General features: G+C 64.4%; 53 protein-coding genes (2 of these 53 only partly in view). 30 read left to right on the top strand and 23 right to left on the bottom strand.

Annotated elements, in window-relative coordinates; all coding sequences use genetic code 11:
* From IEX78_RS12320 to IEX78_RS12290, 7 genes are all read left to right on the top strand, one after another.
* A protein-coding gene (locus IEX78_RS12320) for an acyclic terpene utilization AtuA family protein (protein ID WP_188829033.1) crosses the window boundary here: on the top strand, positions 1 to 1,404 show its 3' portion. 312 nt of this gene lie to the left of the window's left edge; 1,404 of the gene's 1,716 nt are visible here — the last part of the coding sequence; its start codon lies beyond the left edge, outside the window; its stop codon occupies positions 1,402 to 1,404.
* Positions 1,401 to 2,552, top strand: coding sequence for an acyl-CoA dehydrogenase family protein (locus tag IEX78_RS12315; protein WP_188829032.1), 1,152 nt, complete (start codon positions 1,401 to 1,403; stop codon positions 2,550 to 2,552). The genes IEX78_RS12320 and IEX78_RS12315 overlap by 4 nt, the downstream gene beginning before the upstream one ends.
* On the top strand, positions 2,549 to 4,147 hold the full coding sequence (locus tag IEX78_RS12310) for an acyl-CoA carboxylase subunit beta (protein ID WP_188829031.1): 1,599 nt from the start codon (positions 2,549 to 2,551) through the stop codon (positions 4,145 to 4,147). The genes IEX78_RS12315 and IEX78_RS12310 overlap by 4 nt, the downstream gene beginning before the upstream one ends.
* An 11-nt stretch (positions 4,148 to 4,158) precedes the next feature.
* Positions 4,159 to 6,153 carry an ATP-binding protein gene (locus IEX78_RS12305; RefSeq protein ID WP_188829030.1) on the top strand — a complete coding sequence of 665 codons (1,995 nt, stop codon included), beginning with the start codon at positions 4,159 to 4,161 and terminating at the stop codon, positions 6,151 to 6,153.
* Complete coding sequence (locus IEX78_RS12300; protein WP_188829029.1) at positions 6,150 to 7,310, top strand: acyl-CoA dehydrogenase family protein; 1,161 nt, start codon at positions 6,150 to 6,152, stop codon at positions 7,308 to 7,310. The genes IEX78_RS12305 and IEX78_RS12300 overlap by 4 nt, the downstream gene beginning before the upstream one ends.
* Positions 7,311 to 7,497: 187 nt before the next feature.
* Positions 7,498 to 8,268, top strand: a complete 771-nt coding sequence (locus tag IEX78_RS12295) for an enoyl-CoA hydratase family protein (RefSeq protein ID WP_188829028.1) — start codon at positions 7,498 to 7,500, stop codon at positions 8,266 to 8,268.
* Positions 8,269 to 8,272: 4 nt separating this feature from the next.
* Positions 8,273 to 8,917, top strand: a complete 645-nt coding sequence (locus IEX78_RS12290) for a TetR/AcrR family transcriptional regulator (protein WP_188829027.1) — start codon at positions 8,273 to 8,275, stop codon at positions 8,915 to 8,917.
* A gap of 26 nt (positions 8,918 to 8,943) precedes the next feature.
* Here the strand turns inward: IEX78_RS12290 and IEX78_RS12285 are convergent, their stop codons facing one another.
* Positions 8,944 to 9,585 carry a class I SAM-dependent methyltransferase gene (locus tag IEX78_RS12285; protein WP_188829026.1) on the bottom strand — a complete coding sequence of 214 codons (642 nt, stop codon included), beginning with the start codon at positions 9,583 to 9,585 and terminating at the stop codon, positions 8,944 to 8,946.
* Positions 9,586 to 9,692: 107 nt separating this feature from the next.
* Between IEX78_RS12285 and IEX78_RS12280 the strand changes: the two genes are divergently transcribed.
* Entirely contained in the window at positions 9,693 to 10,424 is a 732-nt protein-coding gene (locus IEX78_RS12280) for a TetR/AcrR family transcriptional regulator (RefSeq protein ID WP_229683906.1), read from the top strand.
* Between the two features lie 626 nt (positions 10,425 to 11,050).
* Here IEX78_RS12280 and thiD read toward each other — a convergent pair.
* A complete protein-coding gene (gene thiD, locus IEX78_RS12275; protein WP_188829024.1) occupies positions 11,051 to 11,893 on the bottom strand; it encodes a bifunctional hydroxymethylpyrimidine kinase/phosphomethylpyrimidine kinase in 843 nt (280 codons plus the stop codon).
* Positions 11,894 to 11,959: 66 nt separating this feature from the next.
* On the opposite strand from thiD, the gene IEX78_RS12270 reads away from it, so the two are divergent.
* Positions 11,960 to 13,093 (top strand): GTP-binding protein, encoded by a 1,134-nt coding sequence (locus tag IEX78_RS12270; protein WP_229683905.1) that lies wholly within the window; start codon positions 11,960 to 11,962, stop codon positions 13,091 to 13,093.
* A gap of 887 nt (positions 13,094 to 13,980) precedes the next feature.
* Here IEX78_RS12270 and IEX78_RS12265 read toward each other — a convergent pair.
* A complete protein-coding gene (locus IEX78_RS12265; RefSeq protein ID WP_188829023.1) occupies positions 13,981 to 15,117 on the bottom strand; it encodes an epoxide hydrolase family protein in 1,137 nt (378 codons plus the stop codon).
* A gap of 88 nt (positions 15,118 to 15,205) precedes the next feature.
* Here IEX78_RS12265 and IEX78_RS12260 point away from each other — a divergent pair, with 88 nt between their 5' ends.
* The 9 genes from IEX78_RS12260 (at position 15,206) to IEX78_RS12220 (ending at position 22,287) form a co-directional block, all read left to right on the top strand.
* Positions 15,206 to 15,835 carry a TetR/AcrR family transcriptional regulator gene (locus IEX78_RS12260; RefSeq protein WP_188829022.1) on the top strand — a complete coding sequence of 210 codons (630 nt, stop codon included), beginning with the start codon at positions 15,206 to 15,208 and terminating at the stop codon, positions 15,833 to 15,835.
* A gap of 290 nt (positions 15,836 to 16,125) precedes the next feature.
* Positions 16,126 to 16,374 (top strand): hypothetical protein, encoded by a 249-nt coding sequence (locus IEX78_RS12255; protein WP_188829021.1) that lies wholly within the window; start codon positions 16,126 to 16,128, stop codon positions 16,372 to 16,374.
* 216 nt (positions 16,375 to 16,590) lie between these two features.
* A complete protein-coding gene (locus IEX78_RS12250; RefSeq protein ID WP_188829020.1) occupies positions 16,591 to 17,397 on the top strand; it encodes an ABC transporter permease in 807 nt (268 codons plus the stop codon).
* A gap of 127 nt (positions 17,398 to 17,524) precedes the next feature.
* Complete coding sequence (locus IEX78_RS12245; RefSeq protein WP_188829019.1) at positions 17,525 to 18,265, top strand: ABC transporter ATP-binding protein; 741 nt, start codon at positions 17,525 to 17,527, stop codon at positions 18,263 to 18,265.
* Between the two features lie 20 nt (positions 18,266 to 18,285).
* Entirely contained in the window at positions 18,286 to 19,287 is a 1,002-nt protein-coding gene (locus IEX78_RS12240; RefSeq protein ID WP_373291568.1) for an ABC transporter substrate-binding protein, read from the top strand.
* A gap of 769 nt (positions 19,288 to 20,056) precedes the next feature.
* The gene (locus IEX78_RS12235) at positions 20,057 to 20,986 is read left to right on the top strand and encodes a DUF559 domain-containing protein (protein ID WP_188829017.1); all 930 of its coding nucleotides are present in this window, start codon (positions 20,057 to 20,059) and stop codon (positions 20,984 to 20,986) included.
* A gap of 41 nt (positions 20,987 to 21,027) precedes the next feature.
* The gene (locus IEX78_RS12230; RefSeq protein ID WP_188829016.1) at positions 21,028 to 21,459 is read left to right on the top strand and encodes an SRPBCC domain-containing protein; all 432 of its coding nucleotides are present in this window, start codon (positions 21,028 to 21,030) and stop codon (positions 21,457 to 21,459) included.
* Complete coding sequence (locus IEX78_RS12225; protein ID WP_188829015.1) at positions 21,449 to 21,790, top strand: ArsR/SmtB family transcription factor; 342 nt, start codon at positions 21,449 to 21,451, stop codon at positions 21,788 to 21,790. The genes IEX78_RS12230 and IEX78_RS12225 overlap by 11 nt, the downstream gene beginning before the upstream one ends.
* On the top strand, positions 21,787 to 22,287 hold the full coding sequence (locus tag IEX78_RS12220) for an SRPBCC family protein (RefSeq protein WP_188829014.1): 501 nt from the start codon (positions 21,787 to 21,789) through the stop codon (positions 22,285 to 22,287). The genes IEX78_RS12225 and IEX78_RS12220 overlap by 4 nt, the downstream gene beginning before the upstream one ends.
* 96 nt (positions 22,288 to 22,383) lie before the next feature.
* Here IEX78_RS12220 and thiC read toward each other — a convergent pair whose 3' ends face one another.
* The 8 genes from thiC to IEX78_RS12180 all read right to left on the bottom strand — a co-directional run bounded on the left by thiC (position 22,384) and on the right by IEX78_RS12180 (position 33,621).
* Complete coding sequence (gene thiC, locus IEX78_RS12215) at positions 22,384 to 24,003, bottom strand: phosphomethylpyrimidine synthase ThiC (protein WP_188829013.1); 1,620 nt, start codon at positions 24,001 to 24,003, stop codon at positions 22,384 to 22,386.
* Positions 24,004 to 24,188: 185 nt separating this feature from the next.
* The gene (locus IEX78_RS12210; protein WP_229683904.1) at positions 24,189 to 26,327 is read right to left on the bottom strand and encodes an MMPL family transporter; all 2,139 of its coding nucleotides are present in this window, start codon (positions 26,325 to 26,327) and stop codon (positions 24,189 to 24,191) included.
* 251 nt (positions 26,328 to 26,578) lie between these two features.
* Positions 26,579 to 28,825, bottom strand: a complete 2,247-nt coding sequence (locus tag IEX78_RS12205; protein ID WP_188829011.1) for an MMPL family transporter — start codon at positions 28,823 to 28,825, stop codon at positions 26,579 to 26,581.
* 87 nt (positions 28,826 to 28,912) lie between these two features.
* Entirely contained in the window at positions 28,913 to 30,025 is a 1,113-nt protein-coding gene (locus IEX78_RS12200; RefSeq protein WP_188829545.1) for a fumarylacetoacetate hydrolase family protein, read from the bottom strand.
* A 20-nt stretch (positions 30,026 to 30,045) separates the two neighbouring features.
* The gene (locus IEX78_RS12195) at positions 30,046 to 31,215 is read right to left on the bottom strand and encodes a homogentisate 1,2-dioxygenase (protein ID WP_188829010.1); all 1,170 of its coding nucleotides are present in this window, start codon (positions 31,213 to 31,215) and stop codon (positions 30,046 to 30,048) included.
* An 11-nt stretch (positions 31,216 to 31,226) separates the two neighbouring features.
* The gene (locus IEX78_RS12190) at positions 31,227 to 32,060 is read right to left on the bottom strand and encodes an exodeoxyribonuclease III (RefSeq protein ID WP_188829009.1); all 834 of its coding nucleotides are present in this window, start codon (positions 32,058 to 32,060) and stop codon (positions 31,227 to 31,229) included.
* Between the two features lie 11 nt (positions 32,061 to 32,071).
* A complete protein-coding gene (locus tag IEX78_RS12185) occupies positions 32,072 to 33,031 on the bottom strand; it encodes an N-acetylglutamate synthase, CG3035 family (RefSeq protein ID WP_188829008.1) in 960 nt (319 codons plus the stop codon).
* Positions 33,031 to 33,621, bottom strand: a complete 591-nt coding sequence (locus IEX78_RS12180; protein ID WP_188829007.1) for a peptide deformylase — start codon at positions 33,619 to 33,621, stop codon at positions 33,031 to 33,033. The genes IEX78_RS12185 and IEX78_RS12180 overlap by 1 nt, the downstream gene beginning before the upstream one ends.
* A 111-nt stretch (positions 33,622 to 33,732) precedes the next feature.
* Between IEX78_RS12180 and napA the strand changes: the two genes are divergently transcribed.
* The 7 genes from napA to IEX78_RS12145 all read left to right on the top strand — a co-directional run bounded on the left by napA (position 33,733) and on the right by IEX78_RS12145 (position 38,803).
* Positions 33,733 to 34,050 carry a nucleoid-associated protein NapA gene (gene napA / locus IEX78_RS12175; protein WP_188829006.1) on the top strand — a complete coding sequence of 106 codons (318 nt, stop codon included), beginning with the start codon at positions 33,733 to 33,735 and terminating at the stop codon, positions 34,048 to 34,050.
* A gap of 42 nt (positions 34,051 to 34,092) precedes the next feature.
* Positions 34,093 to 34,650 (top strand): LytR C-terminal domain-containing protein, encoded by a 558-nt coding sequence (locus tag IEX78_RS12170; protein ID WP_229683903.1) that lies wholly within the window; start codon positions 34,093 to 34,095, stop codon positions 34,648 to 34,650.
* Between the two features lie 109 nt (positions 34,651 to 34,759).
* A complete protein-coding gene (sodC, locus tag IEX78_RS12165) occupies positions 34,760 to 35,443 on the top strand; it encodes a superoxide dismutase[Cu-Zn] (RefSeq protein WP_188829005.1) in 684 nt (227 codons plus the stop codon).
* 18 nt (positions 35,444 to 35,461) lie between these two features.
* The gene (locus IEX78_RS12160; protein WP_188829004.1) at positions 35,462 to 36,604 is read left to right on the top strand and encodes a glutamate--cysteine ligase; all 1,143 of its coding nucleotides are present in this window, start codon (positions 35,462 to 35,464) and stop codon (positions 36,602 to 36,604) included.
* 61 nt (positions 36,605 to 36,665) lie between these two features.
* Positions 36,666 to 38,027 carry a phosphatase PAP2 family protein gene (locus IEX78_RS12155; RefSeq protein ID WP_188829003.1) on the top strand — a complete coding sequence of 454 codons (1,362 nt, stop codon included), beginning with the start codon at positions 36,666 to 36,668 and terminating at the stop codon, positions 38,025 to 38,027.
* Between the two features lie 90 nt (positions 38,028 to 38,117).
* Entirely contained in the window at positions 38,118 to 38,372 is a 255-nt protein-coding gene (locus IEX78_RS12150) for a type II toxin-antitoxin system Phd/YefM family antitoxin (protein ID WP_188829002.1), read from the top strand.
* On the top strand, positions 38,369 to 38,803 hold the full coding sequence (locus tag IEX78_RS12145; protein ID WP_188829001.1) for a type II toxin-antitoxin system VapC family toxin: 435 nt from the start codon (positions 38,369 to 38,371) through the stop codon (positions 38,801 to 38,803). Before IEX78_RS12150 ends, IEX78_RS12145 begins: the two co-directional genes overlap by 4 nt.
* Before the next feature lie 16 nt (positions 38,804 to 38,819).
* On the opposite strand, the gene mnhG is transcribed toward IEX78_RS12145, so the two are convergent.
* The 8 genes from mnhG to IEX78_RS12105 form a co-directional block, all read right to left on the bottom strand.
* Positions 38,820 to 39,164, bottom strand: a complete 345-nt coding sequence (gene mnhG, locus IEX78_RS12140; RefSeq protein ID WP_373291567.1) for a monovalent cation/H(+) antiporter subunit G — start codon at positions 39,162 to 39,164, stop codon at positions 38,820 to 38,822.
* Positions 39,161 to 39,421 (bottom strand): monovalent cation/H+ antiporter complex subunit F, encoded by a 261-nt coding sequence (locus tag IEX78_RS12135; protein ID WP_188829000.1) that lies wholly within the window; start codon positions 39,419 to 39,421, stop codon positions 39,161 to 39,163. Before IEX78_RS12135 ends, mnhG begins: the two co-directional genes overlap by 4 nt.
* Positions 39,418 to 39,963 (bottom strand): Na+/H+ antiporter subunit E, encoded by a 546-nt coding sequence (locus tag IEX78_RS12130; RefSeq protein ID WP_188828999.1) that lies wholly within the window; start codon positions 39,961 to 39,963, stop codon positions 39,418 to 39,420. Before IEX78_RS12130 ends, IEX78_RS12135 begins: the two co-directional genes overlap by 4 nt.
* Positions 39,963 to 41,552 (bottom strand): Na+/H+ antiporter subunit D, encoded by a 1,590-nt coding sequence (locus tag IEX78_RS12125; protein WP_188828998.1) that lies wholly within the window; start codon positions 41,550 to 41,552, stop codon positions 39,963 to 39,965. Before IEX78_RS12125 ends, IEX78_RS12130 begins: the two co-directional genes overlap by 1 nt.
* Positions 41,549 to 41,932, bottom strand: coding sequence for a Na(+)/H(+) antiporter subunit C (locus tag IEX78_RS12120; RefSeq protein ID WP_188828997.1), 384 nt, complete (start codon positions 41,930 to 41,932; stop codon positions 41,549 to 41,551). Before IEX78_RS12120 ends, IEX78_RS12125 begins: the two co-directional genes overlap by 4 nt.
* Positions 41,929 to 44,715: a Na+/H+ antiporter subunit A gene (locus IEX78_RS12115; RefSeq protein ID WP_188829542.1), complete on the bottom strand. Its 2,787-nt coding sequence runs from the start codon at positions 44,713 to 44,715 to the stop codon at positions 41,929 to 41,931. Before IEX78_RS12115 ends, IEX78_RS12120 begins: the two co-directional genes overlap by 4 nt.
* A 151-nt stretch (positions 44,716 to 44,866) precedes the next feature.
* Positions 44,867 to 46,141: a hypothetical protein gene (locus IEX78_RS12110; protein WP_188828996.1), complete on the bottom strand. Its 1,275-nt coding sequence runs from the start codon at positions 46,139 to 46,141 to the stop codon at positions 44,867 to 44,869.
* A gap of 68 nt (positions 46,142 to 46,209) precedes the next feature.
* Entirely contained in the window at positions 46,210 to 48,525 is a 2,316-nt protein-coding gene (locus tag IEX78_RS12105; RefSeq protein WP_188828995.1) for an AAA family ATPase, read from the bottom strand.
* A 126-nt stretch (positions 48,526 to 48,651) separates the two neighbouring features.
* Here IEX78_RS12105 and IEX78_RS12100 point away from each other — a divergent pair, with 126 nt between their 5' ends.
* Positions 48,652 to 49,068, top strand: coding sequence for a hypothetical protein (locus IEX78_RS12100; protein ID WP_188828994.1), 417 nt, complete (start codon positions 48,652 to 48,654; stop codon positions 49,066 to 49,068).
* Here the strand turns inward: IEX78_RS12100 and IEX78_RS12095 are convergent.
* From IEX78_RS12095 to IEX78_RS12080, 4 genes are all read right to left on the bottom strand, one after another.
* The gene (locus tag IEX78_RS12095; protein WP_188828993.1) at positions 49,065 to 49,418 is read right to left on the bottom strand and encodes a UBP-type zinc finger domain-containing protein; all 354 of its coding nucleotides are present in this window, start codon (positions 49,416 to 49,418) and stop codon (positions 49,065 to 49,067) included. The two genes, IEX78_RS12100 and IEX78_RS12095, sit on opposite strands and share 4 nt — an antisense overlap.
* Positions 49,411 to 50,871, bottom strand: a complete 1,461-nt coding sequence (locus IEX78_RS12090; RefSeq protein WP_188828992.1) for an ATP-binding protein — start codon at positions 50,869 to 50,871, stop codon at positions 49,411 to 49,413. The genes IEX78_RS12095 and IEX78_RS12090 overlap by 8 nt, the downstream gene beginning before the upstream one ends.
* A gap of 13 nt (positions 50,872 to 50,884) precedes the next feature.
* The gene (locus IEX78_RS12085; protein ID WP_188828991.1) at positions 50,885 to 52,552 is read right to left on the bottom strand and encodes an NAD(P)/FAD-dependent oxidoreductase; all 1,668 of its coding nucleotides are present in this window, start codon (positions 52,550 to 52,552) and stop codon (positions 50,885 to 50,887) included.
* 308 nt (positions 52,553 to 52,860) lie between these two features.
* Positions 52,861 to 53,889 (bottom strand): beta-ketoacyl-ACP synthase III, encoded by a 1,029-nt coding sequence (locus IEX78_RS12080; protein ID WP_188828990.1) that lies wholly within the window; start codon positions 53,887 to 53,889, stop codon positions 52,861 to 52,863.
* A 267-nt stretch (positions 53,890 to 54,156) separates the two neighbouring features.
* Between IEX78_RS12080 and IEX78_RS12075 the strand changes: the two genes are divergently transcribed.
* From IEX78_RS12075 to IEX78_RS12060, 4 genes are all read left to right on the top strand, one after another.
* Positions 54,157 to 54,870 (top strand): phosphatidylserine decarboxylase, encoded by a 714-nt coding sequence (locus tag IEX78_RS12075; protein WP_188828989.1) that lies wholly within the window; start codon positions 54,157 to 54,159, stop codon positions 54,868 to 54,870.
* On the top strand, positions 54,870 to 55,739 hold the full coding sequence (locus IEX78_RS12070; RefSeq protein WP_188828988.1) for a CDP-alcohol phosphatidyltransferase family protein: 870 nt from the start codon (positions 54,870 to 54,872) through the stop codon (positions 55,737 to 55,739). The genes IEX78_RS12075 and IEX78_RS12070 overlap by 1 nt, the downstream gene beginning before the upstream one ends.
* 148 nt (positions 55,740 to 55,887) lie before the next feature.
* Positions 55,888 to 56,970: an NAD(P)/FAD-dependent oxidoreductase gene (locus IEX78_RS12065; protein ID WP_188828987.1), complete on the top strand. Its 1,083-nt coding sequence runs from the start codon at positions 55,888 to 55,890 to the stop codon at positions 56,968 to 56,970.
* 50 nt (positions 56,971 to 57,020) lie between these two features.
* Positions 57,021 to 57,671, top strand: the 5' portion of a protein-coding gene (locus tag IEX78_RS12060) for a Clp protease N-terminal domain-containing protein (RefSeq protein ID WP_188828986.1). It continues 81 nt past the right edge of the window; only the first 651 of its 732 coding nucleotides appear in the window; the start codon lies at positions 57,021 to 57,023; its stop codon lies beyond the right edge, outside the window.

Below are 57,671 nucleotides of genomic sequence, written 5' to 3'. Positions count from 1 at the left end.
GTGGCCGCTGAGCTTGGGCTTGACGCCAAGATCGCCCACGTTGAAGGCGACGACCTTGTTGGTCGCGCTGGCGAACTTGGGCTGGGTCAGCCGCTTACCGCCAACGCGTACCTCGGTGCGTGGGGCATCGTTGAGTGTTTGAACTCCGGTGCCGACATCGTTGTCACTGGTCGCGTCACCGACGCGTCGGTCATCGTCGGTCCCGCCGCAGCCCATTTCGGTTGGGGCAGAAGCGATTACGACGAGTTGGCTGGCGCTGTCGTCGCGGGTCACGTCATCGAGTGCAGCACCCAGGCCACCGGCGGGAACTTCGCGTTCTTCAAGGAACTTGGCGATCTTGGCCGTCCGGGCTTCCCGATCGCTGAGATCCGTCGCGACGGGTCGAGTGTCATCACTAAGCACGATGGCACCGGCGGCACGGTCACTGTCGATACGGTCGAAGCCCAGCTCATGTACGAGATTCAGAGCGCGCGCTACGCCGGTCCCGACGTCACCACGCGGCTCGACTCCATCCAGGTAAGCCAGGAAGCGCCCGACCGCGTGCTCATCAACGGCGTTGTTGGCGAAGCGCCACCGCCGCAGTTGAAGGTGTCGCTCAATACGCTCGGCGGATTCCGCAACGAGATGGAGTTCATCCTCACCGGGCTCGATATCGACGCCAAAGCGGAGCTGGCCAAACGGCAGCTTGAAGCATGGTTGCCAGTGCGGCCCGCCGAGCTCAGCTGGACGCTCGCGCGCGTCGACCGGCCGGACGCGGAGACCGAAGAGCAGGCCAGCGCGCTGCTGCGCTGTGTGGTGCGTGATCCCGACCCAAATAAGGTTGGCCGCGAATTCTCCAATGTGGCAGTTGAATTGGCTTTGGCCAGCTACCCGGGTGCCACATTCACCTCGCTGCCAGGCAATGGCTCGCCCTACGGCGTGTTCACGCCCGGGTTCGTCGATGCGAATGAAGTGCCGCACGTCGCTGTGCTCGCCGACGGCACGCGGGTCGACATCGCGCCTGCTACCGACACGCTTGAACTGGCTCCCGTCGCCGAACCTCAGCTGCCTGCCAGCCCGGCAATCGGGGAAACCACCCGTGCGCCGCTTGGCTCGATCGTGCTCGCTCGCAGTGGCGACAAGGGCGGCGACGCCAACATCGGCCTGTGGGTACGCACCGACGCGCAGTGGGAGTGGTTGGTCAACACGCTCACCGTCGAGAAGCTCAAGGAACTGCTTCCCGAAACCGCGCCGCTTGAGGTCACGCGGCACGTGTTGCCCAACCTGCGCGCACTCAACTTCATCATTTCGGGCCTGCTTGGCAAGGGCGTCGCCTACCAGGCCAGGTTCGATCCGCAAGCTAAGGGACTCGGCGAATGGCTGCGTTCCCGTCACCTCGATATTCCGACGGAGTTGCTGCCATGACATCGGTATGGGACACCCCTGAACGCCGCGAATTGCGTTCGACTGTGCGGGGTTTCGTTGAGCGCGAGGTACTTCCGCACCTCGATACCTGGGAGCGCGAAGGTGAACTTCCGCGCGAGCTGCATAAGAAGGCGGGCGCGCTCGGTCTGCTCGGCGTCGACTACCCCGAGTCGGCTGGCGGCGAGGGCGGGGACGCGCTCGACTCCGTGATCGTCGGCGAGGAAATCCACCTTGCTGGCGGTTCGGGCGGCCTGTGGGCTTCGCTGTTCACCTGCGGAATCGCGTTGCCGCACATCATCAATTCGGGCAACCAGGCGCAGATCGACGAGTGGGCCAAGCCAACGCTCGCTGGCGACCTCATCGGCTCGCTTGCCATCACCGAGCCCGGTGGCGGTTCCGACGTTGGTCACCTCACCACCACCGCGGTACGCGACGGCGACGATTTCATCATCAACGGTGCGAAGACCTTCATCACCTCAGCTTGTCGCGCGGACTTCGTCGTCACGGCGGTGCGTACCGGTGGCCCGGGCGCGGCTGGCGTCTCGCTCATCATCGTGCCCAAGAACACGCCTGGTTTCACGGTCAGCCGCAAGCTGGAGAAAATGGGCTGGCTTGCTTCGGATACCGCTGAGCTTTCCTACGTCGATGTGCGCGTTCCGGCGACAAACCTTGTCGGCGCGGAGAATTCGGGCTTTGCCCAGATCGCTGCCGCGTTCGTCAGCGAGCGCGTTGGCCTCGCGGTGCAGGCGTATTCGCTCGCTCAGCGCGCACTCGACCTCACCGTCGCGTGGTGCCGCGATCGGCAGACCTTCGGTCGCCCGCTGATCAGTCGCCAGAAGGTCCAGATGACGCTCACCGAAATGGCGCAGCGCATCGACATTTCGCGCACCTACACCCGCTCGCTTGTCGAGCGCTACGCAGCAGGCGATGCCAACCTCATCGCGCAGGTGTGCTTCGCCAAGAACAACGCGGTCGAGACGGCCGAGTGGGTCGCCAACCAGGCCGTTCAGTTGCACGGCGGCATGGGCTACATGCGCGAAGCTGAGGTGGAACGCATCTACCGTGATGTGCGCATCATCGGTATTGGCGGCGGCACCAACGAGATCCTCACCATGCTCGCGTCGAAAGTATTGGGGTACCAGTCGTGACGGCTTTCCGAACCACGCTCGACACCTCGTCGGCGGAATACTCAGCGGCCGCTGAGGCGATGTCGACCAAACTCGCCGAGGTTGAAGTCGAATTCGCCAAGGCCATCGCAGGCGGCGGCCCCGACAAGGTGGCTCGCCATCACAAGCGCGGCAAGCTCACCGCGCGCGAGCGCATCGAACTACTGCTCGACGAGGATTCGCCCTTCCTCGAACTGTGCCCGCTCGCCGCGTGGGGCAGTGACTTCCAGGTAGGCGCGTCGACCATCGCGGGCATCGGCATTGTCGAAGGCGTCGAGTGCATGGTCGTCGCGCCCGACCCCACCGTGCGCGGTGGCGCGTCCAACCCGTGGACCCTGCGCAAGCAGATGCGTATCAACGAGATCATTCGGGAAAACCGTCTGCCGGTTATCTCGCTCGTTGAGTCCGCCGGTGCCGACCTGCCAACGCAGAAAGAGGTCTTCATCCCGGGTGGCGCGATGTTCCGCGACCTCACCCAGGCGTCGGCCGCTGGCATTCCCACCATCTCGCTGGTGTTCGGTAACTCCACTGCCGGTGGCGCGTACATCCCCGGCATGTCCGACTACGTCGTGATGGTCGACGGCGGCGCGAAGGTATTCCTCGCGGGCCCGCCGCTGGTCAAGATGGCAACGGGTGAGGATTCCGACGACGAGACCCTCGGAGGCGCGCAAATGCACGCGCGCACGTCGGGCCTCGCCGACTATCTGGCTGCCGACGAACAAGACGCAATCCGCTTGGGGCGCAACATCGTTCGTCGACTGAACTGGAAGAAGGAGGGGCCTGAGCCCCGCGAGGAAGTCATCTCGCCGCTCTACAACCCCGAAGAACTGCTCGGCATCGTGCCGTCAGACCTCAAGATTCCGTTCGACCCGCGCGAAGTCATCGCCCGCGTTGTCGACGGGTCGGACTTCGACGAGTTCAAGCCGCTGTACGGGTCGAGCCTGGTCACCGGCTGGGCCGAAATCAACGGCTACCCCATCGGCATCCTCGCCAACGCGCGCGGGGTGCTCTTCTCCGAGGAATCGCAGAAGGCAACGCAGTTCATTCAGCTCGCGAACAAGAAGAACACGCCACTGTTGTTCCTGCACAACACCACTGGCTACATGGTCGGCAAGGAGTACGAGCACGGCGGCATCATCAAGCACGGCGCGATGATGATCAACGCGGTCGCCAACTCCAAGGTGCCGCACATTTCGCTGCTTGTCGGCGCTTCCTACGGTGCCGGGCACTACGGCATGTGTGGTCGCGCGTTCAACCCGCGCTTCCTTTTCGCATGGCCGAGCGCGAAGTCGGCCGTGATGGGCGGCGCGCAGCTCGCTGGCGTCATCACGATCGTGCAGCGCGGTGCTGCCGAGTCGAAGGGGCTGCCCTTCGACGAGGAAGGCGCCGCCGGTCTCGCCGCGATGGTCGAGGCGCAGATCGAGGCCGAGGCAATGCCAATGTTCCTGTCCGGCAGGCTCTTTGATGACGGCATCATCGACCCCCGCGACACCCGCACTGTGCTTGGGATGGCTCTCTCGGCCATTCACAACGCACCCGTCAAGGGCGCCGATGGCTTCGGCGTCTTCCGAATGTGAGGCCTGGGAACATGGGAATCTCGAATGTTCTTGTTGCCAACCGTGGCGAGATCGCGCGCCGTGTGTTCGCCACTTGTCGCCGGATGGGCATTGGCACAACGGCCGTGTACTCCGACGCCGACGCGGCATCGCCGCACGTGGCCGAGGCCGACGCCGCTATCCGCCTGCCCGGCAACACGCCTGGCGAGACGTACCTGCGCGGTGAGCTGATCATCGAGGCTGCGCTGTCGGCCGGTGCCGACGCGATTCACCCGGGCTACGGATTCCTTTCGGAGAACGCCGAATTCGCACGCGCGGTGCAAGATGCCGGGCTGGTGTGGATTGGGCCGCCGGTTGCCGCGATCGAGCAGATGGGCTCCAAAGTCGAGTCCAAGAAGATGATGGACGCGGCTGGCGTTCCTGTCCTCGCCGAGCTCGACCCTGCCGAGGTCACCGAAGCGCACCTGCCGGTGCTCATCAAGGCGTCCGCTGGCGGTGGCGGTCGCGGTATGCGCGTTGTCCGCGAACTCGGCGAACTCGCCGACCAGATCGCCGCGGCTCAGCGCGAAGCGGAGTCGGCGTTCGGCGATCCGACAGTGTTCTGCGAGCGGTATCTAGAGACCGGTCGCCACATCGAGGTCCAGGTCATGTCCGACACGTTCGGCACCACCTGGGCGGTCGGTGAGCGTGAATGCTCGATTCAGCGTCGTCACCAGAAGGTCGTTGAAGAGGCACCGTCGCCGCTGGTCGAGAAGCTCGACGGCATGCGCAAGCGGCTCTTCGACGCTGCCCGGCTCGCCGCCGAGGCCATCGGCTACGAAGGCGCTGGCACGGTCGAGTTCCTAGCCGACGAGCAGGGCGAGTTCTTCTTCCTTGAGATGAACACGCGCCTGCAAGTTGAGCACCCGGTCACTGAGCAAACCACCGGACTCGACCTGGTTCGCCTGCAATTGCAGGTGGCGTCGGGGCTGCCGCTGCCCACTGAACAGCCCGCGCAGCGCGGCCACTCGATCGAGGTCCGGCTGTACGCCGAAGACCCCGCCAACGATTGGCAGCCGCAGAGCGGCACCGTCGAACGCATCGACATCCCGTTCACCGCGGGCGAATTCACGGTGCTCGACCAGTCGGGCATTCGTCTCGACACCGGCATTGTCGACGGCTCGGTCGTCGGGGTGCACTACGACCCGATGTTGGCCAAGGTCATCTCTTTCGCCGATTCGCGAGCTGAGGCCGCGCATCTGCTCGCAACCGCGTTGCAGCGCGCCAAGATTCACGGTCTCGTCACCAACCGCGACCTGCTTGTCCGCGTGCTTCGGCACCCGGCCTTCCTCGCTGGCGATACCGATACCGCGTTCTTCGCTACTCACGACCTCGCCGTGCTGTCCGCGCCACTGGTCAGCGAGAGCGACGAGGCGTTGTCGATTGTTGCTGCGGCACTTGCGGATTCGGCTAAGAATCGAGCTGCATCGCGCATTGGTTCGCTCACTCCGAGTGGCTGGCGCAATCTGGCTTCGGCACCGCAGCGTAAGTCGTATGAAAGTCGTACGAGTGGCGTGCACGAGGTCAGCTACCGGTTCACGCGCACTGGCATCGATGTCGCGGGCTACGAAGGGCTGGAACTGATTTCGGTCAGTCCCGACCGTGTCGTGCTTGGTGTGCCGGGGGAGCGCGGCGTTGTTCGTCGCCAGTTCGACGTCGCGCGGTACGGCGACCTCGTCGCGGTCGACTCGCCGCTCGGCCCGGTCTCGGTCCGTCGCCTGCCGCGCTTCACCGACCCGTCAACGCAGGTCGCCGCCGGTTCGCTCCTCGCGCCGATGCCCGGCAGTGTTATTCGGCTCGGTGCCGCCGAGGGCGACCTCGTGCAGCACGGTCAGCCCATCCTGTGGCTTGAGGCGATGAAGATGGAACACACCATCGCCGCGCCTGCCACCGGCATTCTCAGTGCATTGAATGTGACCGTAGGCCAACAGGTTGAGGTCGGGACAGTACTCGCGGTGGTCGAGGAACAGGAGCAGGAGCAGTCATGAGCTTCATCGAAACGGAAGAGCAGAAGGCGCTGCGCGCTGCGGTAGCCGCGCTTGCCGCGAAGTACAACTACCGCGACTACGTCCGCCCGAAGGTGCTCAAGCACGAGCCGCTCACCGAGCTCTGGAACGAAGCGGGCAAGCTCGGCTTCATCGGCGTCAACCTGCCTGAGGAGTACGGCGGCGGTGGCGCTGGCATCTACGAGCTGTCGCTCGTGCTCGAAGAGCTCGCCACCCAGGGCGCTGGCCTGCTGCTGATGGTCGTTTCGCCCGCGATCTGCGGCACGATCATTGCCAAGTACGGCACCGATGAGCAGAAGCAGGAGTGGCTGCCCGGTCTCGCCGACGGCAGCAAGATCATGGCGTTCGGCATCACCGAACCCGACGCTGGCTCGAACTCGCACCAGATCACCACCACCGCTCGCCGCGATGGTGACGACTGGATCCTCAACGGCAACAAGATCTTCATCTCGGGTGTCGACCAAGCCGACGCTGTGCTGATCGTCTCGCGCACCGAAGACAACAAGACGGGCAAGCTCAAGCCCGCGCTGTTCATCGTGCCAACCGACACACCTGGGTTCAACAAGACCGCCCAGGACATGGACTTCTCGGAGCCAGATCGCCAGTTCACGCTGTTCCTCGACGACGTTCGCCTGCCCGCGAACGCGCTTGTCGGTGCCGAAGACGCCGCGCTCGCGCAGCTCTTCGCTGGCCTGAACCCCGAGCGCATCATGGGCTCGGCAATGGGCATCGGCATGGGCCGTTACGCGCTTGATCGTGCGGTTGAGTACGCCAACCAGCGTCAGGTGTGGAAGACACCGATCGGTGCGCACCAGGGCATTTCGCACCCGCTCGCCCAGGTCAAGATCGAACTCGAGCTCGCGCGTCTGATGATGCAGAAGGCCGCGGTGCTCTACGACTCCGGCGACGAGTTCGGCGCGGCGGAGGCGGCCAACATGGCCAAGTACGCCGGTGCCGAAGCGTCGATCAAGGCGCTCGACCAGTCGATTCAGACCCACGGCGGTTCGGGTCTCACGGCCGAGGTCGGCTTGGCCGGCATGCTCGGTGCCGCACGCATCATGCGTGTCGCGCCGGTCAGCCGCGAGATGATCTTGAACTTCGTCGCCCAGCACTCGCTCGGTTTGCCGCGCTCGTACTGATGTTTGGCCGCGCTGCCCAGAGCCTCGATGTCGCGCACATTGCGTGCGCGCATTGGGCCTCGGGCAGCTCGCCAGCGTTTGGCATCGCGCTTGGCGTTGAGGTGTCAAGCCTTCGGCCCTCGTCTCCGCATGCCGCTGGGCTCCGCTCGTGGCATCCAACCGTTTCACCTCTACCTAGGAGAGCATCGTGGAAGAACCCTTCGTCCGGTACGACGTGGCCGACGGATTCGCCACGCTCACCTTCGATTCGCCGCACAACCGAAATGCCTTGTCATCCAAGCTTGTTCGTGAACTTGTCGCGGGTATCAATCAGGCCAATGAAGATCCGGCCGTGCGCGGCATCGTGCTCGCACACACCGGCGACACCTTCTGCGCGGGTGCCGACCTGAAGGAAGCAACGACCGCCGACCCGGCTACCGCCGCCGATCAGCGCACGCGCGTGATGATCGACGTGCTGCGCGGCATCCTTGCCTCCGACAAACCGGTCGTCGCGCACATCGACGGCAACGTCCGCGCGGGCGGCATGGGCATTATCGCGGCCTGCGACCTCGTCGTCGCTGGGCCCAGCAGCAGCTTCGCGCTCACCGAGGTGCGCATCGGCATGGCACCATTCATGATCTCGCTCACCCTGGTACCCCGGCTCAGCCAGCGTGCGGCAAGCCGGTATTTCCTCACCGGCGAGAAGTTCGACGCGGCGACCGCGCAAGAAATCGGCCTTATCACCGTCGCTGCCGACGACGCGGCTGCCGAGGTGAAACGCCTGTGTGGCGAGCTGCGGAAGGGTTCGCCGCAGGGTCTCGCCGAGTCGAAGCGACTCGTCAACGCGCAGTTGCTCGCGACCTTCGATGCCGAAGCTGAGGCGCTGGCGAAGCGGTCGGCGGGCTTCTTCGGCACCCCCGAGGTGATCGAAGGTATGACGGCCTTCTTCCAGAAGCGACTACCGAACTGGGCACAATAGCCGCATGGCTACACCTCACGAACCCAAGCAGGACCGCAGTCGGGTCACCCGACAGCGGTTGCTTGAGGCGACCATCGACTGCCTCGCCGAAACCGGGTGGACCGGGGCGACGGTGTCGACGGTCGCCGAGCGTGCTGGCGTGTCACGGGGTGCGGCGCAGCATCATTTCCCGACCAGGGAAGAGCTGATCGCCGCCGCGCTTGAGTACATGTTCGACAACCGAATGGACATGTCGAAGGCCGAACAGATACTCATCCGTGAGATCCCGCCAGGCGCGGTTCGCACGCACGCGGTGGTGAAGGCGCTCGTTGAGTCGTACACGTCGCCGTTCTTCAAGGCGGCGTTGCAAGTGTGGACGCACGCGACTACCGACCCTGTCCTGCGCGAACGAATTGTGCCGCTGGAAGCGCACTTTGGTCGCATCGCCCACCGCCGCGCGGTCGAGGGACTTGGCGTAGATGATTCCGATCCGGTCGCCCACCACCTGGTCCAAGCCACTCTCGACCTGGCCCGTGGCCTCGGCTTGGCCGACGTCCTCACCGACGACTCAGCCCGCCGCAAGCAGATTATCGACCAGTGGTCAAAGACCTTGCACCTCGCGCTTGAGGGCACGATGCTCGCGAAAAAGGAAGCGCCGCAAGAGGATTAGGCCCGACCTGCGAGGTCAGTCGTGCATCACGAGTCGCGGCGAATGCGCAACACGCTGTCGGACCGCTCGCCGACCTCGCCTTCAGGAGAGACCGCCTCGGCGAAAATCAGCTCAGCCATTTCGACGTGCCAATTCGGCCCGAGCGCGAGCTGTTCGAGTGTCTGGGAAATGCTGGGCAGGTCCATGTCGTGCCGATGCGTTGCCCAGCTCGGCATCCCGAAATGGCTGCCAATCACGAGTCGCCCCGCCACGGCGACTGCCTGCGAAGCACGTCGCAGAATCTCGGCCCGCTCATTGGGCCGTTCGTTGGGCGAATGCAGGAATTGCGCGCTGACCAGGTCGAAGGTGCCTTCGGGAAAGTCATGCTGAAGGTCGTGTGCCGCCCAAGTGATGTCGAGTCCGGCGGCGCGCGTTTTGCCACGCTCAATCGCGGTCGGCGACACGTCAACCGCCGTCACTTTCCAGCCGCGTTCGGCGAGCCAAATCGCGTCGCCGCCCTCGCCGCAGCCCAGGTCAAGCGCGGTGCCGGGCGTGAGATCGCTGACTTCGCGCACCAGTAGCGCGTTGGGATTTCCGGTCCAAATCTGCGGACGATCGCGGTAGAACTCTTCCCAGAATTCCTCGCCGTACTTTGTCGCCGTGTGGGTGTCGTTGTGCTCGTGATTCATGAAACAAGAATGTGCGAATAGGTCAAATGTGCGCCAGATTCTTTGCTGAATCGGCAAAATGTGAACTGCCGACCAAGATCGCTCCACTCGCCGGTAATATCCCCGGCGTGACTCGCGCGACCCGACCCACTGACCAGCAGGGCCGCCGCGTCGACGCCCGATCCGAGCGTTGGCGAGAACATCGAGTCCAGGTTCGCACCGAGTTCATCGACGCGGCGTTTCGCGCGCTCGACGCGCTTGGCCCCGATGTGAGCATGGGCGACATCGCCAAAGAAGCGGGCGCGGCCAAACCCAAGCTCTACCGCCATTTCGCCGACAAGGCCGACCTCTACAACGCGATTGTCGACCGCGTGCGAGAAGTGTTGTGGGAGCGCATGCTTGGTGGCGTCGACCTCACTAACGACACCTTGAGCGAACTCATTCATCGCGGCGTCGCCGAGTACGTCGCCGAAATCACCAGCCACCCCAACGTTTTTCGCTTCATCCTGCACAGCCATTTCAGCCAGCAGGCACGCGAATCCGAACGCGCACTCGAAACCGCGCGCCAAACCGCCCGCACCGCGGCGGAATTGTTGAGCGCGATGTTGTCGCCGGGTTCGGTCGACGTGATGGGCATCGAATTGGTGAACTATTCGATTTTCGGCGCGGTCGCATCGGCAACGGACTGGTGGTTAGGCGCGAATGTGGGCGCGTCGTCGCCGATGGAACTCGACCGTTTCGTCGATTACCTAACCGAAAGCATTTCCGCCTTGGCGGTAGCGCATTCGCGCTTTAACGGCATCGCAATAGACCTAACCCAGCCCTTGTCTGCGGCTTTCACCGAGACCGCACAGGACTAAACCGCCACCGGTGGCGACATCAGCATGGGGAAGCTCAGCCAGTCCCGCGCCCGTCCTTACGCGGCCGAACCGCCACCGCAGGCTGACATCAACTCCGGCTGGCCGGGCCACATCGTGCGCGTCTCAGCGGACCCCAACTATCGCGGGTGGCATCAGCGGGCGGACGCGCTGCCCTGCCGCACCCGGTCAGGATTCAAGTCGCCACAATGGCGACACCGGGCCGTGGCAAGCGCCCAGGTCGCACGGCGCCGACTGCAGGGTTCACCCGCCACGGGTGGCATCAGCGAGCGGACGCGCTGCCCTGCCGCACCCGGTCAGGGTTCGAGTCGCCACAACGGCGACACCGGCCGTGGCCAGCGCCCTGGTCGTACGGCGCCGGCAGCAGGGTTCACCCGCCACGGGTGGCATCAGCGACAGGCCAGATGCGCGTCGCATTCCCCGTGCTCGTCCGCAGCGATGCGGTCGAGTCGCCACAACGGTGACATCGGGCCACACCCGACGTCCGCGGTCGTACGGCGCCGCCAACCATTCGCTAGTGCGCGTAACTGGCAGTGGGAATCGCAGGAGGGCAAATCCGCCGCGGGTGGCATCAGCAGCGGGCTGACGTGCTGCTCGCTGCACCCCGGTCAGGATTCAAGTCGCCACAACGGCGACACCGGGCCATGCCCAGCGCCCAGGTCGTACGACGCCGCCAAGCAGCGGTACGTCCACTCCTTCGCGAACGCAACCGCATCCGGCACCGTGTAGCCATTGGCCAGCGCGCACACGATTGCCGCCGCGAGGGTGTCGCCGCCGCCGTGGTCGTTGCCGGTCGCGATGCGAGGGGCGTCGAATTCGGTGAACGTGTCGCCGTCGAAAAGCAGGTCAACGCTGCGGTCTGACGAGCGCAAATGTCCACCCTTCACGATCGCCCACTGCGCGCCAAGCTTGTGTAGGGCTTGCGCGGCCTGACGCGCGGTCGCGTCATCGACCACCTCGATGCCGGTGATCAGCCGGACCTCGTCGAGGTTGGGGGTCACGACAGTCGCGAGCGGAATGAGCGTGTTGCGCACGGCGTCGAGTGCGGATTCGTGCAGCAGCGGGTCGCCGTGCATCGACGCCGCGACCGGGTCAACGACCAGCGGAACGCTCCCATTTCGCCCGATCCCCACTTCCGCGCACACGTCCGCGACGGCTTCGATGATGGCTGTCGACGCGAGCATGCCTGTCTTCGCCGCGCCAATCCCGATGTCGCTCACCACAACTCGCACCTGGTCGGCGACGATGCTCGGCGGAATCTCGTGAAACCCGCTCACGCCAACCGAGTTCTGCACGGTCACCGCCGCAACCGCGACGCACGCGTGCACGCCGCACAGCGCCATCGTGCGCGAATCGGCTTGAATGCCCGCGCCGCCGCCGGAATCGGTGCCCGCGATGGTGAGCGCGCGGACGGGGGTTGTGCCGTTGGGGGCGAGCGGAAGCAGATTCACGCCTTCACCCTAAAGCCTGACGCACCCGCTTTCTCTCTAGCAAATGAAAACCATTATCATTAACTCGTGACCGCTAATCGCATCCCCGTGACCGTCCTTTCCGGCTTCCTCGGCGCGGGCAAAACCACCCTGCTCAACCACCTGCTCGCCAACCGCGAAGGGCGTCGGATCGCGGTGATCGTCAACGACATGAGCGAGGTCAACATCGACGCCGCGCTCATCGCGGGTCAGGGCCACCTCGACCGCACCGAGGAAAAACTCGTCGAACTCACCAACGGTTGCATCTGCTGCACGCTGCGCGAAGACCTCATCGAGGCCGTCGCCCGCCTCGCGCGCGACGGCCGCTTCGACCAACTCGTCATCGAATCGACCGGCATCTCCGAACCAATGCCCGTCGCGGCGACCTTCGATTGGGAATTCGAGGACGGGTTCAGCCTTGGCGACATCGCCAAGCTCGACACGATGGTCACGGTCGTTGACGCGTCGACGTTCCTCGCGGAACTGGTGCGCGGCGAAGCGCTGGCTGCGCGGAATCTTGAAGCGGGCGAGGGGGATTCGCGCACTATCGCCGACCTGCTCGTCGACCAAGTCGAATTCGCGGACGTAATCCTGATTTCCAAAGCTGATCTCGTGAGCGCGAATGCGGCGGCGACCGTCGAAGCGACAGTGCGTCGCCTCAACTCCCGCGCCCACATCGTGCGGGCTGAGCGCGGGAAAATCGCGCTCGACGAGGTGCTCAGCACCGGCCGCTATAACCCGATCGTCGCCGCCGAATCCGACGGTTGGGCCGAGGAGCTCGCGGGCGGCCACACGCCCGAAACCGAGGAATACGGCATCAGCAGCATCACCTACACCGCCGACCGCCCGTTCCACCCACAGCGCCTCTTCGACGCCCTCGCGCAAATGCGAGGAGTGCTGCGCAGCAAGGGCTTCTGCTGGCTCGCGACCCGGCCCGACCTCGCCGCGATCTGGTCGCAAGCCGGCCCCAACCTCACCTTCGAACCGGGCGCATGGTGGGCGGAACTTGAACTGCCCGCTGGCCAGGAAATCGTATTCATCGGCGTCCACCTCGACGGCCCTCGCGTACGCCGCGCACTAGACGCGGCCTTGCTCACCGAAACCGAATTCGCCGACCCCACCGGTTGGCACACCCTCCCCGACCCCATCCCCACCTGGGGCCCCGCACACGAACATCTCTGATTGGGCGACCGCAATGCTGGGCACACCCGACCCGGTGCTCACCGGAGTTCCGGCGCGCGAACGCCCTGTGCGGCGATCGCGACGCGGGGGATGGCCGACCTATCCCGACTTGGTGCGCGGCGCGCGAACACCTCCGATCGGCGATCGCAACGTGGGCCTGCCAGCGCGCGAACACTTCTGGTTGGCGACCCCAACGCGGCCGTGCCAGATTCGGTGTCGGCCCGGGTTCGGTGCGTGAACACCTCTAATTGGCGATCGCGGCGCGGGGTTCCCGGCCGGTGCTGACCTGGGCTCCGGTGCGGGAACATTTCTGGTTCGCGATCGCAACGCGGGGAGCGCCGACCCCGCGTCGACCTGGATCCTGGCGCGCGAACACTTCTGGTTGGCGACCCCAACGCGGCCGTGTCAGACGGTGCCGGCCCGGGTTCGGTGCGTGAACACCTCTAATTGGCGATCGCGACACGGGGTCCCCGACCGGCGCTGACCTGGGCTCCGGTGCGGGAACATTTCTGGTTCGCGATCGCAACGCGGGGCGCGCCGACCGGCGCTGCGACCTGGATCCTGGCGCGCGAACACGTCTGATCGGCGATCACAACGCGAGCGTTCCCGACCCTGTGCTGACCTGGGCTCGGGAGCGGACACCCCTGATCGGCGATCGCAACGCGGCCGTGCCAGATTCGGCGCCGACCCGGGTTCGGTGCGTGAACATCTCTAATTGGCGATCGCAACGCGGGGCGCGCCGACCCCGCGTTGACCTGGGTCCGATCGCGCGAACATCTCTGATTGGCAACAAGAACACGCGGATCTGCTTGTACTGGTGAATGATTCGACAGGGAACGATCGCGACCCACGCACCGATGAGGGGAGCGTGGGCCGCGATCGGACCTCTACAGCTTCGCGAAGAACTGGCGGATGTCGCCGACGAGCACGTCGGGCGCCTCGTGCGCGGCGTAGTGGCCAGCCGCGTCGTTCGCGCCACCCTCGCCCGTCGAGGTGTCGTAGGAATTCCAGCTCACGATGTTGCTGTGGTCGCGGTCGGCGAAGCGGCGGATCGACTGGAAATCGCCAGCGAACATCGCGAGGGCGGTCGGCACCGTGGTCGGCTCGGTCGGGTGCTCGGTGGCGTGGGCGTCTTCGTAGTAGAAGCGCAGCGACGAACCCGACGTCCCGGTGAGCCAGTACAACGCCACATTCGCGACAACAAACCGCGCGTCAACCGACTCACCAAACAGCTGCGCGTTCCACCCGAGCAGGCCGACGGGGCTGTCGGCGAGCGCGTAGGCGAGGGTCTGCGGCTGCTGACTGTGCAGGGTGTTGAACGCCATCTTGTTCTCGTGGAACCACTGCAGGTGCTGCAACGCGGCCATGTCGGCTTCGGAGAGGCCTTCGAATTCGCTCGGGTCGCCCGACGGGAACGAGAACAGTTGGGTGACGTGCACGCCGATCACGTTGTCGGGAGCGATCCGGCCGACCTCGGGCGACACCATCGACCCGCCGTCGTTGCCGATCGCGCCATAGCGCTCGTAGCCCAGCCGCGACATCAACTCCACCCACGCGCGGGCCGTGCGGTAGCGGTTCCAGCCGGTCGAGCGGGTTGGGCCCGAGAATCCGAAGCCCGGGAGCGACGGGATCACGACGTGAAACGCCGGTTCGGTGGCGTTTTCCGGCTCGGTGAGCGCAGCGATCACGTCGACGTATTCCAGGATCGAACCCGGCCAGCCGTGGGTGAGGATCACCGGCGTCGCATCTTCCCGCGACGAGCGGACGTGCAGGAAGTGGATGTCCTCGCCGTCCACTTCGGTGGTGAACTGCGGGTAGGCATTGAGCTCGGATTCGAGCGCGCGCCAATCGAATTCGTTGATCCAGTAGTTGGTCAGCTGCTGAATTCGACTCACCGGAACGCCATACGCATCGCCGACGCCGGGCAGTTCTTCGGGGAAGTGGGCGTTGCGCAGGCGGGCGGCGAGGTCGTCGAGCTTGGTCTGCGGGATGTCGATGACGAAGGGGGTGATGGCGGCGGTCATGATCGCTCCTTGTTTGAAACGGAATGTTTCGTTCTGTTTAGACCTTAACAGAACAGAGCATTCCGTTTCAAGTGGTAAACTCGGATTCATGTCAGAAACACAAACTCGCAGGTTGCCGGGTCGCAAAGCGCAAGCGGCGCGCAACGACGGGCTCATCCTCGACGCCGCTCGCACGGTTTTCCTCGCTGATCCGGGCGCACCGATCGCCGCCGTCGCCGAGCGGGCTGGCGTCGGGATCAGCGCGCTGTACCGGCGTTACCCGAGCAAGGAGGTGCTGTTGCGCACGCTCTGCCACGAGGGGTTGCGGCGTTTCAACACCGAAGCTGATGCGGCACTGGAGGATTCGGACGGCTGGCGCGGATTCGTTGGGTTTTTGCAGCGGGTTGTCGCGGCGGACGTGCACTCGTTGACAGTGAAGTTGGCGGGCACGTTCACGCCTAGCGACGAGATGTGGCCGGATGTGCGCCACTCGGGGGAGGCGGTTTCCGAGCTTGTGGGCCGCGCGCATTCGGCGGGCAAGCTGCGCCCCGATTTCACGGCGCAGGACGTGGGTTTAGTACTGGAGTCGTGCGCGGCGATCGCAACGCCCGACCCGGTGCGCACCGCCGAGCTGCGGGCCCGGATGTTGGCGGTTTTGGTCGATGGGATGAGCGTTGAGGGGGATTTGCCGGGCCCACCGCCTGCTGAAGGAGAGTTCGCTTTTCGCTGGCAGCGGTAGGTGCTGTTAAGGCGGGATCGTGGGTGTTGCGGCCACCGATGGGCTGTCGCGCGGACCCACAGCGCGGGCGGGCCCGTGGCAGGCAGTCGACGTGACCGCGACCCGACTGCTGGGGCCGTGCGCGTCCCGATATGGCATAAACGTGCGCGTTCAAGCCCGAAGGGGCAAGTTTCGGAGTCGGGCCCGCGAACGTGCACGAAAATGCCAGCTCGATTGCAACCGTTCAGTTGCAAAGCCGGTTCTTCTCAAGTGATTTGATCCCTGTCGGTCGCCGACCATGGATGGCGGCGATGGACGCGGTGGCGAGTAGACGAAGCCGCAGCGGGCGGTGGACGCGGTGGCGGATGGGCGACGAAGCGGGCGATGCGACGGCGGTGGTGGGCACGGCAGCGAGTGGCGGTGCGATGCGGTGGCACCCCGACGACGTGACGGCGCGGGGCGACGCGACGGCGGACGGTCACGCGGTAGCACGTGGGCGACGCGTCGGCGGCGGCCAGCGCGACTGCGGCGGGCGGCGACGCAGCAGGCTGGCAACGTGATGGCGGGCGACGCTGCTAGCCCGGTTGCTGAGGCCGCGCATATTCCGAAATGGCATAAACGTGCGCGTTCAAGCTTAAAGGGGCGAATTTCGGGGGCGAGGCTGCGAACTTGCACGAAAATGCCAGCTCGATGGCAACCGCTCGGTTGCGAGTCCGGTTCTTCTCGAGGTGATTTGAACCCTGTCGGTCGCCGACCATGGACGGCACCATGCAGGAATGCTCTTGGTCAAGCCCGCCGCAACCGACGTCCGACGGGTCGCGTTTTACCGTCGCGCTGGGTTTCTGCGCGCGCTTGCACCGCTTGCGCTATTGCTGATCTGGCAGGTTGGCAGCAGCTCGGGGTGGATCTCGGCGAAAAAGCTGCCAGCGCCGTCGGCGGTGTTCGACGCCGGGGTGCAAACGTTCGAGTCGGGCCAGCTCATCGACGCGTTGCTGGTTTCGGGACAGCGCGCGCTTTACGGTTTCGCGCTCGGCGCGGTGCTCGCGCTCGCGCTGGGGATTCTCGCTGGGCTGAGCAAGATTGGCGAGTACGCCGTCGACCCGCCGCTCCAAATGTTGCGCACCATCCCACTTTTCGGCCTGATCCCGGTGTTCATCATCTGGTTCGGCATTGGCGAGGAACCGAAGGTCTACCTGATCGCGCTCGGCGTTTTCTTCCCGCTGTACCTGAACACGTTCGCGGGCATCCGCCAGCTCGACCCGAAACTCATCGAACTCGGCGACGCCCTCGGCCTTACTTTCCTCGAACGCCTCCGACTGCTTGTCCTCCCTGGCGCGCTGCCGCAAATCTTGGTTGGCGCACGGCAAAGCCTTGGTATCGCATGGCTTTCGCTGATCGTCGCTGAGCAGATCAACGCGAGCGCGGGCCTCGGGTTCGTGATCAACAACGCCCGCGAATTCCTCCGCACCGACATCGTTGTCTTCGGCCTGGTGATCTACAGCCTGCTTGGCCTCGGCACCGACGCCATCGTCCGTTTGCTGGAACGCCGCGCGTTGCGCTGGCAGCCGAGGGTTGGCCGCTGATGCGTGAGACCGCTCCCGTCGCGGGTGTCGAGCGTCGGCCGCTCCCATTACGTCCCGCACGCATTAGTGCGCCCAGCGCGGCAGGTTCCGACGGAGTTCACCTTCCCACTAGCGCGAGGATCGCATCATGACTGCTGCCGCCGTCACGCCCATCACCAGCAAGTCGCGCAAGCCGGTCACTCGAATCATGGGTCTCCGCAAAGACTTTGGTGAGCGCACTGTGCTCGACGGGATCGATCTGGAGATCGGTGCGGGCGAGATCGTCGCGCTCGTTGGGCGCAGTGGGTCGGGGAAATCAACGTTGCTGCGCATCTTGCGTGGACTCGATTCCCCAACGCGCGGTGAGGTTTCCGTCGACGGCAAGCCGACGATCATGTTCCAGGAACCGCGGCTCATTCCCTGGCAGCCCGTTGTGCGCAACGTCGCGCTTGGTCGACCGAAGCCGCGTAGGCGTCGCGCCGATTTGGCCGTCGCCCGCGACGTACTCGCCGAAGTTGGGCTCAAGGATCGGGCCGACGCGTGGCCGCTCACGCTGTCGGGCGGCGAAGCGCAACGCGCCGCGCTGGCCCGCGCGCTCGTCGCCGAGCCAACCCTCCTGCTGCTCGATGAACCCTTCGGCGCGCTCGACGCCCTCACTCGCCTGACCATGCACAACCTGCTGCTCAACCTGCACGCCAAACGTGCGTTCGGGGTGCTGCTCGTGACCCACGACGTCGCCGAAGCGGTAACGCTCGCCGACCGCGTCCTCGTGCTCGATGAGGGTCGCATCGCCGCTGACGTCGCCATCGACCTCCCGCGCCCGCGCGTCCAAGCGAACCTGGCCAACTACACGACCGAGCTGCTCACGCTGCTCGGCGTGACCCACTGATTTACCCACCCGCACGAAAGTTGTTCGAAGTGAAACGCACCCCGAAGTCCCGCATCGCCGGACTTGCTCTCGCCGTTGTCGCCGCGCTGTCGCTCAGCGCTTGCGGCGACGACGCGACCGAAGCCGCGCCGAGCGGACCGGTCGACCTGAGCACCGTCACGCTGAAAGTCGGTGACCAGAAGGCGATTTCGATCGAGGTGCTGCTCAAGGCGTCGGGCCAGCTGGAAAACCTGCCGTACAAGATCGAGTTCTCCACCTTCACGGCTGGCCTTCCGCTGGTTGAGGCGGCGAGCGCGGGCGGGATCGACATCGCCCAAACCGGCAACACCCCAGTCATTTTCGGTGCGGCGGCTAACGCTGACATCAAGGTCGTTGGCGCGCTGTCGGCGACCGGTAAGGGCGACGCGATCCTCGTCGGCAAGGACTCAACCACCACCTCGGTCGCCGCGCTGAAGGGCAAGAAGGTCGCGGTCTTCAAGGGCAGTTCGGCGAACGCGAACCTGCTGCTTCAACTGCAGAAGGCTGGCCTTTCGCTGAGCGACGTTGAGCCGGTTTACCTCGCCCCCGCTGACGGTTACGCCGCGCTGACCCGCGGTGACGTCGATGCGTGGGCCACCTGGGACCCCTACACCGCGATCGCGGAAAAGGAGATCGGCGCGAAGTCGATCGCCACCGCCGACCAGGCCGCTAACGGCTACAACTTCTGGGCAGCGGGCAAGAAGGCGCTGGCCGACCCGGGCAAGTCGGCGGCACTCGCCGACTTCTTCAAGCGCTACGCCGCCGCGACGAAGTGGTCGTCGGACAACCTCGACGTCTGGTCGACCAAGTACGCCGAACTCACCCAGATCAGCGTCGACGCATCGCGCACCACGTGGACGCGCTCGATCAAGAACCCAATCAAGTTGGACGACAAGGTAATCGCGTCGGAGCAAGAGATTGCGGACGCGTTCACGAAGGCGAAGGCGATCCCGGGCAAGGTTGACTTCAAGTCGTACGTGGACACTCGTTTCGACAAGTCGTAAGAGTTGGACTGCGGCGCACGTGACCTGGATTCACGTGCGCCGCACCGCAATTCGCGCACGAAGTGTGTCACCTTTCTTGCACACGTCGCTGCCCCCGCGCGTACGCGAGCCATGCACACGTGCGTCACGCGCCGCTGCGACTACGTCACGCCTTCCGCGTCCGCGCGCACCCCGCCGCTCGTTCGCGCGCCAGTGCCATCGCCAGCAGCTGCCCCGTGCACACGTGTGTCACGCGTCGGCTGCGGCTACGCCACGTCCTCGGCGTACCCCGGCCGCCCGCCCCGCGTACGCCCGCCCACGCGTGCCCCGACGCCCGTCGCCAGGGCCCGCCTCACGTACACAAGCGCACGCACCGCTGGCCCAACGCACATAAGCGCACACGCACTGCCCGCCACATGCGCATGCGGCCATCACGCAAGTGCGGCACCGTCCGCTGCGAGCCGCTGGCTTAGGTGTTCGCTGCTAGCAGCTAAGGGGCGCGCATCTCACGAAAAGCGGTGCCGCGCCTCAGTTTTCCGCAACCACCCAGTTGCAGAAAACATGGCATAAACGTGCACGTTCGCGCTCGAACCGCCGATTTCCGGGGCTTCACCCGCGAAACTGCACGAAAATGCCACCTCCGTCGCAACCGCTCAGTTGCTACCACTCGGCGAGCTTGTCGAAACGTAGCGCCACCAATCTAAAACGAGAGATATCCACAAGTCGGGAAAGTTATCCACAGTTGCGGATACCCCTAGCCAACCGGTGAAGGAAACCCCAGGCTGGGCGCATGGGGAGAGTAATCACGCGAGCTCAGCTCGCGATCGAAGGGGTTGCGCCGTCAACGATTACCGCGCGGTGCAAGCGCGGCTTCTATACCCGGCTGCTGCCCGGGGTGTTCTGCGAAGGTGAAGTCACGACGTTGGCGCGGTGCGCGGCCGTCGTTGAGTGGCTACCCGAGGCGTACCTCAGTCATCGGACGGCCGCGTGGCTGCTGGGCATGCTGACCGAGCCCGAACTAGTCGAAGCCACCGTGCCCAGTCGTAGGTATCGCCGAACACCCTCCTGGCTGCGGCTTTATCGACGCGACCTACCGCCCGGCGCCTTCACCGAACAGGCGCAACTCCCGATCACCACGCCCGCGCGCACCCTTTTCGACTGCATTCAGGTACTGCCAGAAGATGACGCGAATCGCCTGGTAGATGACCATCTTCGCCGCACTGTCGACCCGGTCGAGCTGGACCGATGGGTGCGGTTCGCACGAAAGGGCGCACCCGTAGCCCGCCGCCAGTTGCGGGAAGCCGCGATCTTCTCGATGTCGGAGCCGGAGCGCATCTTCGCGCGTGCGCTCGCACGCCGCAAGCTGGGCTTTTTCGCTAATGCCCCGGTTGGCCCATTCGTCTGCGACTTCGTGCATGAGCGCAGCAGGACGGTGGTTGAGGTTGATGGCCGCAGGTTCCACAGCGGAGCCAGGGTCTTCCGCGCTGATCGACGTCGGCAGAACTGGCTGCTCACCCACGACTGGCAGGTCCTGCGGTTTGCGGCGCTCGATGTGATCGACCATCTCGACCGGTGCGTTGACGAGGTTGAACGCGAGGTACGCAGACGTCGCCGAGTAGCAAAATCGCGCACGTTCGACGCCGACAACCCCGAATTCATGTCTCAAGACGCGAATGTGCACGAAAATGGCACCCTTGACGCAACCAGTTGGTTGCAATAGATTGAGTAGCAACCAATCGGTTGCAACTAAAAGGAGTGCTCATGGGGTTTCCGAACGAAATCACGCGCACCATCGAACTCGCGCATCCACCTGCCAAGGTCTGGGCCGCGCTCACCACCGCCGACGGCCTCGCCAGCTGGTTCGGCCAGACCGCGACCATCGACCTGCGACCAGGCGGCGCCGCGCGAATGACGTGGGGCACCGAACATGCCGCCGACCTCCGCGTTGAAAGAGTCGAAGAGCCAACAGTTTTCGGGTACACCTGGCCCATCGACGGCCTGCCCGACGACGACCCGCGCCGCACTTACGTCGAGTTCACGCTCGAACCTGTCGCGACCGGAACCCGACTCACCGTCGTTGAAACTGGCTTCGCGCAACTGCCCGCCGACATCCACAAGACCGCCTTCGAGGGCAACGTCGGCGGTTGGCGAAGCGAACTGGGCGAACTCGTCGAGTACCTCGATGCCGCCTGAGCCAGAGTTCATCGCCGAACGGGTCTTCGCCGCACTGGCCGACCCGAGCAGGCGATCGGTGCTTGCCGCCCTCGCCGCACGTGGCCCAGCCACCGCGACCGACCTCGCCGAGCGCCTCCCCATCACCCGCCAAGCCATCGCCAAGCACGTCGCACTGCTGACCGATGCTGGGCTGGTGATCGCCGAACCAGGCGAACGGCGTCGCGTGCGCTACCGCCTGAATTCAGCACCAATGCAAGTTGCCCAGCAATACCTCGCCGCCCTCGCGCGTGACTGGGACGGCCCACTAGCAGCACTAAGCCGACACTTGGATAGTGAGGAAACCTCATGAGCGACAACGACTTTAGCGTCACGATCGCAGTAGATAAGACCCCCGACGAAGTGTTCACCGTCATCAACGACGTGCGTGCGTGGTGGTCGGAAGAGATCGTTGGGGATTCGGGCACGGTAGGCGACAGCTACGTGTTCGAAGTCCCCGGCATCCACCGCGTCACGATGACAACAACCGAATCCGTTCCCGGCGAACGCCTCGTGTGGCGAGCAAGCGACACCTGGCTCAGCTTCGTGGAAAACACGGCTGAGTGGGACGGCACCGACGTGATCTTCGACCTCACCCCAACCAATTCCGGCACCGAACTCCGCTTCACCCACCGTGGTTTGGTCCCGTCGGGCGAGTGCTACGAGGTGTGCTCGAACGGCTGGACGGGTTACGTCACGACCAGCTTGAAGGGCCTCCTGACCACCGGAATTGGCGACCCTTACCGCGCAAGCACGCCCGTAGCTGAGGAGGCGGCCAAACACGGCAACGCCGAACTCCTCGGCCTCTAAACCGCGTACCCGCGCTAACGCGGAGCGAGCAACAACGTTTGCGTACCCCGCCCCGACAAGCCCGCCGCGCCCAACCGAGCGCGACGGGCAACCCGGCTAAACCACCGGCAAATACACCTTGTTTCCTGCCTCAGCGAACTCCGCCGACTTCTCCGCCATCCCCGCTTCGATCGCGGCAACGTCGGTGAGCCCCTGCTTCTCCGCGTAATCCCGCACGTCCTGCGAAATGCGCATCGAGCAGAACTTAGGGCCACACATCGAGCAGAAGTGCGCCGTCTTCGCGGGCTCCGCGGGCATCGTCTCGTCGTGGTACTCGCGTGCGGTGTCGGGGTCAAGCGACAGGGCGAACTGGTCGTGCCACCGGAATTCGAAACGAGCCTTTGACAATTCGTTGTCGCGGTCTTGGGCGTGCGGGTGACCCTTCGCCAGATCGGCGGCGTGCGCGGCGATCTTGTACGTGATCACCCCGACCTTCACGTCGTCGCGGTTCGGCAAGCCGAGGTGTTCCTTCGGCGTGACGTAACAGAGCATCGCCGTGCCCGCCTGGGCGATGATCGCCGCGCCGATGGCTGACGTGATGTGGTCGTACGCGGGTGCGATGTCGGTGGCGAGCGGGCCGAGGGTGTAGAACGGCGCTTCCTCGCACAATTCTTCCTCAAGGCGCACGTTCTCGACGATCTTGTGCATCGGCACGTGGCCCGGGCCTTCGATCATCACCTGCACGCCATAGGATTTCGCGATTTTGGTGAGCTCACCAAGGGTACGAAGTTCAGCGAATTGCGCCTCATCGTTGGCGTCGGCGATCGACCCCGGACGCAGCCCGTCGCCGAGCGAGAACGTGACGTCGTAGCGCGCCAAAATCTCGCACAGCTCACGAAAGTGCGTGTACAGGAACGATTCCTGATGATGCGCGAGGCACCACGCCGCCATGATCGACCCACCACGCGACACGATGCCCGTGACGCGCTTGGCCGCCAACGGCACGTACCGCAACAGCACGCCCGCGTGCACGGTCATGTAGTCGACACCCTGCTCGCACTGCTCAATCACGGTGTCGCGGTAGAGCTCCCATGTGAGTTTCGTAGGATCGCCATTCACTTTTTCGAGCGCCTGATAAATCGGCACCGTGCCAATCGGAACGGGCGAGTTGCGCAAAATCCATTCGCGCGTCTCGTGAATGTTTTTGCCGGTCGACAGATCCATGATCGTGTCGGCACCCCAGCGCGATGCCCAAACCATCTTCTCGACCTCTTCGGCGATCGACGACGAAACCGCCGAGTTGCCGATATTGGCGTTGATCTTGACGAGGAACTTCTTGCCGATGATCGTCGGCTCAAGCTCAGGGTGGTTGTGGTTGGCCGGAATCACCGCGCGACCCGCGGCGACCTCGTCGCGCACCAACTCGGGCGAAACCCCTTCGCGCTCAGCGATAAACCGCATTTCGGCGGTGATGATGCCCTGGCGCGCCCACGCGAGCTGCGTCGGCGGACCGTCGACGGCAGGCTTTTCCCAGGTGTCGCGGGTCTTGGCCAGCCCGGCTTCAAGATCGATCACCGCATCGGAATCGGTGTAGGGACCGGAGGTATCGAACACGTCGAAGTGGTCGCCGTTGGTGAGATTGATGCGTCGAACGGGAATTCGCAGACCGTCGACTTCGCGGTAGTGCTTAACGCTACCTTGGATCGGCCCGGTGGTGACAGACGTGACTGTAGCCATGAAGATGTCCTCCCTACGCCAGCATTACCTGGTCAGGTTCATACGGTCGACAGCCCTAGCTGTCCTCTCAGCCCGCTGGTGCGAGCCCCCGTGTGTGGCGGACGCGATAGCGCCCGTGTGTCTAGCGGTGGCGAGTCTATTCGCCCTCGCAACCGCCCGCCGACACATGGCCTACTTGGTCGCGCTCAGCCAGCGACGGTCTCCAGCTCACGCACTCGTGGCGCGGGCGCTGCTTCCTTGAGCCCAATGCGACAGTGCAAGCGCACCAACAGTTTTGGCGACCACCAGTTGAAAATGCCCATCATCCGCATCAGCGCGGGCGCGAGCAGTCCGCGAATCACCGTGGCATCGCTGAGCACCGCGAGCGCGCAACCAAGCCCGAATAGCTTCATCATCGACACGTCCGACGTCGCGACCGCGAGGAAAACGATGCTCATCAACAACGCTGCCGCACTGAAGATTCGACCCGTTCGCGCCACCCCAAGCGCGACCGCGCGCGTATTTCCCTCGGTGGTCTTCGGCCCGGCAAGCCATTCTTCGCGAATACGCGAAAGCAGGAAAACCTCATAATCCATCGACGCACCAAAGGCGAGCGTGAACATGAGAATCGGCATCGCCAAATTCAACGTGCCGGTCGCGGTAAAGCCCAGCAGCCCTGATAAATGCCCATCCTGGAAAATCCACACCATCGCACCGAACGTCGCGGTAAGCGAAAGCAGGTTCAAGACAAGCGCTTTGAGCGATAGAACAACGCTACCGGTGAAAAGGAAAAGCAGGATCAGCGTCGTCACGGCGATTAGCGCGGCAGCGAGCGGAACTCGACCGGTAATCGCGATAACCGAGTCGTTATTGAGCGCGGCAGCCCCGGTGATCAGCGCTTTCGCGCTAGCGGGCGGCGGAACAGCCCGCAGCGCGAGCAATTGTTCGCGGCCCGCCTCTGAGTAGGGGTCAACCTGAGTGCCAACCGAAAGATAAGCACCGTGCAGCGGATCGGACATGGCGGGAAAACCCGGTGCGATGCGCAGCCCATTGCGCGCGACAACGTCGCTGCTCAATACCGCCGAAACTCCCGGCACCTTCGACAGTCGCGTCGCGTAGTACCCCAGTTCCTGCGAACTCCCGCGATAACTGGGCAAAACAACCGTCGCGCTCGACGCGAGGTCAGCTTCGAATTCGCTACGCAGCACATCGCCAACCGCGCGCGACGGTGCCGAAGTGGGCAGCGTCCGATCGTCGGGATACCCGAATTCCACGCCGAGGAACGGTGCGCCAAGCAGCAGCAATACCGAACTCGTCGCAAGCGCGACCGGCAGCGGGCGACGCATCACCCGCATGACAAGGCGATACCAAAACGTGCGCTCAGCGGGCTTATCGACGCGCGGCGCGAGTCGCGTTATCCGACGCAAGAAGGGCCGTGGATCGGCCGCGTTAATGCGATGGCCAACCAAAATCAGCATCGCGGGCAATACGACAACCGCCGCCGCCGTCGCCGCGAAAACAACCGCGATGCCCGCGTAAGCGAACGAGCGAAAGAAGTATTGCGGGAAAACGAGCAGCGCGGCGAGCGAAAGCGCGACAACCAAAGCGGAATAACACACCGTGCGACCAGCGGTGCGTACCGAGCGGACTACCGCTTCCACATTGCTAAGGCCAGCAGCTAATTCCTCGCGGTAGCGACTGATAATGAACAGGCTGTAGTCGATTGCCAGGGCCAACCCGAGCGCGGTTGTCATATTCAGCGCGTAAATCGACACGTCTGTTGTCGCGGTAAGCACTCGCAAAATTCCTAGCGCGGCCGCGATCGCGAAGATGCCAATGAGCACCGGCAACGCCGCGGCGACCGCGCTGCCGAACACAATCGCGAGCAGAATCGCCGTTAACGGAATCGCGATCGCCTCGGCGAGCACGAGGTCGCGGCTGATCTGGGTGTTCATGTCGGAAAACGCCGCGCCCGGCCCGCCCGCTTCGACGCGAACCGGGCCTTCGGCGACCCGCAGACTTGCCGCGATTCGCCCCGCTTTCTCGGTGGCACCAGGGCCGGTGATCGCCGCGACGATCAACCCACGCGACCCATCTTTGTTGCGCAACGCCGACTTCATCATCGGCCGCGAAGTCCAGTACGACTGGATCGAACGCACCCCTGGCGTGGCGTTGAGCACCGAAATCGCCCGTTCGGCGGCGGCGCGAGCCGACGGTGAATCGGCCCCGTCCTCGGCGGTAATTTGCACGACGAAGTTGAGTTGGCTGCCCGGAAAATAGTCATCTAGGTGGCGTCCGGCCACGACTGAGTCGGCCTCGCCGGTCACAAACCCGCCAGACTTCATTTGCGTGTGAACATCCGCCCCCACCGCACCGCACACGATCATCACAAAAAGCGCGATCAGAACTACGAGCCGGGGCCGCGCCACTGAGGCGCGAGCAACCCTCGTCAACATCGCACCTACCTTATCCGGCGGGTCCGACAGTGAAACACTAATGAGTACGAACGGCGGTGCCCCCAAAAATGTCGGCGCTGCGCGGTGATAGCCGAAAATTGCCGTGATGAGGCAATCAGCGGCTACTAGTTGCGGCCTAGCTACCGGCTCGCGGTAGCGAGCTCGGCCTCAGTGTGAGGCGATTCACCCTCGTGCATGCCGAACCGATTGTGCAGTGCCACAAGGGGTTTCGGTGCCCACCAGTTAAGTGTCCCCATCATCCGCATCAGCGCGGGAGCGAGTAGTCCTCGGATAACCGTCGCGTCGCTGATCACCGCGAGCGCGCAGCCTAAACCGAACAGTTTCATCATTGACACGCCCGATGTCGCCACGCCAAGGAACACGATGCTCATCAACAGCGCGGCGGCGGTGAAGATGCGCCCGGTCCGTGCCACCCCCAGCGCGACCGCCTGCGTGTTGCCCTCGGTGGTCTTCGGCCCTGCCAACCACTCCTCGCGAATGCGCGAAAGCAGGAACACTTCGTAGTCCATTGAAGCGCCAAATGCCAAGGAGAACATCAGGATTGGCATCGCGAGGTTGAGAGTTCCGGTGGCGGTGAAGCCAAGCAAGCCCGACAGGTGACCCTCCTGGAACACCCAGACCATCGCGCCGAACGTCGCGGCAAGCGACAGAATGTTGAGAATCAACGCCTTGATCGGCAACACCACGCTGCCGGTAAACAGGAACAACAGCACGAGCGTGGTGATCGCGATCAACAATCCCGCCAGCGGAACGCGACCGATGATCGCGGTGACCGAGTCCTGGTTCAGCGCGGCGGGCCCGGCGATCAACGCTTCGCCTGGCGACGGGACCGCGCGCAGGGCGTCGAGCTGCGCACCACCTTCGGCCGAATAGGGGTCGAATTTTGTACCGACCGACACATAAGCGCCGTGTGCCGGGTCGATCATCTGCGGAATACCAGCGGCAACGCGCAGCCCGTTGCGATAAACGGCGTCGCTGCTCAACACCGCGGGAACGCCTTCTACCTGCGACAACGCCTTCGCGTACGCGCCAATTTCGGCGGAATCGCCACTGAATTCCGGCAGCACGATCGTCGCGCTCGACGCAAGGTCGGCGTCGAATTCCGTGCGCAGAATGTCGCCGACTTGGCGTGCCGAACTCGTCGTCGGCAGCGAGCGATCGTCGGGGTACCCAAACGCGACGTGCAGGAACGGCGAACCGAGCAGCAACAGGAGCGCGGTCGTCGCGAGCGCGACCGGAATCGGCCGCTTCATCACCGCGATCACCAGTCGGTACCAGAACGTCTCGGTCGGTTCCTTATCGCGTTGAGGCTGCACGCGGAACAGCTTGCGCAGCGGAACGCGCAGGTCCCATGCGTTAATCCGGTCGCCGACTAGGATCAGCAGCGCGGGCAAAACAACAACAGCGGCGACCGTCGCGGCGGCGACAACCGCGATCCCCGCGTACGCGAACGACTTGAAGAAGTACTGCGGAAAAACGAGCAGCGCGGCGAGCGAAAGCGCGACGACGAGCGCCGAGTAAACAACCGTCCGCCCGGCCGTCTGCACCGACCGAATCACCGCATCGTGCGGATTACGCCCGGCGGCCAACTCCTCGCGATACCGGCTCACAATGAACAGGCTGTAGTCGATCGCGAGCGCGAGTCCAAGCGCTGTCGTCATGTTCAGCGCGAAAATAGACACGTCGGTGAGCCCGGTAAGCACGCGCAAAATGCCAAGCGCGGCGGCGATAGCGAACAGCCCAATCGCGATGGGCAGCGCGGCGGCGACAACGCTGCCGAAAACAATCGCGAGCAGTAGGCCCGTGACCGGAATCGCGACAGCTTCGGCGAGCACCAGGTCCTTGCTGATCTGGGTGTTCATGTTGTCGTAGGTGGCGATGAGGCCACCAGCTTGGATGCTCACCGGGCCGTCGGTCTCGAACGCTTTGCTCAATGCCGCTGCGCGGATGGGCAATTCGCCGTCGTCGCCAGCGACGCTCGCCATGATCAGCGCGCGTTTGCCGTCATGGCTGCGCAGCGCTTGGCGCAGGTCGGGCCGCGTTGTCCAGTACGACTGCACCCCGAGCACCTCGGGCCTACCGCTCAACGCCGCGGCAACCTGGGCTGCCTTCTCAGTGGCGGCGGGCGAGTCGACGCTGTCGGGGGTGGTCACCAGCAGCACGTAGTTGGGCGCGCTGCCGGGGAAGTTGTCGCGCAGACTTTCGGCAGCGCGATACGAGTCAAGATCTTCGGTGACGAACCCGCCCGACTTCATATGTGAATGCACCGTCGCGCCAACCGCGCCGGACAAGATCATCAACAACAGCGCGACGGCAACGACCCAGCGCGGTCGGTTCGCCCCCAACCGGGCGATTCGAGTGAGCATGGGCTAACGGTATCGGGCGCTATGGTTGGTTCGATACCGCCTCAAGTTGGACCCGGTTCTGCCATAATCTCCGCCCCTGGGTGGAGGTCAGCGGGCCGCGACGATGCTGCCCGTCACTTCACCCAAGCCGATCGGCCGCCCTGCCGTGCCCGGTGCGGTAGCGGTAATCGTGACAGTGTCGCCGTCAAGCAAAAAGGTGCGCGAATCTCCCGCGACATTGACGGGTTCGCTTCCACCGCAAGACAATTCGATGAACGACCCGCGTTCATCGCGCGTTGGCCCCGAAATCGTTCCCGACGCGAACAGGTCACCCGGCCGGACCGACGCCCCATTGGCCGTCATATGCGCCAGCATTTGCGCCGGTGACCAGTACATCCGCCCGTACGGCGGCCAACTCACCGTCTCACCGTTCCACGTCACTTCAAGCGAAATGTTCAGCCCGAAATTCTGGCTGCCGCGCAGGTAGGGGAGTGGTTCAGGATCTTGCGGCGGGAGCGGGATCACCGCGTCTTCCAGCGCTGCAAGGGGCGTGACCCACGCGGAAACCGAAGTGGCGAAAGACTTTCCGAGGAAGGGCCCAAGCGGCTGATACTCCCATGCTTGAATGTCGCGCGCTGACCAGTCGTTCACCAGCGCGACCCCGAACACCCGCTCACGGAACTCATCGACGGCCACCGGGCCCCGCGCACCGCTGCCAACAATGAAGCCAAGCTCAGCCTCGATATCGAGTCGCTGACTCGGGCCGAACTCCGGCGTCCCGTCGACCAGTCGCTGCCCGGATGGTCGCGCGACGGGCGTGCCCGAGACAACGATCGTGCCCGCGCGCCCGTGGTATCCGACGGGCAGGTGTCGCCAGTTCGGCAGCAGTGGCTCGGACCCGGGGCGGAACAGTCGCCCGAGGTTGGTCGCGTGATCGATACTCGCGTAGAAGTCGACGTAATCCCCAACGGCGACAGGCAGTTTCAGCTCAACCTTGTCGATCGAATGCACTGAGCCAGCGGGTAACTCGGTTTCCGCGAACTCGCGGATCCGTGCGCGCACGTCCGCCCACTTGCGCGGCCCCTGGGCAAGGAACGCGTTCAGATTGCGCGTCGCGAACACGGGGTCGCCAAGCAGCTCGTAAACGTCAAGCACGTTGTCGCCCAAGCGAACTCCCACGCGCCACGCCCCGTTCACTGGCCGAAACACCCCGTACGGCATGTTCTCCAGCCCGTAAAGGTTCACCGCCGCACCCACGTGAACGCGTACGCGGGATCTTCGCAGGCCAGCGCCCCTTCGCCGAGTTGCAACGGTCGGAACGTATCGACCATCACCGCGAGCTCGTCAAAGAACTCGGCCCCGATGCTGCGCTCGTATGCCCCTGGCTGGGGACCGTGCGCGTACCCGCCTGGATGCACCGAAACCGACGCCTGCTCAATGCCCGACCCTCGTCGCGCTTCGTAATTCCCGCCCGCATAAAACATGATCTCCTCGGAATCCACATTCGAGTGGTAATAGGGAACCGGAATCGACAGCGGGTGGTAGTCGACTTTGCGCGGAACAAAGTCGCAGACAACGAAATTCGTGCTTTCGAACGCCTGATGAACCGGCGGTGGCTGATGCACGCGCCCGGTGATCGGCTCGAAGTCGCTGATATTGAGAATGTAGGGATAAACGCACCCGTCCCAGCCGACTACGTCAAACGGATGCGTCGCGTACGTGAGCCGAGTACCAAGTAATTCCCCGCCCGACCGATGCTTGACCAGCACGTCAACCTCGGTGCCGTCAACCAGCAACGGTTCAGTAGGCCCACGCAAGTCGCGCTCGCAATACGGCGAATTCTCAAGTAACTGCCCGTATTTCGAGAGGTACCGTTTGGGCGGTGCGATATGGCCCGACGACTCGATCACGTAGGCCTTGAGTTCGCCGGTCCACCGATGCGTCGTTGCTCGCGGAATAATCACCTGGTCGCCCTGACCGACAGCGAGACTTCCGAAAACCGTCTCAACGGTGCCACTACCCGACTCGATATAGATGAGTTCGTCGCCAATTCCATTGCGATATAACGGCGAGCTTGTGTTAGCAACCACGTACGAAATTCGCACATCGGCATTCGCGAGCAACAGCCTGCGGCCGGTCACCACATCCGCGGACACCTCGTCGGGAAACAGCAGTGGCAAGCGCAAATGGCGGTGGCGCAGTGGATGATTCGGCACCGTCGACTGATCACCAAGGTCCCACACCGTCGAACCGAGAATCGCCGGCGGCAACCCACGGTGATACAGCAGCGAGGAAGCGCCGGAAAAGCCCTCCTCGCCCATCAACTCCTCGTAATAGAGGGCACCCGAGGCGTCGCGATGCTGCGTGTGCCGTTTAGGCGGAACCGCGCCGATCTGCCGATAGAACGCCATAACCGGCCATTTTACGCCCCGATAGTCGGCTGACCAGCGAATTCGGCGATCACGGGCGCGTGGTCGCTCGCGCCTTTACCCTTGCGTTCGTCGCGATCGACGGACGCGTCGACGGTCAATTTCGCAAGTGCGGGCGACGCGAGGATATAGTCGATGCGCATGCCTTCTTTACGGGGGAACCGCAATTGCGTGTAGTCCCAGTAGGTGTAAACGCCGGGACCAGGGGCGAACGGACGCATCACGTCAGCGAAGCCGGCGTCGATAAATGATTCGAATGCCGCGCGTTCCTTCGCCGAAACATGCGTTTTGCCGACGAACAGTGCCGGATTCCACACGTCGTCGTCAGTCGGCGCGATATTCCAGTCGCCGACGAGCGCGATTTTCGCGGCGGGATCGTCAGCGAGCCAGCCTTGGGCTTTGCCGCGCAAAGTGTCGAGCCAGTCGAGTTTGTATTCGTAATGCGGGTCGTCGAGCGAGCGTCCGTTGGGCACGTACAAACTCCACACCCGAACATCGCCGCAGGTCGCGCCTATCGCGCGGGCTTCAACGACCGGCGAGGCGATGAGCGAATCGCCCGCGTTCTTGTCGAATCCGGGCTGGTCGGGAAAGGCGATTTCCACATCGTCGAGCCCAACTCGCGACGCGATCGCCACCCCGTTCCACTGATTTAGGCCGAAATGCGCAACCTCGTACCCCGCCGCTTCGAACGCTTCAAACGGGAATTGGTCATCGCGACACTTGGTTTCCTGCAACGCGAGTACGTCGATGTCGTGCCGGTCGAGAAACGCGATCGCACGATCAACGCGGGAACGAATGGAATTCACGTTCCAGGTGGCAAGGCGCACTTGGATCCTTTCTAACTACCGGCGGGCGCCGCGTAGCGGTAGGTGTGGTGGTCGAGGAAACCGAGGTCGCGGTAAAGGGCGAGCGCACCCGCATTACCGACTTCAACCTGCACATACGCGTGCGTCGCGCCGCGTTCGGCACCCCAGCGAATCATTTCGGCACACACGAGCGAGCCGAGGCCGTGCCCGCGATGCGGTTCCGCGACGGCAACGCACGTGAGGCCGACCCAGCGCCGCCCGTCAGGCGCGGTGGTCACCGCCGCGCGGCCGATCGCGAGTGGGTCAGGCAGGCCGAGCGTCGCGAAGCCGAGCACCCCGTCGCCAGCGGGACCAATCGCCGTGAGTACCGCCCGATCGGGCACGCGCGGCGCGGGTTCGGTCGGAATTTCCCCGCGATACTGATGCACGGCGAGCCACCCATCATCGGGTGTTTCAGCGAACCGAACCATCGAAGGACCTTGCGGGAGCACGAAATTCGCGATGTCGAGGCCGAGCACCGCCGTTTCGCTCCAAGTGTTCCAGCCGGTCGGCACCGGCGCGAGTCGGTCGGGAAGTTGAAGCAAAAGCGGTTGGCCGCGCTCGGCGTACCAGCCTGCGATGCGTTCCATTGTCTCGGCCGAAAGCGCGGCGGGCGCGCCGGAATCACCAAGCGGGACAGCCGAATTCGCGCGTCCGGTATAGCCGTTGCCAACGCGAGCGAGCCAGCCGTCAAGCCAGAGTTGGTCGAGTCCCGGCCATGCCGCGGCGGCCGCCGCTTCAAGCGAACGAATCTCGCCGATGCGAATCGGCCTGGGCCCCACGGCTTTCAGTGCGACGACACGGTCGGGTTCAACGGTCACCACCGCGCCGTCGGGCGTGCGCACCGAGACCGGCGTCAACGAAACCAGTTCGCCAATCACATCTGTGAGCGGCTGTGGACTACCCGGAGGTAGTTCGTATCGCAGTACGACGCGCTTGCCAATATCGACCATCAGTCGTCGTGGCCGAACGGATCAGGAACAGTGCCGGGGATCCAGCTCAAACCTGGTGTGCCCCAGCCATTTCGTTTGATTGCCTTCTTCGCGGCCCTCGCGTTGCGACCGATCAGCACGTCGACGTAGAGGAACCCGTCAAGGTGACCGACCTCGTGCTGCAACATGCGCGCGAAGAAATCGCGACCTTCGAGAACAACCGGTTCACCATTCTCGTCGGTGCCAGTGACGCGGGCCCAGTCGGCGCGACCGGTCGGGAACTGCTCGCCCGGCACCGAAAGGCAGCCCTCTTCGTCCTCATCGGGGTCGGGCATGGTCTCGGGAATCTCCGAGGTTTCTAGTACAGGGTTGACAACCACACCCTTGCGACGGATTTGGTTGCCGCTCTCGTCGACGTCGGGGCAGTCGTAAACGAAAAGCCGCTTGCCAACGCCAACCTGGTTGGCGGCCAGCCCAACACCCTTCGACTCGGCGAGCGTGTCGAACATGTCGGCGATAAATTCGGCCAGTTCGGCGGGCGACTCCGTGACCGGCGCGGTCGCATTGTGCAGAACGGGGTCGCCGACGATCACGATGGGGAGAATTGCCATACGCCGATGTTATCGGTCGCTCGAACACGCCGGACCACACGCCGGGCCTTCGGTCGTGCCATGTCGGTGGGCCGTGGTTCAATGGCATCCCGACGTTCAAGAGGGAGCAAGATGGACGGCGCAGCTGCTCGCGACATCCCCAGTACAGAAGCCCAGCAGGCCAGCCCTGATGGTGAAACCGGGCTGAGCAGGCGCGAACTTGAGATCCTCGACTTCGAGCGCAAATGGTGGAAATACGCGGGCGCCAAAGAAGATGCCATCCGCGAACTGTTCGCGATGTCGGCAACGCGCTACTACCAGGTGCTCAACACCATCGTCGACTCCGAAGCCGCCCTCGCCGCCGACCCGATGCTGGTCAAGCGGTTACGTCGCCTGCGGGCAAGCAGGCAGAAGGCGCGCGCTGCACGTCGACTCGGATTTCAGGTCTGACATGACGGCCATCTTCGCCACGATGCGACTAGGGTTGCCCGCGTGAGCAACCCGAATCCAACCCCGGGCGGTCCGCCGCTGCGCGCCCTCGCGATGGTGTTGATCGCGCTGGCCATCGTGTTCGCTGGGCTGGGCGCGATGTCGCTGTCGAATTCCGACGCGAGTGCTACGTCGGCGGAAGGCGAGTCGACCGCGGCGAGTTCGACGACTCAGGCTGCGCCGACCACTCCGTCAACTACGCAGCCGTCGACCACGACAACCGCTACCCCGACGACCACGACGGCAACCACAACCACTTCCGCTGCCGCGCCGACCACCGCTTCCGGTGTCGACCAGAGCGTCCCGGTGCGCGTGCTCAACAACAGTCTCGTGATGGGCCTCGCCGCCCGCACCGCGGCCGAACTCACCGGCAACGGTTGGTCGAATGTCACAACGGGCAACTACAACGGCGAAAACCTCACGACTACCACGGTGTTTTACGGTTCCGGCGCAGGCGAGAAGGCCGCGGCGACCGCGATCGCAAGTCAGATCGGTGGCGTTGCCGCGCCCAAGAATGGCGACGCGTCTACCGGGGTTGTCGTCGTACTTACGGGCAAGTGACTCCACCCAACTACGACGTTGAGTAGTCGGTGCCGAACCCCTTGAACTCGCTATGGCAAGATCACAGCGGTAACACAGCGGTACTGCCCTTCGTAAAGGAGCTTCCTTGATGGCCACGTCGACATCCCGTCGCCCGTCCTGGCGCACTGTCACTCCGGTGCTGGCGGTCGCGGTGTTCGGTCTCGCTGCCTGCTCGAACAGCCAGGAGTCCACTGACGTTAAGGGCACCACCCCGCCGGTGTGGACCAGTTCGCCCGCCCCCGCTGGCGGCGATAGCGGCCACGGCGACAAGGGCCACGGCGGCGATCACGGATCGACCACCCCCAGCCCGAACCCGGCATCGGGCATTCGCGCCGAGCTCAAGGATTCGACCGGCGGCAGCATTGGTCTTGCCACCTTCGGCGTGGAAGGCACCCACCTGGTTGTCACCGTCGAGGCGCACGGCCTCAAGCCGGGCTTCCACGGCCTGCACATCCACACGACCGGTAAGTGTGAAGGCGACTTCGCTTCTGCCGGTGGGCATTTGCAGACCGGCGCTGCCAACGCGCATCCGGCCAGCGGCGATCTCACTTCGCTTCAGGTCATCGCTGATGGCACCGGCAAGCTGGTCACCTACACCGACACCGTGACCCTCGACCAGATCAAGGGCAAGTCGATCATCATCCACGCCGACGCCGACAACTTCGGCAACGTGCCCGCGCGCTACACCCGCGAAGGTGGCACCGGCGCCGACGAAACGTCGCTTACCACCGGTGACGCGGGTGCTCGCGTCGCGTGCGGCGTAATCGGTTAAGCCACAAGGAAATTCGTGATGGCCGAGGCTCGTACTCAGGTTCCTTTCAAAGGTTCGCCCCGGCCAACCATCGGGATTGAGTGGGAAGTCGCGCTGGTCGACAAGGTCACGCGCGACCTCTCCAACACCGCGGCCGAGGTCTTCGACGCGGTTGGCGACCTGCGTTCGCCCGACGGAACGCAGCAGGTCACCAAGGAATTGCTGCGCAACACCGTCGAATTGGTGACCGGTGTGCACGACACTGTCGGCGGCGCTGTCGACGAATTGCGCGGCACGATGGACGCGGTTCGTCGCGCTGCCGACCCGCTTGGTGTCGACCTGTTTTGCGCGGGCACGCACCCGTTCGCGCAATGGTCGTCGCAGCAGCTCACGCCGTCGCCGCATTACGACGAACTCATCGAACGAACCCAGTGGTGGGGTCGGCAGATGCTTATCTGGGGCGTGCATGTGCACGTGGGAGTTTCGCACCCGGAGAAGGTCTTTCCGATCCTGAATTCGCTGCTGCTTTCCTATCCGCATCTGCTCGCGCTTTCGGCGTCGTCGCCGATGTGGTCGGGCGACGACACCGGTTACGCGAGCAACCGGGCACTGATGTTCCAGCAGTTGCCGACCGCCGGGCTGCCGTTCCAGTTTGAAAACTGGCCGCAGTTCGAAGGATTCGTGCACGACCAACTCAAGACGGGCGTTTTCGAACAGCTCGGCGGCATGCACTGGGACATTCGCCCCGCGCCTAAGTGGGGCACGATCGAGATTCGCGTGTGCGATGGGCTTTCGTCGCGTGCGGAGCTGGCTTCGGTTGCGGCACTTATTCATTCGCTTGTTGTCGACCTTGATCGACGACTCGAAGCGGGCGAGACGCTGCCGACGATCCCGCCGTGGCACGTGCAGGAGAACAAGTGGCGTGCGGCGCGCTACGGGCTCGACGCGATCATCATCACGGACGACAAGAGCAATGAGCGATTGGTCACCGATGATCTTGACCGCTTGCTGAACCAGTTGGAGCCGACAGCGAAGCTGCTTGGCTGCGCCGACGAACTGGCTGGCGTCGCCGAAATTCCTCGGCACGGCGCTTCCTACCAGCGGCAACGTCGCGTTGCCGCCGAAACCAATGGCGATTTGGTCGCCGTCGTCGATTCTCTCGTCCGGGAGCTTGATCAATAACGTTACGGCGTTGTTCAGCTACCAAGATTTCTTGCGTTAACCATCCGTTTACGATGGTCAAATGCTGGTGGCACCACTGCGCAGTGGGCGGGATGAGCGGGAGCCTCCCGTTCGCGGTGCGCGCGCGTCGAAATTCCTGATCACCGTCGCTGTCGCGGGCACGGTGTTGCTGCTTGTTGGCTTGCAGATTGTCGCTGATCTTCAGCGCTTCGACGGGCCGCTGGAAAGCCTGTGGCGCGACTACGTCGGCACGCCTAAGTCAATGTCGGTTCCGTGGGCGGGGTTCGTGCTCGCGCTTGTTGGGCTCACGGCTCGTCGTCGCGTGATCGCGTTAGGCGCCGCAATCGGGATTGACGCGATTTTCGCGGTGTTGCGGGTGCTTGACAGTCGTCCGTTTGGTGCGGGCAACGGACCGACCATCGTGCTCACCGGGATCGTCGTTGTCGCGCTATTGCGGTGGCACGGGGCCGAGCGGGTGAACGCGCTGCGCGCCGCGGCGTTGGGTGCGCTGCTGATCTTGGCGACCAAGGTCGGTGACGTGTGGTTGCACGTGAGCTCGGCGGCGCGGCCTCGCGTTTTCGACGAGTACCTCGCGCTCGCCGACCACGCGCTTGGCGAACCGTCGTGGCAGATGGGTCGACTGCTCGATGTCCTTGGGCCCGAGGTGTACGCGGTGCTGCACTGGGTTTACATCGAACTGCCCGTCGCGGCGATTGTTGTCGCGGTGTGGCAGTTGCGTCGGGTGGTGCCGACCGGAGTTTGGCCGACCCATTATTTGGTGCGAACGTTCCTCGTGCTTGGCCTTGTTGGGCCGCTTTGCTACGTGATTTTCCCGGTCGTCGGGCCGATGTTCGCGTACGGGGTTGACGGGCACGGTTTTGCTGTTGGCGACTATTGGCCGTCGGTTGTGCCGCCGATCGACGCGTCGCCGGGTTCACTTCTGTTCGACGGTTTCACGCCACGCAACTGCATGCCGTCGATGCACACCGCATGGGCGCTCGCCGTTTTCATCCACACGCGCCGGGACGTCGACGGCTCGCCAGCACCGCTCTTGCTGCGTTGGGGCGGGACATTTTGGCTGGTAGCGACGTTGTCGGCCACCCTCGGCTTTGGTTACCACTACGGGGTCGACCTGATCGCGGGCGCGGTTTTGTGCATGACGGTTGAGTCGGCATTGCGCGCCCCGGAACTTGGTTGGGGCGCTGCGCGCGTGCGGGTGGTCGGCTTGGGCGCGGGTTTATTCGTGGCATTGCTGGCGTCGTACCGCTATTTGGCGATGCCGATGGCCCAGTACCCGGTCCTTGCGGGCTTGCTGCTGTTGGGCGCTGTGACAGGCTTCGCCGCTTTGTTCTACGCGACGTGGTTTGGTGCGGGTGCGACTTCGGCTTCGACCGAGCCGCACACTCGGGCGGAACTGGCGTAAGCCGCGTCAGGTCGGTGTCGAGCGACTCGGCGTTCAGCGAAATGTGGCTACACTATGACCAGGTAAAATAGCCACAGTGGAGGGTGTGCCATGGAGGTCGGAGTTCGGGAACTGCGTGACCGGCTCAGCAGCTATCTGGCCGACGTCCGAGCGGGCCGCACCGTGACGGTCACTGATCACGGCGTGCCGGTCGCGCGACTGTCGCCTGTTGGTCAACTTAGCGCGTTGGAGAGACTGCGGGCCGAGGGCCGAATTGAGCCCGCACGTAAGGGCAAGCGCCCAGCACCGAAACGCGTGAAAGCTAAGGGAACCGTGAGTGACCTGGTGTCAGACCAGCGCCGGTGATCGCTTACTTTGACACGTCCGCCTTCGTCCCATTGCTGGTCGATGAGCCGAGCAGCGTCAGCTGTGCGCAGGTCTGGGACCTCGCTGATGATGTCGTTTCGAACCGCTTGCTATACGTCGAGTCCGCTGCGGCATTAGCGCAGGCAGAGCGGATGGGGCGACTGGAGATGGGCGAGCACGAACAGGCATTAGCTCAATTGGATGAGTTATGGGCCCAACTTGCGGTTCTCGCCATCGATGAGAGCTTGGTCCGCGATGCTGCGGTTCTCGCCGCCGAGTACGCGCTGAGAGGGTACGACGCTGTACATTGTGCTGCGGCCGCACAGCTACAGGACCCCGATCTGGTTGCGATTTCGGGGGACCGAAAGCTGCTCGCGGCGTGGAAAGCTCTCGGTGTCGCGACGATCGACACGAACGCGCCAGTAGACTGAACCTGTTCGACCGCCGCTAATCCCGGTCGATTTCGTCGCCCAGTTCGTTTACCCGCAGCAAACCGTCGCGGTGGCGCTGTTCTCGGTAGGCCGTTCGGCCGATGAGGTGGGCCACTACCGGGGCCGTAATGCACGTGAAAAGGCCCGTCAAAAGCAGCATCCAAACATCTATGTGGCCGCGCAGGTGGATTGATGCGCCGATCAGGACCATCACCAAACCAACTACCTGGGGTTTTGTTGCCGCGTGCATTCGGGTCAACGTGTCGGGGAAGCGGACTATGCCGATGGCGGCCGTCAACGCGAAAATGTTGCCGCTCACGATCAGGAAGCCCGCGATCCAGGACAGCAGGGTCGCGATCATATGTCGTCCCGAACGCGGAAGCGGGCGACCGCGGCGGAGCCCAGAAAGCCGATCAAAGAGACGGCGACGATCGCCGGGACAGCCGTCGTGTCGTTGCTATAAGCGGCCCAAACCGCAAGTCCCGCAGCGGCAATGGCCGTAAGCGCGTCAACGCCGACAACGCGGTCGAGCGTGCTCGGGCCAGCGAGCACGCGGTAACTGGTGATAATCGCGGCGAGCGCGAGCAGCACTCCGGAAATAACGGCGACGGCGGTCATGGCGCGGTCCCTTCTTCAGCACTTGGCGAATGACGCTCATCGGGCCGCTCAAACGCCTTGATCAGCAAGTATTCGAGCCGTCGAGTGGTCCGATAGAACTTCGCGACGGCCTTCTCACTACCAACATCAAGCACGTGCACATACGCAACCCCGCGCGGCACGTCCAATTCGAGCACCATCGTGCCGGGGATTAGGTTGAGCAGGTCGGTCGCGATCACGACAACCAGGTCGGACTGGATACCGATGCGCACCCGCAAGACCCCAGACACCGGAGGCGCTTCGGGTCGGATAGCGAGCCAGGCAACCTGAATACTTGACTCGATCGCGTAATAGATTGCGACAGCGACTAATTCGAGAAACGAAAGCGGATGAAACCGTCCGACGACGGGAACGCGCGGCAGCGAAAGTCCGTAGGTCACGATGAGCGCGACAACAAGCCCACCGATCACATTCGCCGCACTGAGCGTGCCCCACAACAGCACCCACACCAGCGTGAGCCACGCGAGCACACCAGCCCGCAGCACCTGTTCCCGAATAGGCATTACCGGACCCCTTGCCCAAGAACGGCTTTCACATAGGTGTCCGGGTTATGCAGGTCGTCGGCCGCCCGTTCCGCGATACCGAGCACCGGCCCGGCGAGCACCGTCATCGCAAGACCAGCAACAATAAGCCCGACGGTAGCGAACACCATCAGCCGCGGCATCCGCCCAGGGTCAACGCGCTCGTCGTAATGCACATCTTCCGAATCCTCAACGAGCGTAGGAAGATTCGCCGCAAAGAGGTGGCCCTCGGGCGCTTCCTCGCGCGGTCGCCAAAACGCCTTACTCCACACCCGAGCGACCGCGTACAAGGTGAGCAAGCTCGTCACAACCGAACCGCCAACCAAAACCCACGCGAGCACCGACCCATCAGCCGCACCCGCTTCCAACAGCGCGACCTTCCCAATGAACCCCGAAAATGGCGGAATCCCACCAAGATTCAACGCGGGAACAAGGAACATGACGGCGAGCAACGGGCTCGCCGCCGCCAACCCGCCGATCCGCCGCAGTGAAACCGAACCTGCTTGCCGCTCAACAAGTCCCACCGTCAGGAACAACGCGGTCTGCACCAGAATGTGGTGCGCGATGTAGAAAACGGCACCCGTGAGCCCAGCGATGGTCGCGAGCCCGATGCCGAACACCATGTACCCGATGTGGCTCACGAGCGTGAACGAAAGCAGCCGTCGAATGTCGGTTTGCGCGACCGCGCCAAGCACGCCAACCAGCATCGTCGCCAACCCAGCGACAAGCAGAATGTCATCGAACGCGCCATCGGGAAACCACAGCGTGTGCGTCCGAATGATCGCGTACACACCAACTTTCGTGAGCAAGCCGGCGAAAACGGCGGTCACCGGCGCGGGCGCGGTGGGGTAGGAGTCGGGCAACCAACTCGACAGCGGAAAGACGGCGGCCTTGATCCCAAACGCCACGAGCAGCACCGCGTAACAGGCGTTGCGCACCCCGCTCGGCGTCGCGTCGAGGCGCTCGGCCAATTGCGCGAGGTTGAGCGTGCCGGTCGCGGCGTAGGTGAGGCCGATGCCGATCAGGAAGATCAACGACGAGACCATCGACACCATCACATACGCGACGCCCGTGCGAATCCGTTCTTCAGTCGCACCAACGGTGAGCAGCACGAACGACGCGGCGAGCAGGATTTCAAACCCAACAAACAGGTTGAAAAGGTCGCCAGCGAGGAACGCCATCGAAACGCCAGCGGTCAGCACCAGATAGGTTGGCCGATAGATCGATGTCGGCTGATGCTCATCGCCGTCGGAAATACTTTGTCCCGCACCGTAAATCGCGACGAGCAACAGCACGAATGACGAGACAACGAGCATCGTGGCCGACAGCCGATCGACAACAAGCGTGATGCCAATCGGCGCGTCCCAGCCACCAACCTGAATCGCCGTCGTCCCGTACTCGTCAACCAAATGCAGCAGCAGGCAGCTGATCGCGAGCACGCACGTCAACGCCGAAATCTGCAACGCCGACTGCGTGCGCGGACGTCGCCCGAAAATCAGCGTCGCTGCCGCGCCAAGCATGGGAACAAGCACGGGCAGCGCGGCGAGTTCGCCAATCCAATCGCGGTTCATCGCTCGGGGTCCTCCCGTTCGCGACGGGCAGCCACATGCGCGTCTTCGGGGTCGTCGTTCACATCCTCGCTGGTGGTGAGCATAAAAGCGCGGTAGGCGAGCGCGAGGATGAAGGCGGCGAGGCCCATCGTGATCACGATCGCGGTGAGCACCATTGCTTGGGCAAGCGGGTCGGCGTCGTTGGCGTGCGCGGTGTCGGTTGTGCCCATGATCGGCGGTTTTCCGTCGGGGCCACTGAGCGTGAGAATCAGCAGACACACCGCGTTGCCGAGCAGGATCATGCCGAGCAACATCTTCGAGACAATGCGCTCAAGGATCAAATACACGCCGCACGCGATGAGCACGCCGACGACAAGCAGCAGGAACACGTTGGCGCTCATGACAATTCCTTGTCTAGTCGCGCGCCAAGGCTGCGCAACACATCGAGGGTGAGCCCGACGACAATCAGGTAAACACCGAGGTCGAAGAACACCGAGCTCACGATCTTGATGTGGCCGAGCACCGGCAGCGTCACGTTCCAGATCGCCGACGAAAGCGGCGGCGCGCCGAACAGCAGCGACATCGTCGCCGTGCCAGCCGACATCGCCAACCCCGCCCCAAGCAACTGGCCGGCATCGACCGGGAGCGCTTCGCCAAGCTCGTATCGTCCGCCTGCGAGGTACCGCAGCGTAAGCGCTAGCCCCGCGACGAGACCACCGGCGAAACCACCGCCCGGCGCGTTGTGACCTGCGAAGAAGAAGTACACCGACAGCACCATGATCGTCGGGAACACCAGCCGCGTGGTGATCTGCAGGACCATCGAGCGATCACGTCGGTCGACCAGTCGCGCCGCGGGCAGCCACGAGACCGCGTCGGGATCGTAGTTGGGCGCGTCGGCGGCGCGGGGTGCCGAACCGAACCGGCGACTGCGGAACACCAGCGACGCGACGCCGGTCGCGGCGACGACGAGCACCGAGATTTCGCCGAGCGTGTCCCATGCGCGAATGTCGACGAGAAGCACGTTCACCGCGTTCTTGCCGCCGCCGAGCGTGTACGCGGCACCGGGGATGGCCTCCCAAATCGGGACCGTCGAGCGTGCCGCGGTCGCGAAGATCGCGAGCACAACTACCGTCGCGCCGACGCCACAGCCGAGCATCGCGCGGCCGAGGTTGAAAACGCGACTGTGATCGTGCGAAATTTCCGCCGGAAATGCTCGCAGCACAAGGACAAACGTGACGAGCAGCAGCGTTTCGACGAGGAATTGCGTGAGTGCCAGGTCGGGCGCGCCGTGCAGCGCGAAGATCACGCCGCAGCCGTAGCCGGTGATGCCGACAACCAGGACGCTCGCGAGGCGGTTGCGCAGCATGGTCGCGCCGAGCGCCATCGCGATCATGATCAACCCGATCGCGCCCTGCCACGGCGAATCCCACAGGCGCAGCGAGACTTTCGAGTGCGCGCCAACCGCGAGGAGGACCATCGGCAACACGATCAGGGTGCCGAGGATCAGCGCGAGACTCTCAGGGAGCGAACCGGATTGGAGCGCACCGGTGAGACGGACCGAGAGTCGGTCGAGGGCGTTGAGCGCGGCGTCGTAGTTGCGGTCGGCGTTGCCGAGGCGCGGCCGAGCTGGCTCGGCGATGCGATTGCGTACCAAGAAGATGCAACAGCCAAGGGCGATAACGAAAAGCGTCCACACCAGCACGGAGTTGAAGCCATGCCAGAGCGCGAGGTGTTCGTCGAGGACGCCGGGCAGCGTTTCCGCGTACGGGGCGAGCAGTCGGCCGACGGCCGGTGCCGCGATGCCGCCCGCGATGCCGCCGACTGCCAGTAACGCCGGAGGGGCGAGTAAAGCGAAACCGGGCGAATGCCAAGACATTTCGACGTCCGGTTTCCTACCAAACGCACCCCAAATGAAGCGCGCGCTGTAGGCGACGGTGAGCGCGGCACCAACGGGCACGCCAACCATCAGGAGCAACCCCGCCCACGACGGCAACGTGTCGTCGATCGACCACAGCGCCGACGCGGTCGACTCCTTGCCGACGAAACCGAGCATCGGCGGCAACCCAGCCATACTCGCCGCCGCGAGTACCGCGATCACGAAAAGCCACGGTTCCCGCCGCCCTAGTCCGCTGAGCGCGCGCAAGTCGCGGGTGCCAGCGCCGTGGTCGATGATGCCGACAACCATGAACAGGCACGCTTTGAACATCGCGTGCGCGACAACGAGCGTCATGCCAGCCAGCGCCGCGTCGGGGGTGCCGACGCTGACCACGGTGATCATCAACCCAAGCTGGCTGACCGTGCCAAACGCGAGCACCAGCTTCAAATCATGCACCTGCATCGCACGCCAACCCGCGAGTATCAGCGAGGTGATTCCGAGCGGCAGCACGACAACGTGCCACGCGGGCGAAGTGGCGAACGCGGGTGCGAGTCGCGCCACGAGGTACACGCCCGCTTTCACCATCGCCGCCGCATGCAGATACGCGCTAACCGGCGTGGGCGCGGCCATCGCGCCGGGCAACCAGAAGTGCAGCGGAACGATCGCCGACTTGCTCAGTGCCCCAATCAGAACGAGCACAACCGCGAGCGAGATCGCGAAACCGCCAGGTCGATCGGTGGTCGCCAGGATGTCGGAGAACAGAAACGACCCATAACGCAGGCCGATGATGACGATGCCAACCAGCATCGCGAGCCCGCCTGACGCGGTGACGAGCAACGCTTGAATCGCCGCGCGACGGCTTGCGCTGCGTTCGGCGTAATGACCGACGAGCAGGAACGAAAGTACGGTGGTGATTTCCCAAAACACGTACATCAGCAGCATGTTGTCGCTGGTGACGAGCCCGAACATCGCACCGGCAAAACCGAGCAATTCAGCGGCGAAGAGGCCGAGCCGGGCTTCGTCGCGTTCGAAATACCGTGCGCAATAAACGAGTACGAGTGTGCCGACGCCGAGGACGAGCGTTGCCATGATCGCGGCAAGCGAGTCGAGGCGAAGGTCGATGTTCATCCCGATTTGCGGGGCCCAACTGACTTTCGTCGTGACCGGGTGACCCCAGTTGGCAATGACCCACGCCAGACCGCCGAGCGGGACAAGCGCGAGCGGGTAGAACGCGTTGCGGCCAAAGGATCGCACACACGTTGGCGCGATCAGCGCGGCCACGATGTGTACGACAAGAACGGCGAGCAACTCCGGCTCCGTCAGGTAGGTAGCGGTCGGGTAGCGCGAATTCGATCTTACGGTCACCCACCGACATTGCCCTGCTCATCGGGCTGTCACGTGTCCCATGTCGCGACCATTCAGCTATCAACCGCTCGTCGCGCGGCATGCGGAATGAGGACTACAGGCCGACCGTTGGCCGAGCGGTTTCGGGCGCGCGCAGGCGATACAGCAAGAGCATGCCCGCCGCAGTGCCGACGGTGATCGTGAGCGCGGCACGGCCCGGGGTGCCGGGTTCGGCGAACTCGCCGCCGACTGGCCAGTGTCGCGATGGCGTCGGGATCGACCACACGATCGACGGTAAGAAAAGCGCACCCATCGCCATGACGCCGCTCGGGAGGTAGCGCGCGTTGGTCGAACCGAAGGCGTAGCCGGACGTGAACGCCAACACGGACATGCCAAGCAGCCACGGCCACGATTTCGCGTCGTGGTCGCCGCCGATGGCGATGAGGCAGGTCACGGTCGCGCCGACGTAGGTGAGCTGCGGGAGACTCACGCGTCGCCCGACCACGATCCCGGCGGCCGCGAGCACAAGGACGAGAAGGACGCCGAAACCCAAGCTTTCCGCGTCGCCAAGCGAATCGGCACTGGCCGCGATCGCGACCGCGAGGAGCAGCGCGGTCCCGTCGCGACCGGGCAGCAGCAATGCGGCCGCGAAGGTTGCCGCGACCGAAACGACCGCGGCAACGGAGACGACGGTCAAGTTGCTCGTCGCCTGGTCGTAGCGCTGGGAAAGCCATTCGGTCGCGACAAGCAGCGTGAGTGAGAGGACCGTCGCGGCGAGAATCGGCGAGATCGGCAACTCGACGGGCGCGCGCACCGCGGCCGCTGGCATGAAGCTGTGCCGATGCCGCCACGCGCTGATCGCGAGCAGCACGCAACAAACCGCGATGAGCCACAACGGGGTCTGGGTCGCGGTGTCCATCGCGTTGAGGTCGTCGTCGAACATCGCGACGAACTCGCCGTAGATGAAGACCATGATCGTGCCAAGCGCCAGACCGAGCGCGGGCAGCGCGCGACGCAACGCCGCGATCCCGAGCGCGCCATAAACAACTGAGCCGCACATCGCGTCGGCGTAATTTTGGCTAGTCAGCACGTCCGGTGACGAAAAGTAAAGACCAATCACGTAATTGAGGCCAAGTGCGATGGCACCGACTGTCGCGACCGTCCACGCGAGCACCGGCTTCACCGATGGGTAGAGCATGACCGCGACGACGGCCGCGATGATCAGCCCAAGCGCGGCGGCGCGGGGAACACTGTTGACGAGACTGGCGACCCGAAACGGGGAACCGACGGCGGCCGCAGTGGCGAAGGTGAACGGCAGAAAAAGTGCCATTCCAGCGACGATGGCACCGACAAACGCGGTGACCATATCCCAAACATCGACTCGCCGCACCGCCCGAGAGTACTTCTAAGGTAGGCGTTGACCTGGCATTTCCGGCCTCGGCGCGGTGCGCCCGCCGCCTACGACCCGGCGCGATCGTCGGCGTAGCGGCGCAGCGCTTCGACCTGGGCGGGGTCTAGCGACGGGCGTACCCGGGTGCGCGCGGTCGCCACGTCTTCGGCGGTCACGTCGGCCGCCGACATGTCGCGGCGCAAGGCGACTAAGGCCGCTTCGCGGAGCAGGGCCGCGCAGTCGGCGGCGGAGTAGCCGTCGAGGTCATCGGCTAGCGCGGTCAGGTCGACGTCGGCTGCCAGCGGGACCGAGCGCGCGGACGTCTTGAGGATTTCCGCGCGAGCCGGGGCGTCCGGGGGCGGAACGAACACCGGTCGTTCGAGGCGGCCGGGGCGCAACAGCGCCGGGTCGATCAACTCGGGGCGGTTCGTCGCGCCGACAACAACAACGTCGCGCAGCGGTTCGACACCGTCGAGTTCGGTGAGCAGCGCCGCGACGACGCGATCGGAAACTCCTGAATCGCTGCTCTGGCCTCGACGCGGCGCGAGTGCGTCGATTTCGTCGAGGAAGATCAGCGACGGCGCGGAATCCCTTGCGCGCTGGAACAATTCGCGAACAGCCCGCTCCGACGAGCCGACCCACTTGTCCATCAGCTCAGCACCCTTGACGGAGTGGACGCTTAACTGGCCGGTGCCCGCGAGCGCGCGGACGAGGAACGTTTTGCCGCACCCCGGCGGCCCGTAGAGCAGCACCCCGCGCGGCGGTTCGACGCCGAGTCGGGCGAAGGAATCGGGGTGGCGCAACGGCCAAAGCACGGCTTCGGTGAGCGCCTGTTTGGTTTCCACCATGTCGCCAACGTCGTCGAGGCTCAGCGAGCCAATCGCTAATTCCTCTGTGCCCGAACGTGATAGCGGGCGGATCACGTCGAGTGCGCCGATCAAATCCGCTTGGGTGAGTTCCGGCGACTTCCGTTCGCGACTTGCCCTCGCCGCCGCGCGCACGGCAGCTTCGCGACTGAGGGCGGTGAGGTCAGCGGCGACGAAACCGGGTGTGCGCGAAGCGATTACCGCGAAGTCCAGGTCGTCGCTGGTCGGCACTTTCCGCAACAGTTGCTCAAGCAGTGCCTCGCGCGTGACCGCCGTCGGGAGCGGCAGGGTGAGCTCACGGTCGCAGAGGTCGGGGGCGCGTAGGCGTGGGTCGACGCGATCGGGGTGCGCGGTGGTTGCGAGTAACGCGACGCCCGGTGTCGCGACGGCGGCGCGGAGCTGGTCGAGGATCAGGGTTGCGACGGGTTCGGCGTCGGCTGGCAGCAGCGCGTCGATGTCGGTGATGAGCAGAACACCTTGTGACGCGACGATTTCCGCTACCGCGTTCGCGACCTCGCGCAGTCGAGAGCCGCCTTCGAGGGCGCCGATCGTCGGCCCATCAAGCTCGATCACGCGACGGGGTGCCGCGACGGCTTTGGCGAGCGTCGCTTTGCCGACTCCGGCAGGCCCGGTGATCAACACACCCAGGTTGGGCTGCGCGCCAAGGGTTTTCAATAGTTCTGGCTCATCAAGCGCGAGATTGAGCCATTCATTGAGCTTGTTGGCTTGCCCGGAAACCCCGGCAAGATCGCTGACCGGAACAGTTGGCGTTCGCGACTCAGCGCCCTCATTGGCCGCGTCGCCTTCGGCCCAGGTCCCGGCCCCGCCCCGCGCTCTATCCGCGTTCGCGTCAGCTATCCCGACCCCGCGAATTGACGTCCCCCTGCCGAACGTTCCTGTCTCGCCCGGACTCGAATCACTCTGTCCCTCTTCGCGTTCCCGCGCATGCCGAAGCGCAGGCGCACCCGGCCCCCAGTTCACCGCCGTGTTCGGCTGAATGCTCACCGGTCCATCGCTCGGGTCGATCGCGGTGACGGTCAGCAGTTCGGTTGTCCACGCCACCCCAAACGCTCGCGACAGCGCCTGCGTGGTCGCGCTTGAGCTGATGTCCGGGCCGAGGTCGCGGGGGAGCAGTGAGATGGCGTCACCAACGGTGACGACCTTGCCGAGCAGTGCCTGACGCAGCACGGTGGGGCTGATCCCCGCCATCGCCTGCGCCGACCCGCTCACCGAAACCTGGCGCGCGCCCTGCACCGCGACGGGCGCGACGACGACCGACGCGTTCTCCTTCAACCCCGCGTTGGACAGCGTGACATCGTCGAGCAACGCGACCCCAACGGGCGTCCCAGCGGGAGCCTTTCCGACAACGGCAGCAGTCCGTCGACCGCCGACCAGTTCGATACCGTCCCACTCACGCAAGCCAAGCGCGACAAGCGCTTCCGGGTGCAGACGAAGGACCCCGCGTCGCGCGTCGGCGGCGGACGGGTTGAGCCGAGCGGTAAGCGCGAGATCAGCCACGTTTTGATCCTACGGAGGTCCGCAACCAAGCCGTCAAGCGCTCGTTTAGCGACAGCCAACCCGCGCCCGTTAGTCTGCACCGGACTCGCCGGACCGACCGGCGGCTGATTCATGGGGACGCCTCACATGAAACGAATCTCGCTCGTACTTGCCGCAGCGGTGCTCACGGCGGCGCTGGCCGGATGCGGTTCCGACGACGAATCAACCGACGCGAACGGCCTGCGTAAGGGGACGCCGGGCGCGTCGGCGACGACGACCGCAGCCCCGACGACGACGAGCAAAGCGCCAGCGACGACCAAGGCCGACGCGACGACGACAACCAGCGCGGCACCCGCCACACCAAGCGCGACCATCACCTGCCGTGAGTTCAAAACTCTCGACGAAGCCGGCCAAAAGCTGGCGATCGAGGCGATCCTCGCCGCGAACCCCGGCGGCGCGTTCGATGGCAGCCCGAACATGGCGCTCAGCACCGCGAAGCTGATCTGCCTCGTGCCCGGCAATGCCGACAAGCCCGTCGCGAGCGCGGCGGGGATGCGCCCCTAGTGCAGCAGGGACTGCCAGTCCGGCGGTACGTTGCCCGCCGGGCCAGGCACCGGCTGATCAACGGGATGGCTTGTCGCAGGAGCTAATTCGGGCCCACTGCTGTACATCTCGTTGGTTCGGTAGTCCCAAAACCACTCTTCGCCCGGCTCATAGCTCTGCATGAACGGGTGCGACGTCGTCTCGTAATGCTTGGTCGCGTGCTGCGACGGGGAACTGTCGCAGCACCCGACGTGCCCGCATTGCGCGCAACGCCGCAGGTGAAACCACCACCCGCCGGTCTCGGTGCATTCGACGCAGCCGGGGCCGCTCGAAGAGACGCTTGGGTTGATGCCGTCGAACTCGTCAGCCATGGTTGGCGATTGTCCCCTCATCGGCGTCGTTAGTGGGGGATTCCAGCGGGAGGCGGACGATGAATCGCGTGTCGCCCGGCTCCGAATCCACTCGGATATCGCCATTGTGCTTGTTGACGACGATGCGGAACGAGATGTCGAGACCGAGCCCAGTGCCGTCGCCGACCGGCTTGGTTGTGAAGAACGGTTCGAAGATTCGGCCGCGCGCTTCAGGTGCGATGCCGCCGCCGGTGTCACCGATTTCGACTGCGACACAATCGTTTTCACGATAGGTGCGGATGGTGAGCGTGCCGTTGCCGCCCATCGCGTAAACCGCGTTGTCGATGAGGTTGGTCCACACCTGGTTGAGTTCGGCGGCGTAGCAGGGGATGGGCGGCAGCGAGCGGTCGTAATCCTTGACCACCCGCACGCCGTCGCCGAGCTTGCGGTTGAGCATCACCAGTGTTGAATCGAGCAGTTCGTGCACGTCAACGACCTGGAACGGCGCGCGATCCATCTGCGAGTACTGCTTCGCCGCACCGACAAGCGTGGAGATGCGCGTTGTTGAATCGGCGATCTCGTTCATCAACAGTTCGGTTTCGACGGTGTAGTTGAGCCAGCGGATCGCGCCTTCAAACGCCTGGTCACCACATCCGGCAAGCGCACCGTGGACACCTTCGAGCCAGTCGATTTCGAGACCAGCCTGCACGAACGTCGGCGCGATCGACCAGCCGTCGGCGATGCCGTGTTCATCGAGCCAGTCTGCCAGCGCGTCTTCGCGGTCGGCCGCTTCCAGCGGGGAGAGATCGGGCGCTTTCGCGACTTGATCTGCTGCCTGTTCTTGCAGGTCGACCAGGGCGACGAGCGCTTCGGGTGTGAACTTGCCCGACGCCATCATCTTCAGTTTGTGCCGCATCCCCGCGACGCGCTCGCGCAACCCCGACGTCGCACGTACGGCGGCAGCCGCCGGATTGTTGAGTTCATGCGTGAGTCCGGCCGATAGCGAGCCGAGCGCGAGCAAGCGTTCCCGCTCGGCGATGCGCTGGCTCGACTTCTGCCCGCCGTAAAACGCACCTTCAAGCAGGTGAACTGCCATCGGGAACCACTCGTGCATCATCGCAGAGAAGTCACCAGCGTCGAGCACGAGAAATCGCGAGCGACGTTCGACGTAAAGCGAGCTGTTGTAGTTTTGGTTCACCTTGTCGCCTAGGTACGCCATCCACGCGCCCGAATACACGCCGCGATGATCGGTGCGATTGAGCTCGATCTCCATCCCGCCCGACAGCTTCGTGAGCCGCACTTCGCCGTCGATGAGCACGTAGAAGCAGGTGGCAGGGTCGCCTTCGCGGTAGACCGGACCGGGTTCGATGTATTCAATGCGACCCGCTTCGCACAGTTGCGCGAGCTGGGCGTCGGTGAGTTTCTCGAAAAGGAAAAGCGTCCGCAGTTCCTCGGGATCGCAGATCGTGCCCATGTGGTTTCCTCGGTTAGGCCAGGTAGCGGTGAACGAGCATGACGGCCATCGCACCCTCACCGACGGCGGACGCGACGCGTTTCGCGGAGTCGGCGTGCACGTCGCCCGCGACGAAGACGCCGGGCACGCTTGTCTCCAAATGGTGTGGGGGCCTTGGCAATTCCCACCCGGCTGGGCGCGCGCCGTCGACCATCAGGTCGGGCCCGGCAAGCACGTAACCGGCGTCGTCGCGGGTGACGACGCCGTCGAGCCAGCTAGTTTGCGGGGCAGCGCCGATGAAGAGGAAAAGGCGTTGCGCGTCGACCTTTTCTTCCGTACCAGCGGCATTGTCGCGCAAGATGATTCGCTCGACGTGATCGTCGCTGTCCACACCGATCACCTCGGTGCGCGGGTGCACGATGATGTTGTCGATCTCGGCGATCTGCTGAATCAAATAGTGCGACATCGACTGCTCAAGCGACTCCGCCCGCACGATGAGGTGAACACGACGGGCGTTGCGCGACAAGAAGACTGCCGCTTGGCCCGCTGAGTTCGCGCCACCGACGATGTAGACCTCTTGGTTCGCGCACTCGGCAGCCTCGGTCATCGCGGAGCCGTAATACACACCGCGACCAGTAAATTCGTCGATACCTGGCGCGGGATGGCGTCGGTAGTCGACGCCTGTCGCGATCAAAACCGTGTGCGCGCACAGGCTTCCACCATCGGCGAAGCGAACGGTACGCGCTGACCCGTTGACCTCCAGCGCGACAACGTCGCGGGTCGTGATGATTTCCGCGCCAAACTTGGCGGCCTGTCTGCGGGCGCGGTCGGCGAGCTGAGAACCCGAAACCCCGTCTGGGAAGCCAAGATAATTTTCGATACGCGAACTCTGCCCAGCCTGACCACCGGTTGCGGTGCGTTCGACGAGTACCGTCCGCAGCCCTTCCGACGCGCCGTACACCGCGGCCCCCAGGCCAGCCGGTCCACCGCCGACGACGATCAAGTCGTAGAAGTCGCCGCTGGCTTCGATGGTGAGCCCGACATTTTCGGCCAACTCGCTGTCGGTCGGCTGGATCAACGGTTGCCCGTCGGCGGTGATGACAACCGGACAACATGTCGTTGTCGCGCCCGCCGCCTCAAGCAGGCGCGCGCCCTCGGGCTCGTCGGCGGGGTACCAGCGATACGGTAATTGGTTGCGCGCCAAGAACTCTCGCACCTGCGACGACCGAGGTGACCAGCGGTCGCCAACGACCTTCGTCTCATAAACCGGGCGCTGCTCAGCACTACGCCATGCGGCAAGCAGTTCGTCGAGCACCGGGTAGAGCTTTTCCTCTGGCGGATCCCACGGCTTGAGCAGGTAGTGATCAAGGTCGACGACATTGATCGCGTTGATAGCGGCCGTGGTGTCGGCGTAGGCGGTGAGCAGTACCCGACGTGCGAACGGATGCAGGTCCATCGCCTGTTCGAGGAACTCGATGCCATCCATGCCGGGCATCCGATAATCGGCGATGAGCACCGCGACCGGCTGCCCGCGCAACTTCAGCTCGCGCAGCGTCTCCAGCGCGACCTGCCCTGATTCGGCTCGCAGAATGCGGTAATCGGCCCCGTAACGGCGGCGCAGGTCGCGCACCACCGCCCGGGAGACGCCAGGATCGTCGTCAACGCTCAAAATGGCTGGCTTGGTTACCGAAGGAGTGCTCACTCGATCAAGTATCCCCCCAATCGGGGGCTGATTCAGAACTGCCGATGCTGCACTAAATCGAGCTCGGTGGGCGTGAGGAGCCGCTCTAATCGTTCCTCACGCCGGGATCGGCCAACGAACGCGCCGCGTAACGCGGAATGCGAATCGGGGGAAATTGCGGGGAGCAGTGGGACTTCGTTAGCGCCTGGCCTGCGGGGCAGGAACGAACGCAGTTTCACGGCGGATCACCTCGGACCTCATAACGGTCAAGCCACAGCAGATTTGCGATAAGTTTGCCAGATGGGTCCGATGCGGCGCAACCGGGATAGCTACTTCCACGGCGGCAGCGTGACAACCTGTGCGGCATAGGAAAGTCCGGCGCCGAAGGCGATCAAGAGCGCGGTGTCGCCGGGGGAAGACTCGCCTTTGCGGAGCAACGCTTCCATCGCGAGCGGAACCGACGCGGCCGACGTATTGCCTGATTCCGCAATGTCATTGGCGAGGGCGCAGTGCTCAGGCAGATTCAGCACGCGGGCCATGATTTCGATGATCCGACCGTTGGCCTGATGCGGGATCATCGCGTCGAGGTCGTCGGTGGTCAGCCCTGCCCGCTCAATCGCGCCACGGCACACCTTTTCCAGCGAGTGCGCTGCCCAACGGAAGACGGCGGTGCCTTCCATCGCGAGGTAGGGCCGGGTGGCTTCGGAACCGTGCTCGGCGACCTCGTCGAGGTAGGTCATCCAGTCTTTGGTCTGCTTGATCGCTTGGTGCTGGCTGCCGTCGGAACCCCATTCGACCGGGCCGATGCCGGTGGTGTCGGACGCGCCGACGATCACCGCGCCAGCGCCGTCGGCGAAGAGGAACGCCGTCGAACGGTCGGTTGGGTCGATCGTGTCGGTGAGTTTTTCGACGCCGATGACAAGCACGTTGGTTGCCGTACCGCCGCGAACCAGGTCCGACGCCAGTGCGACCGCATGGCAGAAGCCAGCGCAACCAGCGGAAATGTCGAACGCGGGAACGCCGACCATGCCGAGTTCGGTTGCGATCGCGGGTGCGATGGCCGGGGTTTGCATCAGGTGCGTCGAGGTGGCGACGATGACGCAACCAACCGATTCGACCGGAATGCCAGCGGCAGCGATCGCGCCGTCGGCGGCGGCGACGCTCATGCTCTGGATCGTTTCCGAAGCCGACGCGAAACGGCGTGTTTTGATGCCCGAGCGGGTCTGAATCCACTCGTCGCTTGAGTTGATTGGGCCTGCGACCTCTTCGTTGGTGACCACCCGTTCCGGGCGATATACCCCGAGTCCGAGCAGCGCGGTGTGCTCGGTGCCAGGTGTCTGGGCGATGTGAGCAGCCATCGTGGTTCTCCTATGTACCTTCTCGACCGTCGGGATTACCGCCGGGTGTACGCGAGCCAGCGAAATCAGCGCCCTATGTCGGTTTGACCGTGCGTTGCGACTTGGTGAACGCCCAGACATGAGGCTGCCTCATATTAGCGCGCTTTGGCGGGTATATGCTCGAATTCCAGGCGTTTACTTGCGGGAAGCCCCGCACTGACCAAGGTGAGCCGCGCCCTATTCCCGTAAGGTGTGAGCGCTGTTGTCGTCACACGAAAGAGGGAACCCGTGGCACGCCGTCCCACCCCGCCCGGCACGCCCGAGACCACCGGGGTCGGCCATGTGCTTGACCTCGTTCGGGCCGCCGTCCCGCCGCTACATCCGGCCGGGTTGCCGTTTATCGCGGCCCCGCTCGCGGTGGCTGTCGTCGGCGGACGCAACAAGTGGGTGCGTCGCGCTGGCATCGGTGCCGCGCTCGCCTGCGCCACCTTCTTCCGCCACCCGCGTCGCGTTCCGCCGAACCGGCCCGGCGTTGTTGTCGCGCCCGCTGACGGTGAGATCGCGCTCGTCGACTTTGCCGTTCCGCCAAGCGAATTGGGCCTCGGTACCGAGCCGCGGCCGCGCGTGAGCATCTTCTTGTCAGTGCTCGACGTGCACGTGCAGCGCGTTCCCGTTTCGGGTGTGGTCAGCGAAATCGCTTATAAGAAGGGCGAATTCTTCTCCGCTGACCTGCCCGAGGCGAGCGAGGCCAACGAGCGAAACAGCATGGTCATCGACACCGAGGGTGGCAGCCAAGTCATCGTCGTGCAGATCGCCGGGCTGCTCGCGCGGCGCATCGTCTGCGACGCCCAGGTCGGCGACAAACTCACCATCGGCGACACCTACGGACTCATTCGCTTCGGTTCGCGCGTCGACACGTACTTCCCCGTCGGCACGGAACTGCTCGTCACGCCGGGGCAGCGCACGATCGGTGCCGAAACCGTGCTGGCAGTGCTTCGGTGATGGAAGCGGCAACCCGAAAACGTCCTCGTCCTCGCCCGGTCCGCCTACTGCCCAGCGTCGTCACGATCCTCGCGCTGTGCTCGGGACTGTCGGCGGTGAAGTTCGGCCTCGACGGTGAACTTGGCATCGCGCTCGCGATGGTCGGCGCGGCCGCCGTGCTCGACACCCTCGACGGTCGACTTGCCCGCATGCTCGACGCAACGTCGAAAATGGGCGCTGAACTCGACTCGCTTTCAGATGCGATCTCGTTCGGCGTCGCGCCCGCGCTCGTGCTTTATGTGACGTTGTTGCATGAGTACACCGTCGGGTGGGTGGTCGCGCTGCTGTTCGCGGTGAGCCTTGTATTGCGGCTCGCGCGCTTCAACACCCTGCTTGACGACGACACGCGACCGAACTGGGCACGCGAGTACTTCACCGGCGTGCCCGCGCCCGCTGGGGCGTTGATCGCGCTGGTCCCGATCGCATTGAAGGTGCAGTTCGGCGACGGTTGGTGGGACGGCTTCGTCGCGGTTTCGGCGTGGACGATCTTCGCCGCACTGCTGTGCGTGAGCACGATTCCGACCTTGGCGATGAAGTCGGTTTCGGTCGCGCCTCAGGCGGCGGCTGGTTTGCTTGTGCTCACAGCATTGGCTGCGGCTTTACTGGTGACGTTCCCGATCGTGTTGCTGCTGATCTTGGTCGCGTTGTATTTGATCCACATCCCGTTCGCGTGGCGCTCGGCCCGCTGGGTGGCGGCGCGCCCGGAGACGTGGCAGCACAAGCCTGCGGAACGTCGCGCGCAGCGGCGGGCACAGAGCCGCCTACCAACCATCCGCCGCCCGGCAATCCGGGGCTCGGCGCGCTTACGCTTGCGCCGCCCTCGGGAGTGAGTCGTTGAGCCCTCGCGTCACGTTGTGGCGTGAGGGCTCACTTCTTACTGTGAGTGAGTTCACGGGGCAGCGCTATCGCGGATGCGGCGGCCATCGGGACTAAATGGTGATGGACGAACCAACGCGGCATCGCGACAAAGGAGTCACCATGACCACTCAGCATCGGATCGTTGTCATTGGCGCAGGGTATGCGGGGCTTACCGCGGCGCGGGCGCTCGCTCGCAAGACACGCGACGCGTCGATCACCGTTGTTGATGGGCGCGGTGAGTTCATTCAGCGGGTTCGGCTGCACCAAGCCGCGGCCGGGCAGGACGTGAAGCGGCTCGATCTTCGTAAGTCGCTTGGCCGCAAGGGGATTGAGTTCATTCAGGCGCGCATCACCGCAGTGGATCCGGCGGAGAAGATCATCGCGCTCGACGGCGAGTGGACGCTGCACTACGACACCCTCGTCTACGCGCTCGGCAGCCAAGCTGATCGCACATCGGTGCCCGGTGTCGCCGAACACGCGCGGTTCGTCGCGACGGTCGAGGACGTTGCCGAGCTGTCGGGCCAGATTGTGGTTGTCGGTGCGGGGGCGACTGGCATTGAGTTGGCTGCGGAACTTGCTCAGGCGCAACCGAATTCGGACATCACGTTGCTCGGCGCGAACGAGCCGGGCGGCTGGTTGTCGGCGAAGGCGCACCAGGCGATTCACGCGAGGCTCACCGCGCTTGGCGTGCGAATTGTGTCCGGCGCCAAGGTGATTGAAGTGAGGGCGGATTCGATCAAGCTCGACGACGGCACGCTGATTCCAGCCGCGACAACGGTCTGGACAACCGGCTTCACCGTCCCCGACCTTGCTCGTCGCGCGGGTCTTGCCGTCGATGCGGACGGTCGCATTCGAACCGACGACACCCTTCGCTCCATCTCGCATCCCGACATCTACGCGGTCGGCGACGCGGCGCTGATGCTCGGTCCGAACGACCGCCCGCTGCGCATGGCGTGCGCGACGGCGATCCCGTCGGCCCAGTACGCGGCGAAGGCGATCGCGGCCCGTGCGCGCGGTAAGAATGTCGCGCCGATGAAGTCGCCGTACGTGGCCCAGTGCATCAGCCTGGGGCGTGGTAACGCGGTTTTGCAGCTGGTCAACGCCGACGATTCACCGAAGAAAACGGTGCTGACCGGCCGCGTCGGTGGTTGGGCTAAGGAACTGATCGTGCTCGGGACCGCATGGACGGTCGGGCTCTACTGATCGTCAACTAGTGGTTGACGCGGGCGGATCGTCAACTTAGAGTTGACGGCATGTCTACTCCTAATGTTCGCCTCGACGACCTCATCGACGGCATCAAAAAAGCTCGCCCCGACAACGTTCTCGACCAGCTCAACGACGCCGTAGTCGTCGCCGGGCAGCTGGGCGAAGTGGCCGACCACCTCATCGGCCACTTCGTCGATCAAGCTCGGCGCTCCGGCGCGTCATGGACTGACATCGGCGCGAGCATGGGCGTCACCAAGCAGGCGGCCCAAAAGCGTTTCGTCCCAAAGCAACCCGAAGACACCGCCGCACTCGATCCAGCGCAGGGGTTTGGGCGTTTTACTGAGCGCGCCCGCGCGGTTGTCGTCGCGGCGCAGGAATCGGCGCGCGAAAACAGCAACGCGTTCATCACCCCAACCCACCTCGTGCTCGGGCTGCTCACCCAACCGGCGGGGCTCGCCGTCCAGGAAATGCTCGCGCGCGGCGTGACTCCCGAGCAGGTGCAAGCCGCCGCCGTCATCCCGCCTGCGGCCGAAAATATCCCCGCGTTGATCCCCTTCGACGGTGACGCGAAGAAGGCGCTTGAGCTCACCTTCCGCGAAGCCGTTCGTCTCGGGCACAACTACATCGGCACCGAACACATCCTGCTCGCGCTGCTCGAACAAGAGGACGGCACAGGCATTCTCAACACGCTTGGCCTG

Source organism: Nocardia camponoti, assembly GCF_014646135.1.
GTDB classification, from domain to species: domain Bacteria; phylum Actinomycetota; class Actinomycetes; order Mycobacteriales; family Mycobacteriaceae; genus Nocardia; species Nocardia camponoti.
The sequence above is the reverse complement of the archived record's forward strand: the minus strand, read 5'-3'. Positions and strand labels throughout refer to the sequence as shown.

Coding starts and splice junctions, on each gene's coding strand:
- IEX78_RS12315 (WP_188829032.1), top strand. CDS start 1,401: ATGACATCGGTATGGGACACCCCTGAACGCCGCGAATTGCGTTCGACT.
- IEX78_RS12305 (WP_188829030.1), top strand. CDS start 4,159: ATGGGAATCTCGAATGTTCTTGTTGCCAACCGTGGCGAGATCGCGCGC.
- IEX78_RS12300 (WP_188829029.1), top strand. CDS start 6,150: ATGAGCTTCATCGAAACGGAAGAGCAGAAGGCGCTGCGCGCTGCGGTA.
- IEX78_RS12290 (WP_188829027.1), top strand. CDS start 8,273: ATGGCTACACCTCACGAACCCAAGCAGGACCGCAGTCGGGTCACCCGA.
- IEX78_RS12285 (WP_188829026.1), bottom strand. CDS start 9,585: ATGAATCACGAGCACAACGACACCCACACGGCGACAAAGTACGGCGAG.
- IEX78_RS12265 (WP_188829023.1), bottom strand. CDS start 15,117: ATGACCGCCGCCATCACCCCCTTCGTCATCGACATCCCGCAGACCAAG.
- IEX78_RS12260 (WP_188829022.1), top strand. CDS start 15,206: ATGTCAGAAACACAAACTCGCAGGTTGCCGGGTCGCAAAGCGCAAGCG.
- IEX78_RS12255 (WP_188829021.1), top strand. CDS start 16,126: ATGGACGCGGTGGCGAGTAGACGAAGCCGCAGCGGGCGGTGGACGCGG.
- IEX78_RS12250 (WP_188829020.1), top strand. CDS start 16,591: ATGCTCTTGGTCAAGCCCGCCGCAACCGACGTCCGACGGGTCGCGTTT.
- IEX78_RS12245 (WP_188829019.1), top strand. CDS start 17,525: ATGACTGCTGCCGCCGTCACGCCCATCACCAGCAAGTCGCGCAAGCCG.
- IEX78_RS12235 (WP_188829017.1), top strand. CDS start 20,057: ATGGGGAGAGTAATCACGCGAGCTCAGCTCGCGATCGAAGGGGTTGCG.
- IEX78_RS12230 (WP_188829016.1), top strand. CDS start 21,028: ATGGGGTTTCCGAACGAAATCACGCGCACCATCGAACTCGCGCATCCA.
- IEX78_RS12225 (WP_188829015.1), top strand. CDS start 21,449: ATGCCGCCTGAGCCAGAGTTCATCGCCGAACGGGTCTTCGCCGCACTG.
- IEX78_RS12220 (WP_188829014.1), top strand. CDS start 21,787: ATGAGCGACAACGACTTTAGCGTCACGATCGCAGTAGATAAGACCCCC.
- thiC (WP_188829013.1), bottom strand. CDS start 24,003: ATGGCTACAGTCACGTCTGTCACCACCGGGCCGATCCAAGGTAGCGTT.
- IEX78_RS12210 (WP_229683904.1), bottom strand. CDS start 26,327: ATGAAGTCTGGCGGGTTTGTGACCGGCGAGGCCGACTCAGTCGTGGCC.
- IEX78_RS12205 (WP_188829011.1), bottom strand. CDS start 28,825: ATGCTCACTCGAATCGCCCGGTTGGGGGCGAACCGACCGCGCTGGGTC.
- IEX78_RS12200 (WP_188829545.1), bottom strand. CDS start 30,025: ATGCCGTACGGGGTGTTTCGGCCAGTGAACGGGGCGTGGCGCGTGGGA.
- IEX78_RS12195 (WP_188829010.1), bottom strand. CDS start 31,215: ATGGCGTTCTATCGGCAGATCGGCGCGGTTCCGCCTAAACGGCACACG.
- IEX78_RS12185 (WP_188829008.1), bottom strand. CDS start 33,031: ATGGTCGATATTGGCAAGCGCGTCGTACTGCGATACGAACTACCTCCG.
- IEX78_RS12180 (WP_188829007.1), bottom strand. CDS start 33,621: ATGGCAATTCTCCCCATCGTGATCGTCGGCGACCCCGTTCTGCACAAT.
- napA (WP_188829006.1), top strand. CDS start 33,733: ATGGACGGCGCAGCTGCTCGCGACATCCCCAGTACAGAAGCCCAGCAG.
- sodC (WP_188829005.1), top strand. CDS start 34,760: ATGGCCACGTCGACATCCCGTCGCCCGTCCTGGCGCACTGTCACTCCG.
- IEX78_RS12160 (WP_188829004.1), top strand. CDS start 35,462: ATGGCCGAGGCTCGTACTCAGGTTCCTTTCAAAGGTTCGCCCCGGCCA.
- IEX78_RS12155 (WP_188829003.1), top strand. CDS start 36,666: ATGCTGGTGGCACCACTGCGCAGTGGGCGGGATGAGCGGGAGCCTCCC.
- IEX78_RS12150 (WP_188829002.1), top strand. CDS start 38,118: ATGGAGGTCGGAGTTCGGGAACTGCGTGACCGGCTCAGCAGCTATCTG.
- mnhG (WP_373291567.1), bottom strand. CDS start 39,164: ATGATCGCGACCCTGCTGTCCTGGATCGCGGGCTTCCTGATCGTGAGC.
- IEX78_RS12135 (WP_188829000.1), bottom strand. CDS start 39,421: ATGACCGCCGTCGCCGTTATTTCCGGAGTGCTGCTCGCGCTCGCCGCG.
- IEX78_RS12130 (WP_188828999.1), bottom strand. CDS start 39,963: ATGCCTATTCGGGAACAGGTGCTGCGGGCTGGTGTGCTCGCGTGGCTC.
- IEX78_RS12125 (WP_188828998.1), bottom strand. CDS start 41,552: ATGAACCGCGATTGGATTGGCGAACTCGCCGCGCTGCCCGTGCTTGTT.
- IEX78_RS12120 (WP_188828997.1), bottom strand. CDS start 41,932: ATGAGCGCCAACGTGTTCCTGCTGCTTGTCGTCGGCGTGCTCATCGCG.
- IEX78_RS12100 (WP_188828994.1), top strand. CDS start 48,652: ATGAAACGAATCTCGCTCGTACTTGCCGCAGCGGTGCTCACGGCGGCG.
- IEX78_RS12095 (WP_188828993.1), bottom strand. CDS start 49,418: ATGGCTGACGAGTTCGACGGCATCAACCCAAGCGTCTCTTCGAGCGGC.
- IEX78_RS12090 (WP_188828992.1), bottom strand. CDS start 50,871: ATGGGCACGATCTGCGATCCCGAGGAACTGCGGACGCTTTTCCTTTTC.
- IEX78_RS12080 (WP_188828990.1), bottom strand. CDS start 53,889: ATGGCTGCTCACATCGCCCAGACACCTGGCACCGAGCACACCGCGCTG.
- IEX78_RS12070 (WP_188828988.1), top strand. CDS start 54,870: ATGGAAGCGGCAACCCGAAAACGTCCTCGTCCTCGCCCGGTCCGCCTA.
- IEX78_RS12065 (WP_188828987.1), top strand. CDS start 55,888: ATGACCACTCAGCATCGGATCGTTGTCATTGGCGCAGGGTATGCGGGG.